General features: G+C 60.7%; 55 protein-coding genes, 2 tRNA genes and 1 pseudogene (1 of these 58 running past the window's edge). 34 read left to right on the top strand and 24 right to left on the bottom strand.

Annotated features, from left to right (window positions below; all coding sequences use genetic code 11):
* The 5 genes from dmpG to H9642_RS12305 form a co-directional block, all read right to left on the bottom strand.
* Positions 1-1,011 carry the 5' portion of a 4-hydroxy-2-oxovalerate aldolase gene (gene dmpG, locus H9642_RS12325; protein ID WP_251836747.1) on the bottom strand. 27 nt of this gene lie to the left of the window's left edge, so the window shows 1,011 of its 1,038 coding nt (coding positions 1-1,011); its start codon is at positions 1,009-1,011; its stop codon lies beyond the left edge, outside the window.
* Positions 1,012-1,022: 11 nt separating this feature from the next.
* Positions 1,023-1,976 carry an acetaldehyde dehydrogenase (acetylating) gene (locus H9642_RS12320; protein ID WP_251836746.1) on the bottom strand — a complete coding sequence of 318 codons (954 nt, stop codon included), beginning with the start codon at positions 1,974-1,976 and terminating at the stop codon, positions 1,023-1,025.
* 63 nt (positions 1,977-2,039) lie between these two features.
* Positions 2,040-2,270 (bottom strand): hypothetical protein, encoded by a 231-nt coding sequence (locus H9642_RS12315; RefSeq protein ID WP_251836745.1) that lies wholly within the window; start codon positions 2,268-2,270, stop codon positions 2,040-2,042.
* A 976-nt stretch (positions 2,271-3,246) separates the two neighbouring features.
* Positions 3,247-4,530 carry a tyrosine-type recombinase/integrase gene (locus tag H9642_RS12310; protein ID WP_251836744.1) on the bottom strand — a complete coding sequence of 428 codons (1,284 nt, stop codon included), beginning with the start codon at positions 4,528-4,530 and terminating at the stop codon, positions 3,247-3,249.
* A gap of 314 nt (positions 4,531-4,844) precedes the next feature.
* Positions 4,845-5,753, bottom strand: coding sequence for a LysR family transcriptional regulator (locus H9642_RS12305; RefSeq protein WP_251836743.1), 909 nt, complete (start codon positions 5,751-5,753; stop codon positions 4,845-4,847).
* 272 nt (positions 5,754-6,025) lie between these two features.
* On the opposite strand from H9642_RS12305, the gene H9642_RS12300 reads away from it, so the two are divergent.
* From H9642_RS12300 to H9642_RS12280, 5 genes are all read left to right on the top strand, one after another.
* Complete coding sequence (locus tag H9642_RS12300) at positions 6,026-6,625, top strand: nitroreductase family protein (RefSeq protein WP_251836742.1); 600 nt, start codon at positions 6,026-6,028, stop codon at positions 6,623-6,625.
* Positions 6,626-7,120: 495 nt separating this feature from the next.
* Positions 7,121-8,497, top strand: a complete 1,377-nt coding sequence (locus tag H9642_RS12295) for a pyridoxal-phosphate dependent enzyme (RefSeq protein WP_251836741.1) — start codon at positions 7,121-7,123, stop codon at positions 8,495-8,497.
* Positions 8,494-9,672 carry a trans-sulfuration enzyme family protein gene (locus tag H9642_RS12290; protein ID WP_251836740.1) on the top strand — a complete coding sequence of 393 codons (1,179 nt, stop codon included), beginning with the start codon at positions 8,494-8,496 and terminating at the stop codon, positions 9,670-9,672. Before H9642_RS12295 ends, H9642_RS12290 begins: the two co-directional genes overlap by 4 nt.
* 265 nt (positions 9,673-9,937) lie before the next feature.
* Positions 9,938-10,693 (top strand): SIR2 family NAD-dependent protein deacylase, encoded by a 756-nt coding sequence (locus H9642_RS12285; protein WP_251836844.1) that lies wholly within the window; start codon positions 9,938-9,940, stop codon positions 10,691-10,693.
* A gap of 146 nt (positions 10,694-10,839) precedes the next feature.
* Positions 10,840-11,052, top strand: coding sequence for a hypothetical protein (locus H9642_RS12280; protein ID WP_251836739.1), 213 nt, complete (start codon positions 10,840-10,842; stop codon positions 11,050-11,052).
* A 29-nt stretch (positions 11,053-11,081) separates the two neighbouring features.
* Here H9642_RS12280 and H9642_RS12275 read toward each other — a convergent pair whose 3' ends face one another.
* Together H9642_RS12275 and H9642_RS12270 are read right to left on the bottom strand one after the other, a co-directional pair.
* Positions 11,082-12,296: a benzoate/H(+) symporter BenE family transporter gene (locus H9642_RS12275; RefSeq protein WP_251836738.1), complete on the bottom strand. Its 1,215-nt coding sequence runs from the start codon at positions 12,294-12,296 to the stop codon at positions 11,082-11,084.
* A gap of 40 nt (positions 12,297-12,336) precedes the next feature.
* Positions 12,337-12,774, bottom strand: a complete 438-nt coding sequence (locus tag H9642_RS12270; protein WP_251836737.1) for a MarR family winged helix-turn-helix transcriptional regulator — start codon at positions 12,772-12,774, stop codon at positions 12,337-12,339.
* 82 nt (positions 12,775-12,856) lie between these two features.
* Here H9642_RS12270 and H9642_RS12265 point away from each other — a divergent pair, with 82 nt between their 5' ends.
* Both H9642_RS12265 and H9642_RS12260 read left to right on the top strand, forming a co-directional pair.
* Entirely contained in the window at positions 12,857-14,023 is a 1,167-nt protein-coding gene (locus H9642_RS12265) for an aminotransferase-like domain-containing protein (protein WP_251836736.1), read from the top strand.
* A gap of 31 nt (positions 14,024-14,054) precedes the next feature.
* Positions 14,055-14,660 (top strand): glutathione S-transferase family protein, encoded by a 606-nt coding sequence (locus H9642_RS12260; protein WP_251836735.1) that lies wholly within the window; start codon positions 14,055-14,057, stop codon positions 14,658-14,660.
* Between the two features lie 126 nt (positions 14,661-14,786).
* Here the strand turns inward: H9642_RS12260 and H9642_RS12255 are convergent, their stop codons facing one another.
* The 4 genes from H9642_RS12255 to H9642_RS12240 form a co-directional block, all read right to left on the bottom strand.
* On the bottom strand, positions 14,787-15,563 hold the full coding sequence (locus tag H9642_RS12255) for an outer membrane protein OmpK (protein WP_251836734.1): 777 nt from the start codon (positions 15,561-15,563) through the stop codon (positions 14,787-14,789).
* Between the two features lie 146 nt (positions 15,564-15,709).
* Complete coding sequence (locus tag H9642_RS12250; protein ID WP_251836733.1) at positions 15,710-16,324, bottom strand: LysE family translocator; 615 nt, start codon at positions 16,322-16,324, stop codon at positions 15,710-15,712.
* Positions 16,325-16,423: 99 nt separating this feature from the next.
* Positions 16,424-17,284: an alpha/beta hydrolase gene (locus H9642_RS12245; RefSeq protein ID WP_251836732.1), complete on the bottom strand. Its 861-nt coding sequence runs from the start codon at positions 17,282-17,284 to the stop codon at positions 16,424-16,426.
* An 81-nt stretch (positions 17,285-17,365) separates the two neighbouring features.
* Positions 17,366-19,081 carry a proline--tRNA ligase gene (locus tag H9642_RS12240; RefSeq protein WP_251836731.1) on the bottom strand — a complete coding sequence of 572 codons (1,716 nt, stop codon included), beginning with the start codon at positions 19,079-19,081 and terminating at the stop codon, positions 17,366-17,368.
* 96 nt (positions 19,082-19,177) lie between these two features.
* Between H9642_RS12240 and H9642_RS12235 the strand changes: the two genes are divergently transcribed.
* On the top strand, positions 19,178-19,594 hold the full coding sequence (locus tag H9642_RS12235; protein ID WP_251836730.1) for a PaaI family thioesterase: 417 nt from the start codon (positions 19,178-19,180) through the stop codon (positions 19,592-19,594).
* Between the two features lie 70 nt (positions 19,595-19,664).
* Here the strand turns inward: H9642_RS12235 and H9642_RS12230 are convergent, their stop codons facing one another.
* Complete coding sequence (locus H9642_RS12230; RefSeq protein ID WP_251836729.1) at positions 19,665-20,930, bottom strand: OprD family porin; 1,266 nt, start codon at positions 20,928-20,930, stop codon at positions 19,665-19,667.
* 494 nt (positions 20,931-21,424) lie between these two features.
* Here H9642_RS12230 and H9642_RS12225 point away from each other — a divergent pair, with 494 nt between their 5' ends.
* Together H9642_RS12225 and H9642_RS12220 are read left to right on the top strand one after the other, a co-directional pair.
* Positions 21,425-21,856 carry an HIT family protein gene (locus tag H9642_RS12225; RefSeq protein WP_251836728.1) on the top strand — a complete coding sequence of 144 codons (432 nt, stop codon included), beginning with the start codon at positions 21,425-21,427 and terminating at the stop codon, positions 21,854-21,856.
* Positions 21,853-22,059 (top strand): SlyX family protein, encoded by a 207-nt coding sequence (locus tag H9642_RS12220; RefSeq protein ID WP_251836727.1) that lies wholly within the window; start codon positions 21,853-21,855, stop codon positions 22,057-22,059. Before H9642_RS12225 ends, H9642_RS12220 begins: the two co-directional genes overlap by 4 nt.
* 33 nt (positions 22,060-22,092) lie before the next feature.
* On the opposite strand, the gene H9642_RS12215 is transcribed toward H9642_RS12220, so the two are convergent.
* The 5 genes and pseudogenes from H9642_RS12215 to H9642_RS12200 all read right to left on the bottom strand — a co-directional run bounded on the left by H9642_RS12215 (position 22,093) and on the right by H9642_RS12200 (position 26,424).
* Positions 22,093-22,944, bottom strand: coding sequence for a pseudouridine synthase (locus H9642_RS12215; protein ID WP_251836726.1), 852 nt, complete (start codon positions 22,942-22,944; stop codon positions 22,093-22,095).
* A 48-nt stretch (positions 22,945-22,992) separates the two neighbouring features.
* Positions 22,993-24,222, bottom strand: a complete 1,230-nt coding sequence (gene sstT, locus H9642_RS12210) for a serine/threonine transporter SstT (RefSeq protein ID WP_251836725.1) — start codon at positions 24,220-24,222, stop codon at positions 22,993-22,995.
* A gap of 835 nt (positions 24,223-25,057) precedes the next feature.
* A complete protein-coding gene (locus H9642_RS18510) occupies positions 25,058-25,282 on the bottom strand; it encodes a cold shock domain-containing protein (protein WP_251836843.1) in 225 nt (74 codons plus the stop codon).
* A 114-nt stretch (positions 25,283-25,396) separates the two neighbouring features.
* Positions 25,397-25,669 (bottom strand): annotated as a pseudogene (locus H9642_RS18505) (cold shock domain-containing protein membrane protein); the annotation flags it as partial.
* A gap of 284 nt (positions 25,670-25,953) precedes the next feature.
* Positions 25,954-26,424 (bottom strand): Dps family protein, encoded by a 471-nt coding sequence (locus H9642_RS12200; RefSeq protein WP_251836724.1) that lies wholly within the window; start codon positions 26,422-26,424, stop codon positions 25,954-25,956.
* Between the two features lie 239 nt (positions 26,425-26,663).
* On the opposite strand from H9642_RS12200, the gene aspS reads away from it, so the two are divergent.
* The 17 genes from aspS to H9642_RS12115 all read left to right on the top strand — a co-directional run bounded on the left by aspS (position 26,664) and on the right by H9642_RS12115 (position 40,966).
* Positions 26,664-28,439, top strand: a complete 1,776-nt coding sequence (gene aspS / locus H9642_RS12195; protein WP_251836723.1) for an aspartate--tRNA ligase — start codon at positions 26,664-26,666, stop codon at positions 28,437-28,439.
* Positions 28,440-28,611: 172 nt separating this feature from the next.
* Positions 28,612-29,361, top strand: a complete 750-nt coding sequence (locus H9642_RS12190; RefSeq protein WP_251836722.1) for a YebC/PmpR family DNA-binding transcriptional regulator — start codon at positions 28,612-28,614, stop codon at positions 29,359-29,361.
* 169 nt (positions 29,362-29,530) lie between these two features.
* Complete coding sequence (ruvC, locus tag H9642_RS12185; protein WP_251836721.1) at positions 29,531-30,055, top strand: crossover junction endodeoxyribonuclease RuvC; 525 nt, start codon at positions 29,531-29,533, stop codon at positions 30,053-30,055.
* 81 nt (positions 30,056-30,136) lie between these two features.
* Positions 30,137-30,742 (top strand): Holliday junction branch migration protein RuvA, encoded by a 606-nt coding sequence (ruvA, locus tag H9642_RS12180; protein WP_251836720.1) that lies wholly within the window; start codon positions 30,137-30,139, stop codon positions 30,740-30,742.
* Positions 30,743-31,795 (top strand): Holliday junction branch migration DNA helicase RuvB, encoded by a 1,053-nt coding sequence (gene ruvB, locus H9642_RS12175; RefSeq protein ID WP_251836719.1) that lies wholly within the window; start codon positions 30,743-30,745, stop codon positions 31,793-31,795.
* A 22-nt stretch (positions 31,796-31,817) separates the two neighbouring features.
* Positions 31,818-32,258 carry a tol-pal system-associated acyl-CoA thioesterase gene (gene ybgC / locus H9642_RS12170; RefSeq protein WP_251836718.1) on the top strand — a complete coding sequence of 147 codons (441 nt, stop codon included), beginning with the start codon at positions 31,818-31,820 and terminating at the stop codon, positions 32,256-32,258.
* A 2-nt stretch (positions 32,259-32,260) separates the two neighbouring features.
* Positions 32,261-32,956 (top strand): protein TolQ, encoded by a 696-nt coding sequence (gene tolQ, locus H9642_RS12165; RefSeq protein WP_251836717.1) that lies wholly within the window; start codon positions 32,261-32,263, stop codon positions 32,954-32,956.
* A 10-nt stretch (positions 32,957-32,966) separates the two neighbouring features.
* A complete protein-coding gene (gene tolR / locus H9642_RS12160; RefSeq protein ID WP_251836716.1) occupies positions 32,967-33,425 on the top strand; it encodes a protein TolR in 459 nt (152 codons plus the stop codon).
* Positions 33,422-34,387 (top strand): cell envelope integrity protein TolA, encoded by a 966-nt coding sequence (gene tolA, locus H9642_RS12155; protein ID WP_433962703.1) that lies wholly within the window; start codon positions 33,422-33,424, stop codon positions 34,385-34,387. Before tolR ends, tolA begins: the two co-directional genes overlap by 4 nt.
* A complete protein-coding gene (tolB, locus tag H9642_RS12150; RefSeq protein ID WP_251836714.1) occupies positions 34,384-35,682 on the top strand; it encodes a Tol-Pal system beta propeller repeat protein TolB in 1,299 nt (432 codons plus the stop codon). Before tolA ends, tolB begins: the two co-directional genes overlap by 4 nt.
* 53 nt (positions 35,683-35,735) lie before the next feature.
* Positions 35,736-36,254, top strand: a complete 519-nt coding sequence (pal, locus tag H9642_RS12145) for a peptidoglycan-associated lipoprotein Pal (RefSeq protein WP_251836713.1) — start codon at positions 35,736-35,738, stop codon at positions 36,252-36,254.
* Between the two features lie 5 nt (positions 36,255-36,259).
* Entirely contained in the window at positions 36,260-37,054 is a 795-nt protein-coding gene (gene ybgF, locus H9642_RS12140; RefSeq protein ID WP_251836712.1) for a tol-pal system protein YbgF, read from the top strand.
* A 299-nt stretch (positions 37,055-37,353) separates the two neighbouring features.
* Positions 37,354-37,429: transfer RNA gene (locus H9642_RS12135), tRNA-Lys, on the top strand.
* 78 nt (positions 37,430-37,507) lie between these two features.
* A tRNA-Lys gene (locus tag H9642_RS12130) sits at positions 37,508-37,583 on the top strand.
* 161 nt (positions 37,584-37,744) lie between these two features.
* On the top strand, positions 37,745-38,803 hold the full coding sequence (gene nadA, locus H9642_RS12125; protein ID WP_251836711.1) for a quinolinate synthase NadA: 1,059 nt from the start codon (positions 37,745-37,747) through the stop codon (positions 38,801-38,803).
* Positions 38,804-39,083: 280 nt separating this feature from the next.
* Complete coding sequence (hemN, locus tag H9642_RS12120; RefSeq protein WP_251836710.1) at positions 39,084-40,472, top strand: oxygen-independent coproporphyrinogen III oxidase; 1,389 nt, start codon at positions 39,084-39,086, stop codon at positions 40,470-40,472.
* A gap of 53 nt (positions 40,473-40,525) precedes the next feature.
* Complete coding sequence (locus H9642_RS12115; protein ID WP_251836709.1) at positions 40,526-40,966, top strand: CopD family copper resistance protein; 441 nt, start codon at positions 40,526-40,528, stop codon at positions 40,964-40,966.
* 158 nt (positions 40,967-41,124) lie between these two features.
* Here the strand turns inward: H9642_RS12115 and H9642_RS12110 are convergent, their stop codons facing one another.
* From H9642_RS12110 to H9642_RS12100, 3 genes are read right to left on the bottom strand one after another with little or no spacing between them, the layout of a single operon-like run.
* The gene (locus H9642_RS12110; protein ID WP_251836708.1) at positions 41,125-42,171 is read right to left on the bottom strand and encodes a lipase secretion chaperone; all 1,047 of its coding nucleotides are present in this window, start codon (positions 42,169-42,171) and stop codon (positions 41,125-41,127) included.
* 55 nt (positions 42,172-42,226) lie between these two features.
* Positions 42,227-43,177 (bottom strand): lipase family alpha/beta hydrolase, encoded by a 951-nt coding sequence (locus H9642_RS12105; RefSeq protein WP_251836707.1) that lies wholly within the window; start codon positions 43,175-43,177, stop codon positions 42,227-42,229.
* A 50-nt stretch (positions 43,178-43,227) separates the two neighbouring features.
* The gene (locus H9642_RS12100; RefSeq protein WP_251836706.1) at positions 43,228-44,187 is read right to left on the bottom strand and encodes a lipase family alpha/beta hydrolase; all 960 of its coding nucleotides are present in this window, start codon (positions 44,185-44,187) and stop codon (positions 43,228-43,230) included.
* 440 nt (positions 44,188-44,627) lie between these two features.
* Here H9642_RS12100 and H9642_RS12095 point away from each other — a divergent pair, with 440 nt between their 5' ends.
* From H9642_RS12095 to H9642_RS12075, 5 genes are all read left to right on the top strand, one after another.
* Positions 44,628-46,103 (top strand): flavin-containing monooxygenase, encoded by a 1,476-nt coding sequence (locus tag H9642_RS12095; protein ID WP_251836705.1) that lies wholly within the window; start codon positions 44,628-44,630, stop codon positions 46,101-46,103.
* Positions 46,087-47,028: an alpha/beta hydrolase gene (locus H9642_RS12090; protein WP_251836704.1), complete on the top strand. Its 942-nt coding sequence runs from the start codon at positions 46,087-46,089 to the stop codon at positions 47,026-47,028. Before H9642_RS12095 ends, H9642_RS12090 begins: the two co-directional genes overlap by 17 nt.
* A gap of 82 nt (positions 47,029-47,110) precedes the next feature.
* The gene (locus tag H9642_RS12085) at positions 47,111-47,872 is read left to right on the top strand and encodes an SDR family oxidoreductase (RefSeq protein ID WP_251836703.1); all 762 of its coding nucleotides are present in this window, start codon (positions 47,111-47,113) and stop codon (positions 47,870-47,872) included.
* A gap of 180 nt (positions 47,873-48,052) precedes the next feature.
* Positions 48,053-48,400: a ribonuclease E inhibitor RraB gene (locus H9642_RS12080; protein ID WP_251836702.1), complete on the top strand. Its 348-nt coding sequence runs from the start codon at positions 48,053-48,055 to the stop codon at positions 48,398-48,400.
* Positions 48,401-48,946: 546 nt separating this feature from the next.
* Entirely contained in the window at positions 48,947-50,041 is a 1,095-nt protein-coding gene (locus H9642_RS12075) for a 3-deoxy-7-phosphoheptulonate synthase (protein WP_251836701.1), read from the top strand.
* Between the two features lie 155 nt (positions 50,042-50,196).
* Here H9642_RS12075 and H9642_RS12070 read toward each other — a convergent pair whose 3' ends face one another.
* Genes H9642_RS12070 through modA form a run of 4 tightly spaced genes read right to left on the bottom strand, consistent with a single transcriptional unit; the run spans position 50,197 to position 53,159 of the window.
* Entirely contained in the window at positions 50,197-51,009 is an 813-nt protein-coding gene (locus H9642_RS12070; protein WP_251836700.1) for a TOBE domain-containing protein, read from the bottom strand.
* Complete coding sequence (locus tag H9642_RS12065; RefSeq protein WP_251836699.1) at positions 51,009-51,716, bottom strand: ABC transporter ATP-binding protein; 708 nt, start codon at positions 51,714-51,716, stop codon at positions 51,009-51,011. The genes H9642_RS12070 and H9642_RS12065 overlap by 1 nt, the downstream gene beginning before the upstream one ends.
* A 12-nt stretch (positions 51,717-51,728) precedes the next feature.
* Positions 51,729-52,400 (bottom strand): molybdate ABC transporter permease subunit, encoded by a 672-nt coding sequence (gene modB, locus H9642_RS12060; protein ID WP_251836698.1) that lies wholly within the window; start codon positions 52,398-52,400, stop codon positions 51,729-51,731.
* A gap of 9 nt (positions 52,401-52,409) precedes the next feature.
* A complete protein-coding gene (gene modA, locus H9642_RS12055) occupies positions 52,410-53,159 on the bottom strand; it encodes a molybdate ABC transporter substrate-binding protein (protein ID WP_251836697.1) in 750 nt (249 codons plus the stop codon).
* 212 nt (positions 53,160-53,371) lie between these two features.
* Here modA and H9642_RS12050 point away from each other — a divergent pair, with 212 nt between their 5' ends.
* Both H9642_RS12050 and H9642_RS12045 read left to right on the top strand, forming a co-directional pair.
* The gene (locus tag H9642_RS12050; protein WP_286010311.1) at positions 53,372-53,956 is read left to right on the top strand and encodes a sugar O-acetyltransferase; all 585 of its coding nucleotides are present in this window, start codon (positions 53,372-53,374) and stop codon (positions 53,954-53,956) included.
* Positions 53,957-54,134: 178 nt separating this feature from the next.
* The gene (locus H9642_RS12045) at positions 54,135-56,294 is read left to right on the top strand and encodes a hypothetical protein (protein WP_251836695.1); all 2,160 of its coding nucleotides are present in this window, start codon (positions 54,135-54,137) and stop codon (positions 56,292-56,294) included.
* The last annotated feature ends 107 nt before the right edge of the window (positions 56,295-56,401 follow it).

Below are 56,401 nucleotides of genomic sequence, written 5' to 3'. Positions count from 1 at the left end.
CAACAGGTCCAATGCCACGTCGACGATCATGTCTTCCTGGCCACCCACCATGCGCCGCTTGCCTAGCTCGACGAGGATATCCAGGGTCTTGAGGCCGTATTTCTGCGCGGCGATTTCGGCATGGCGCAGGAAGCTGGAATACACGCCCGCATAACCCAGGCCCAGGGTTTCGCGATCGACGCGTACCGGACGGTCTTGCAGCGGGCGCACCAGATCGTCGGCGGCGTCCATCAGGCGATACAGGTCGGTGCCGTGATTCCAGCCCAAGCGTTCAGCGGCGGCGATGAATACTTCCAGCGGCGCGTTACCGGCTCCGGCGCCCATGCCGGCCAATGAAGCGTCGACGCGGTCGCAGCCTTCTTCGACCGCGACTATGGAGTTGGCCACGCCCAGGCTCAGGTTGTGGTGGGCGTGCATGCCGGTCTGGGTTTCGGGATTCAGTACGGCCTTGAAGGCGCGCATGCGGTCGCGAATGTCGTTCATGTTCATGGCGCCGCCAGAGTCGGCCATGTAGATGCACTGGGCGCCGTAGCTTTCCATCAGCTTGCCTTGGGCCGCCAACTGCTCGGCCGGGATCATGTGGCTCATCATCAGGAAGCCCACGGTATCCATGCCGAGGTTGCGGGCGTATTCGATGTGTTGCTTCGACACATCAGCTTCCGTGCAGTGGGTGGCCACGCGAACCACGCGAGCGCCGGCATCATAGGCCGCCTTGAGGTCATGCACGGTGCCGATGCCAGGCAACAGCAAGGTGGCAATCTTGGCATGGCTGATCACCTCCGCCACCGCCTCGATGTATTCCAGGTCCGTATGCTTGCCGAAGCCGTAATTGAAGCTGGAACCCTGCAGTCCGTCACCGTGGGCGACTTCGATGGAGTCGACGTTGGCTTGGTCCAGCGCACGGGCGATGTCCCGCACGTTTTCCAGGGTGTACTGATGGCGGATGGCGTGGCTGCCATCGCGCAGGGTCACGTCGGAGATGTAGATTTTCTTGTTTGGATCGAAGCTCATGGCGCGTCTCCTCAGCCGTTGTTCATGGCGTTGTTCAAGATCGACTGCGCCATGCGCTCGGCGGTGGCCAGCGCGGCGGATGTCATTATGTCGAGGTTGCCGGCATAGGCCGGCAGGTAGTGAGCGGCGCCTTCGACTTCGAGAAAGATCGAGGTTTTCAGACCCGAGAAGGTGCCATGGCCGGGAATGTGCAGCGGCGCGTGTTCAGGGATCACGTCGAATTGCACCTTCTGCTTGAGGCGGTAGCCCGGCACATATGCCTGCACCGCGGCCGCCATCTCTTCAATGCTGGCGGCCACCTGCGCCTGGTCAGCGGCTTCGGAGAGTACGAGCACGGTGTCACGCATGATCAGCGGCGGTTCGGCCGGGTTCATCACGATGATGGCCTTGCCCTTGGCAGCACCGCCGATCACCTCGATGGCCTTGGACGTGGTCTCGGTAAACTCGTCGATATTGGCTCGCGTGCCAGGGCCGGCTGACTTGGAAGCAATCGAGGCGACGATCTCGGCGTAGTGCACATTGGTCACGCGTGACACAGCTGCGACCATGGGAATGGTGGCCTGGCCGCCGCAGGTGACCATGTTGACGTTGAGCTGGTCGAGGTGCTGTTCCAGATTGACCACCGGTATACAGTAAGGGCCGACGGCCGCCGGGGTCAGGTCGATCAGGCGAATACCCGGCTTAGCGGCGCGTAGCTTGGCGTCGTTCTGCACGTGTGCGCCGGCCGAGGTGGCGTCGAAGACGAAGTTGATGTCAGCGAATTCCGGCAAATTGATCAGGCCGTCAACGCCCTCGGCGGTGATGGCGACGCCCAGACGCTGGGCGCGGGCTAGGCCGTCGGAGGTCGGGTCGATGCCAACCATGGCACCCATTTCCAGGTGTTTGGCGTTGCGCATGACCTTGATCATCAGGTCGGTGCCGATATTGCCCGGTCCGATAATGGCAACTTTAAGTTTGGCATTCATATAAGGATTCGCTGTCTAGAGGTATTAAGAAACTGCCGGACTACATAAGAGCCATTATAAAAGTTACCTCAGCGTTTGCTTTTTATCAGGGCCTAGTTTTTTTAGCGCCAGATAAACACCGATAAATCCGCTTAACAGGCCACTGAGAAAGCCACTTATGCCATTGCCGATTGCGTTGTCAAGAAGTGAGTCCGGGAACGGAACGATGAAATGATTAACGAGGAAAGATAGTGCGGCAGCGATTACGCCGCCTATCAGACCGGCGGTAATGGCTTCTTTAAGTTCGGTAGTCATGAGCGTACCTTTTTATTGTTCGGTTTTGGTATTCGTCGGGCTAGCGCAGCGGTCTTTTTAAAGTTAATGGAAGAGTTTTCTGGGATGGGGGTCATTGACGACTCCTTGCCGTGTCAGCTTACGAAGCAAGCTGGGGTGCAGCCACGCCTATCGGGTCATAGCAGTTATCTTGAAACTGAATAGAGGCCTGCTTTTCGATGAATAGCGGAGAGCAAAGGACTATTTGTGAAATGCGACATTCCCTCACCCCTTTTCGATGATCTGCGACATATCCCTGGGCTCTCTAGGCGCATTCCTCACGTATTTCCCGCCTCGGGACGTTTAGTGTTTTCTGGGTTTGAGGCCCCAGCGGCCTGTGAGGTATCCATGCGCTGGATGGGCGAGCTGTTCATCCAACCTCCGGAATCTCCTGGGGAGACGGCGGGTGGAGGCATGCAGCGGGGACGAGCCGTTGCCATGGGACGTCGAGCGGGACAAGGAACATGAGCGGGTTGGTTGCGTCTGGCCTGAGCGTCACCCAGGTGTTCTCCCGCAGGAGAACGTCAGCAGCCGTACAGCTCATGTTGTGGGGCGGCAGAGCCACGTTTGTCACGTGGATTGTCGCAGGGGGAATGCCCGTAATGCGTGTAGGGCCTGGGCTGTGGAGCTGTTTTCGCGCCCGTCTCTGTGTTAGGGCTACAGAGACGGGCGTTAGCTGTCGCAACCCCCAAAACGTACACGGGCAGGGAGGAAGACTGCTGCAGGTGTAATGACTCGCTCGAACTGCCTGAGCATGAATGAGGAGGCGGGCATCCATTGCCGGGGACGGCAATCGTGCGCGCTGCCGGACGCTGTGCGCACTTGGGTTGAACCACCGCAACGCGGCGTAGCCTTGAAGGTTCGGGCTACCTGGGTGCTGTCGACGACAGCGGCTTGCCTGAGGGACTAAAGCAGTGGATGGCCGAAGGGGCAAGCAATGCACGTCATAACAGTCGGTTCATGCGCGCTTGAAATCGCCTTGAATGATCTTTGTTGTTGGCGCGGTGGTAGCGTAGGCAGCCCAGTCGGCCATAAGGGCGCGGCGTTTTTCAAAGACATCGCCGCGCCAGTAAGCGGCTTCAGTACCCGTGGCGACCGTATGCGCAAGCGCAAGCTCGCATACTTCGCGCGGGTAGTGGGTGTTCTCGGCCGCCCAGTCGCGAAAGGTTGAGCGGAAGCCGTGCATGGTCAGATCGCCGCGCCCCATGCGGCGCAACGTCATCAGCATGGCCAGATTCGATAGGGGGCGGCCAGGGCGCTGCCCGGGGAACAAGTACGGGCTGCCCTCGATACGCTGCAGACTTGCCAGCACATCAAGGGCTGCATCAGACAGCGGTACGCGGTGTTCCTTGCCAGCTTTCATCCGACTGGTGGCAATTGTCCAGGCTCGAGCCTGAAGATCGACTTCTTCCCAGGTCGCATTCAGAACCTCAGATGTACGGCAGGCGGTAAGAATGGTCAGGCGTATGGCTTTATAAGACGGCGCGTCATACTTGGTCAGCTCGGCCATAAATGCGGGTAGTTCAGGCCAGGGTAGGGCGGTGTGGTGCACGACGGGCTGAATCTTCGACCGTTTGGGCAGCAGCTTGTCCAAGTGCCCGCGCCAGCGTGCCGGGTTCTCTCCGTCGCGCAGGCGGCGTGCCTTGGCTGCGTCCAGGATCAGTTCGATCCGGTTTCTCACACGATTGGCGGTTTCGGTTTTCTCTGCCCAGATTGGTTGCAGGATTTCCAGAAGATGTTCAGTGGTAACTTCATATGTGGGCAGGTGGCCAATAATCGGCTCGGCATAAGTGGCAAGGGTATTTTCCCACTGCTGCACATGTTTGGCGTTCTTCCAGCCGGCACGGTGTACTGCTATATAGTCGGCGGCCACGGTCTTGAAGTTGATGTCTCGCAGCTTGGCGCGCTCCATCGCTGCGCGCTCCTCCACGATTCGTAGCTGTTCACGTTCAGCCTCGACCTGCTGGCGCTCGCGTTCGGCATCACGGGCCGCCAGCGGGTCTACGCCGACCTTGGATGCCTTGCGTGCTTCGGCTGCTTTCTCGCGTGCTTGCGCCAGGCCGGTTTCTGGGTAGCGACCCAGGCCCATCGTGCGAGCCTTGCCGGCGATCTTGTAGCGATAAACCCAACTTGTGCCGCCTGTCTTGCTGATCTGGAAGTACAAGCCTTCTCCGTCGCCGGTCAATCCGGGGATGCGTGCCTTCACCAGACTCTCGATTGTGCGAACGGTCAATTTGCGCATTCACTCCCCCTAACCCACACCCTTGGACATCGTTCTGACCCACACCCTGACCCACACCTTTGCAGCTGGCTTTCGTTGTGCCTCGCTGGCGCTTTGTGGATGAGGTTAGGTCACGACCCCCGTTATCTCTAGGCTTCAAGGCGGTTTTTGTAGATTTTGGTAGTGATGGCTGGAAGCGAAAAAGGCGGACTATCTTCCCGCCATATTGCACGTTAAAGCCCCCTGAAGCTTTTGAAGTTTCAGGGGCTTTTTCGTTTTCAGGTCGACCAAGTGTCGAAGTAAGTGCGGGCGGGCCGCGCCGCGCCGCCGGTTACTCAATCCTCATCCAGCGTCTGGAACTCCGCGACCAGGAAGTCGAGCAGGGCGCGCACCGACGGCAGTTGGCCTCGGCGCGAGGGGTATACAGCATGAAGGATCTCGCGTTGTGGCTCCCAGCCTGGCAGTACATGGGTCAGCTCGCCGTTGGCCAGCCAGTCGCGCACCATCATCCGAGGCAGTTGCACGACGCCAACGCCCAGAATGGCTGCCTTGCGCAAGGCGGGCATGCTGCGCGTGACCAGTCGCGGAGAGTGGCGGATAGTGGCCTGAGCCCCCTCGGGGCCTAGCAGGTGCCAGCTGTATTCACTCTGCGGAGAGCGCAGCACCATACTGGGCAGCTCGGCCAGATCGGCTGGCGATGCCGGCAGGCGGCTGCGGCGTTCGAGCAGAGCAGGGCTGGCCACTAGGCATTGACCACGCTCAGCGAGCACGCGCAGCACCAGGTCACTGTCCTCCAGCGGCGGCGTACGCACGCGAATGGCGATGTCGACGCCTTCGCCGATCACGTCTACACGTCGATCGGTGGCCTCCACATGCAGTTCTACACGGGGGTATCGAAGCATGTAGACGGCCAGCATGTCGCCCACGCGGGATTCGAGCAGGGCGATTGGGCAGGTCACGCGGACGATACCTCGCGGTTCGGCCTGGTTCATGGCGATCGCTTCGTCGGCGGCATCGGCTTCAAGCAGCATCGCCTTGCAGTGGTTGTAGTAGGTTCGACCCGCCTCGGTGACGATGAAGCGCCGTGTCGAGCGCTGGATAAGACGCGTACCCAGTCGCTCCTCCAGTAATGCGATGCGTCGGCTCAGTTTGGACTTGGGGATCCCCAGGGCGCGGCCCGCCGGGGCGAAGCCGGCGTGGTCCACCACCTGCACGAAATAGTAGAGATCGTTGAGGTCTCGCATGGGCATCGTTCACCTAATAGGACGCTGCGTCAGATTATCACCCTCTAGCGTCCTTTTACCCGCCGTATTAACATCAGTTCATCGCTTCAGCAGTGCGGTCTCATGCCTCCGCCTCACCCAGTGCGTGCCGGCACCATCGAAATGGCCCAGAGGAATCAGGACGTTTCCGCCCATCCGCGTCTCTGGCAAGCCAACCTGGCGGTCCCATTCCCAGAATGATTCGGCGAGTCAACGCGCCCGAATGAATTCATATACCTATGAGGAAGTAATAGATGTCGAATCAAGCCATCGAAATTTTCAAGAAGCGCCGTAGCCAATACGCCCTGGGCAAGAACGTGGATATGGGCATCGAACAACTCACCGAGCTCATCAAGGAGGGCGTGCGCCAGGCTCCTTCCTCCTTTAACTCGCAAAGCTCGCGGGCGGTCATCCTGTTCGGCGAACAAAGCGAGAAGTTCTGGCAACTGGCCAAGGACGCCTTGCGCCCGCTGGTTCCAGCAGACACGTTTGCCGCCACGGAAGCCAAGCTGGACAGCTTTGCGGCCGGGGTTGGCACGGTGCTGTTTTTCGAAGATCAGAACGTGGTGAAGGGGCTGCAGGAACAATTTGCCCTGTATGCCGACAACTTCCCGGTCTGGTCCGAACAGGCGTCCGGCATTGCACAGTTCGCCGTGTGGACGGCCCTGGCCGAAGCCGGCATCGGCGCCAGCCTGCAGCACTACAACCCGGTGGTGGATGACGCCGCGGCCAAGGCCTGGAATGTGCCTGCGTCCTGGAAGCTGCGCGCGCAGATGCCGTTCGGCTCCAATGAAGCGCCTTTTGGCGAGAAAACCTTCATGGACGACGAGCAGCGCTTCCTGACCTTCGCCTGATGCAAGTGCGCCCCACGGCGCACCACGATGGTCGACTTGAAGTGAAACGGCGCCCTGCTCAGCAGGGCGCTCTGCTGTCTGGCTGCGAGAAGTCCTACTTATCGCACGTTGCCGAACGCTCGCTCGACACCCGGTAATTGTGTGTGCACCTCGCAGTTATGTGGGGCTCACAGTCAACGTAGGCCAGCCAGCGGGAGAATTGATCGCCGGTGGGCTGACAGCGCGTCCCACGCCGAATGGGTATTGAACCGGTGGGTCAAGGGCTCGAGACGCGCAGCCTCCGGAGCCGTGGGGGCTTTTTCGAAAAACATCGAGCCAGCCGGTAGGGTCGACGCTAGCGCGACGCGGGCCAGAGTGTGCAGGGCTGGTCCCCCAGGTTGCGGGTTGTGTATTCACTGCTTATGTTCCAAGTGAGGCATTTCCTGCGACGGGCACGCCACGATTCGCTGCAGGTTGCCGTTCATCCAGTGCGATTTACCGCAGCGAGGTGACGACATGCCGAACGACTCCCGTCCCGCCGTGCTCGAACTAATCGGCAATACGCCGCTGGTGCGCGTCAGCCGCTTGGATACCGGCCCATGCACGCTGTTTCTCAAGCTCGAATCGCAAAACCCCGGCGGTTCAATCAAGGATCGCATCGGTCTGGCGATGATTGACGCGGCCGAGCGCGACGGCCGCCTGCGACCCGGCGGCACCATCGTCGAGGCCACCGCCGGCAACACCGGCCTCGGCCTGGCCCTGGTCGGCCGCGCCAAGGGTTATCGGGTGGTGTTGGTGGTGCCGGACAAGATGTCCACCGAGAAAATCCTGCACCTGAAGGCGATGGGTGCCGAGGTGCATATCACCCGCTCCGACGTCGGCAAGGGCCACCCCCACTACTACCAGGATGTTGCAGCGCGGCTGGCGCAGGAAATTCCCGACGCCTTCTTCGCCGATCAGTTCAATAACCCGGCCAACCCTTTGGCCCACGAATGCAGCACCGCTCCGGAGATCTGGTCGCAGACCCAGCATGACCTGGATGCCATCGTCGTCGGCGTCGGCTCGGCCGGCACGCTGACGGGGTTGACCCGCTTCTTTCGCCGCGTGCAGCCAAACCTGACCATGGTGCTGGCCGACCCGCTCGGATCGGTGGTCGCCGAATACAGCCGTAGCGGCAACCTGGGTACGCCCGGCTCCTGGGCGGTGGAGGGCATCGGTGAGGACTTCATTCCGTCTATTGCCGACTTTTCCAGCGTGCGCCAGGCGTATTCCATTAGCGATGAGGAAAGCTTCGATCATGCCCGCCAACTGCTGCGCGCCGAAGGCATTCTCGGCGGCTCTTCAACCGGCACTTTGCTGGCGGCGGCACTGCGCTACTGCCGCGAGCAAACCGAACCGAAGCGGGTAGTCAGCTTCGTCTGCGACACCGGCACCCGCTACCTGTCGAAGGTCTACAACGACCAGTGGATGACCGATCAGGGCTTGCTTGCGCGCAAGCGCTACGGCGATCTGCGCGACTTGATTGCGCGGCGCTTCGAGGATGGCCGGGTGATCAGCGTAGGCCCGGACGACACCCTGCTCACCGCCTTCCAGCGCATGCGCCTGGCTGATGTGTCGCAACTGCCGGTGCTGGTGGGCGGACAGCGGCTGGTCGGGGTGATCGACGAGTCCGATATCCTGCTTGGCGTGCACGAAGACGCTTCGCACTTCCATATGAACGTAGCCAGCGCGATGACCGTCAAGCTGGAGACCCTGCCTCCCAGCGCCAGTCTGGCGGAACTGCAGGCCGAGCTGGACCGTGGGCTGGTGGCGATCATCAAAGACGCTTCGGGCTTCCACGGCATCATTACCCGCGTCGACATGCTCAATCACTTACGCAGGTCACTACCATGAGCCAGCACGATGAAATCGCCGCGCCACGCGCCTTCGCCACCCGAGTAATCCATGCTGGACAGGCGCCGGACCCTTCCACCGGGGCATTGATGCCGCCGATTTACGCCAACTCCACCTATGCGCAGCAGAGCCCCGGTGTGCACAAGGGCCTCGACTACGGGCGTTCGCACAACCCCACGCGCTGGGCACTGGAGCGTTGCGTGGCGAACCTGGAGGGCGGTACCCAGGCTTTCGCCTTCGCCTCCGGGCTGGCGGCGGTCTCCACCGTGCTCGAACTACTCGACGCTGGCGCGCACATTGTCTCCGGCAATGACCTATACGGCGGTACTTTCCGACTGTTCGAGCGCGTGCGCCGGCGCAGCGCCGGGCATCGTTTCAGCTTCGTCGACCTGGCTGACCTGGCGGCGTTCGAAGCGGCGCTGCAGGAAGACACGCGGATGGTCTGGGTAGAGACGCCGAGCAATCCTTTGCTGCGCCTCACTGACCTCGCCGCCGTCGCGCGCTCCTGTCGCGAGCGAGGAATCATCAGTGTGGCCGACAACACCTTTGCCAGTCCTTGGATACAGCGCCCGCTGGAGTTGGGCTTCGACATCGTGCTGCACTCGACAACCAAGTATCTGAATGGCCACTCTGACGTGATCGGTGGTATCGCGGTGGTCGGGCAGAATGCAGAACTGGCCGAGCGCCTGGGCTTTCTGCAGAACTCGGTGGGCGCTATCGCCGGACCGTTCGACGCTTTCCTCACTTTGCGCGGCGTTAAGACCCTGGCACTGCGCATGGAACGCCATTGCAGCAATGCGCTGGAGTTGGCGCAATGGCTCGCGGCTCAGCCGCAGGTTGCGCGCGTCTATTATCCGGGCTTGCCGTCGCACCCGCAGCACGAACTGGCGCGGCGGCAGATGCGCGGATTCGGCGGGATGATTTCCCTTGACCTGAACAGCGATCTGGCTGGCGCCAAGCGCTTCCTCGAAAGTGTGCAGGTCTTCGCCTTGGCCGAGAGCCTGGGCGGGGTGGAAAGCCTGATCGAACATCCAGCGATCATGACCCACGCCAGCATCCCCGCAGAAACCCGCGCGCAGCTCGGCATCGGCGATGCGTTGGTGCGGTTGTCAGTGGGTGTTGAAGCTGTCGAAGACCTGCGCGACGACCTGGCCCAAGCACTGGCGCGCATTTAAGCAAGGGATGACCAACAAATCCCTGCATTAACGCCTGGTCGATAATCCCATCGGCGGTATCGACAGCAGCAGACGTCGTCCAGCGCCACGTTGCGGTAGAGGTGTTGAGCATGCTCGAGTCTCCCCAGCGTTCCGTTTGGAAAGATTCGGGCAGCAGCACGGGCGTTGATGGGATAGGGTTCGGTTTTTGGAAAGACAGCCCGTCCCAACATGCAGGTGACACTCTGTGAACACAAACGATGCTTTCACCTTTCCAGTCGAAGCCTTGGCATCGCTTCAGTCTGCAAGCCACGTAGTGGTCTTCACCGGTGCCGGCGTTTCGGCGGAAAGCGACATTCCCACGTTTCGCGATGCATTGAGCGGGTTGTGGGAGCGCTTCGATCCAGCCGAGCTGGCCACGCCCCAGGCGTTTCGCCATGATCCGGCGTTGGTCTGGGGCTGGTACGAGTGGCGGCGCATGAAGGTTTTGCAGGCGCAACCGAATGCAGCGCATCGGGCCATTGTTGAGCTGGCGCGGCGGGTGCCGAAGCTCTCGCTGATCACCCAGAACGTCGATGACCTGCATGAGCGGGCTGGCAGCACGCAGGTAATTCATGTGCACGGCAGCTTGCATGCGCCACGTTGTTTCGCGTGCGCCCGGCCTTATGTCGGGCTGGTGGACATGCCAGTCGAGCCCGAGGAGGGGCGCCGCATCGAGCCGCCCCGTTGCCTGCATTGCCATGGCAAGGTGCGGCCCGGCGTGGTCTGGTTTAGCGAGATGCTGCCCGAAACTACCCTGCGTCAGGCTTTCGCTGCAGCACGCGATTGCGATTGCCTGCTCTCGATCGGCACTTCCGGTGTGGTGCAGCCGGCGGCTCAAATTCCGCACCTGGCTCTGGAGCATGGTGCGACGGTGGTGCATATCAACCGGCAACCTGTTGCCAGCCAGCATGCGCGTGAAATCAGCCTGGTCGGGCCGGCAGGCGAGCTGCTGCCAGTGTTGTTGCGGCAGGCTTTTACCGACCCAGTGGGAGCCGAGTAACCCTGCGCTCCAGGTTGAGAAGGCGGGGCAGGGTACGACTGGCTACCTTGCTTTTAATGCCGCCGATCTGAAATCAGTGGGGCCGAAAAACTAAGCGCAAATGGCTGTTATCCTTCGATCGTCATTCATTGGACGATGGTACGCACATGGACCGCGCCTTGAAAAAACTGCACCGGACGCTCGATTCGGTGGCCTGTCACAATGAATCGGCCGCGCTTGAAATTATGCGGGCTGCCGAGAAGATTTCCGACGACCTCATGCGCCAGCGTTTGCTGAGCGTTATCCATCATCTCAACCATGATGCCGACATCTTGCGGCTGGTCAGGGATGACGTGGAACGTGTGAGCAGGTTGGGCTGATCTCCCGCTCAAACCGTCTTCTCGATCAGTTAATGACCTTTGGGTTTTGATGTGCGTCGGCTGCCTGCGGTGAGAATTACCAGCGTCAGCAGGCCGGCGACGATGCCCCAGAATGCCGAGCCGACGGAAAACAGGGACATGCCTGAAGCGGTAACCAGGAAGGTGACCAGCGCGGCCTCACGTTCCCGAGGTTCGCTCATGGCCTGGGTGAGGCCGCCAATGATCGAGGCGAACAGCGCCAGGGCGGCAATGGACAGGATTAGCGCTTTGGGCAGGGCGGCGAACAGGGCAGCGAGGGTGGCGCCGAAGATGCCGGCGATGCCATAGAACACTCCGCACCACACCGCTGCGGTGTAACGCTTGTTCGGGTCTTCGTGGGCTTCGGGTCCGGCGCAGATCGCCGCACTGATGGCAGCCATGTGGATGCCGTGGGAACCGAACGGCGCGAGCAGCACGGACATTAGGCCACTGACCGTGAGCAGTGGTGAGGCCGGTACGTCATAGCCGTTGGCGCGCAACACGACCATGCCCGGCAGATTTTGCGCGGTCATGGCGACGATGAACAATGGAATCCCGATGCTGATAGCGGCCGAGACGGAGAATGCGGGCGTGGTCCATTCCGGGATCGCCAGCTGCAATTCGAAACCGCGGAAGTCCAGCAGGCCGAATACGCCTGCCAGTGAACAACCCACCAGCAGGGCGGCGAGCACTGCATAGCGGGGCAGCAGGCGTTTGCCCAGCAGATAGGCTGCGAGCATGGCGATTACCAGCAGCGGCTGCTGTTCGGCGGCGACGCCGATTTCCAGGCCGATCTTGAACAGTACGCCCGCCAGCAGCGCGGCGGCGAGCGAGGCGGGAATGTGCCGCATGATGCGGTCGAAGCTGCCGGTCAGGCCGCACAGCACAATCAACCCCGAGGCGAGGATATAGGCGCCGATGGCCTCGCCGTAGGGCACGCCTGGCAGGCTGCTGATCAACAGGGCAGCGCCGGGGGTAGACCAGGCGATCATCACCGGCGCGCGGTAGCGCAGCGACAAGCCGATGCAGGTGATGGCCATGCCGATTGACAGCGCCCAGATCCAGGATGAAATCTGTCCGCTGCTGAGCCCGGCGGCCTGGCCGGCCTGAAACATCAGCACCAGCGAACTGGTGTAGCCAGTGAGCATGGCGATAAAGCCAGCGACGATGGCAGAGAGCGAGGTGTCGCGCAGAAAATGAGCGGTAGGCTGGTGCGGGTTGTTCATTTTTATTCCCGACAAGATTTATGCCTGATCTAGTGAAGAATCAGCCGAGACTCTTGCACATCACCCGATTCACCGCCAGCCAGCCGGCGACCGCGTCTTCGCCGACTTCGGCAAACACCCGTTGCAACACGCGAATCTGTTCACGGCGCAACGTCTGTTCGAGCTTAGTGCCGGCGGCAGTCAGTCCGAGCAGACGTTTACGTTTGTCGTCAGCCGAGGTGACGCTTTCAACTAGTTGCATTTCCACCAGTTGACGCAGTGGAATGTTCAGGGCCTGTTTGCTGACGCCGAGCAGGGTCAGTAATTCGCTGATGCTCATCCCAGGCTTATGGGCAATGAAGAACAGAATGCGATGGTGCACCCGGGATAATCCGCGGCGGGCAAGCATTTCATCGGGCTTGGCCGTAAAGGCCCGGTAGCTGCCGAAAAAGTCTTCCATGACCTGGCGCTGGTCCGTGCTTGTTTTTAGGTCAGTCATATTGACGTTCCTGTTATCAAAGGCGTAATTTGGGTCAATCAATTTGACCCAAATCTACTCTTTTTCGGCAGCGGTGGCATCCATGGCTTTCTCTGAACGTATCGCACGTTTAAAAGGTTCTCTGATTCGTGAAATTCTTGCCGCTGCACAGCGTCCGGAAGTCATGTCCTTCGCCGGCGGTTTGCCGGCCGAGCCCATGTTGCCCAAGGTCGACTGGAGTGCAATGCCCACATCCGTCTCTCAGTACGGCATGAGCGAGGGCGAGCCGGAGTTGCGCGAGCTGATCGCCGCCGATGCGCGCAAGCTGGGCATCGACTGCGATGCCTCCCAGGTGCTGGTCACCTGTGGTTCGCAGCAGGCACTGGACCTGGCCACCAAGTTGTTCGTCGATCCGGGCACGCAAGTGCTGGTGGAGTCGCCGACCTACCTGGCCGCTCTGCAATCCTTCCAGCTGTTCGGTGCCGATTGCCTGGAAATCCCCCAGGAGGCCGACGGCCCGAATATCGACTCCCTGCGCGCGCTGCTGGAGCGCAGCACGCCGGCCTTCGCGTACCTGATTCCGACCTTCCAAAATCCGTCGGCGGTGCGTTACAGCGATGCCAAGCGCGATGCCGTGGCCGCGCTGCTGGACGAATTCGGCGTGACCCTGATCGAAGACGAGCCATACCGCGAACTGGTGTACGACGACCAGCAGCCGACATCGATCACCAGCCGTCTGCGCAAAACCTCCTGGATCTATACCGGCACTGTTTCCAAGACGCTCTTGCCAGGCCTGCGCGTGGGCTACCTGATTTGCAGCAAGGAGCTGTACCCCTACCTGCTGCGCCTAAAGCAGGCTGCCGACCTGCATACCAACCGCGTCGGTCAGTGGCAGGCGGCGCAGTGGCTGGGCACCGAGAAGTTCCAGCAGCATCTGGTCGAGCTGCGCAGCTTCTACCGGGAGCGCCGCGATACCATGCAGAGCGTCCTGGAAGAACACTTTGGTGATCTGGCCGACTGGGAGATTCCCCAGGGCGGGCTGTTCTTCTGGCTGAAACTGAAACAACCGTTCGATACCCGTACGGTGATGCAAAAAGCCCTGGATGTGGACGTGGCGTTCATGCCAGGCGAGGCATTCTTTATCGATCCGGAGAAGAATCCCGGCTATATGCGGCTTAACTTCAGTCATGTGCCGCCGGAGCGCCTGGACGAGGGTGTGCGCCGCCTGGCCCAGGTGATTCGGGATGGACAATCCTGCGCCCTGGCTTAGGGCGCTACTACTCGGAGATCAGGAGCGCGTTATGTACAAGGTCTACGGCGACTACCGTTCGGGCAACTGTTACAAGGTCAAGCTGATGCTGCATCTGCTGGATCGGCCCTACGAATGGATTCCAGTGAATCTCTTGCATGGCGCGACCCGCTCGGAGGAGTTTCTCAAGAAGAACCCCAACGGCAAGATTCCGGTGCTGGAGCTGGAAGACGGCACCTGCTTGTGGGAGTCCAACGCGATTCTCAACTTCCTGGCCGATGGCAGCGAGTTTTTGCCCAGCGAGCCGCGTCTGCGTACCCAGGTGTTGCAGTGGCAATTCTTCGAGCAGTACAGCCATGAGCCGTATGTTGGCCTGGCGCGCTACATCAAGCTGTTCCTCGGCTTGCCCGAGGATCGCCTGGCCGAATACAAGGCCAGGCAGCTGGATGGCTATCACGCGTTGAACGTGATGGAGCAACAGCTCAAAAACACGCCGTATCTGGTGGGTGATCACTATTCCATCGCGGATGTGGCGCTGTACCCCTTCACGCATGTTGCGCAGGAAGGTGGCTTTGAGCTCAGCGACTATCCGGCCATTCGCGCCTGGTTGCAGCGGGTGGCCAGCCACCCCCGGCACGTGGGCATGCTCGATCGTTAAGCTGAGCGGCGATAGCGATTCACGGTGGGCTACCCGGCTGAGTCCGTGTCTCTGCACTAACCCAGTAACGGTCGAGGTCATGTAACGGAGCGCGCCGCTTGGTAGGCGGCGCGGGATGTGCAGCGGTTAGAAGTGCACCTTCACCAGCAGGCTGGCGGTGTTCTGGTCGGTGCGGAAAGCGTTGCTGTCTTCGATACCGTACTTGTCTTTCCAGTAATCGTATTCGATACCCACGTACAGCTGTTTTTCGCCCAGGCTCAGCGCCTTGCCCAGGTCATATTTGATCTGCGGGTTGAAGTGCAGGTTGGCGTGGTAGCCCTTGTCGTTGTCCACGACCCAGTCCATGAAGCCATCAATCACCAAGTCCGAGGAGCCGACCGGAATGGTGTAGCTCCACGCCGGGGTGATCTGCCACACGCCATCGCCATCGCGCCCACTTTCGGTATGGCGGCGGTAGAAGTTAATTTGGAAATAATCGAAGCCGGGCATGGCCAGGTCGAAGCCTGGACCGATCAGGTAGGTCTCCACGTCGCCTTCGCCAAACTCATAGGTGGTGGCCAACAGCACATCCTTGACCGGGCCGACGGAGACGTCGCTGCCGCTCAATTTGCCCAGCGACAGGCGCGGGGAAAACTCACCGTACAGCGTGCTGTCGTCGCGGCCATTGTCGTTGCCCTTGCCATTGAAATGGATTGAGTCAACGAACACAAACAGATCGCCCATGCTCCAGCCGCTGGCGTGTTCAAAGGTCAGTGTTTGCTGGATGGGCGCATCCACCTTGAAATCCTGGCCATACAAGTAGGTCAGGCTGTTGTTGTGCCATTGCAGCAAGTCGGTTGCATTTGCCTGGGCACAAGCCAGGGTGCTGCCGGCCAGCAGCAGGGCAGTAAGCGGACGGAACATGGTGAACTCCAGGGTGGGGACTTCCAGGTTATTCGGCAGCAGCCGCTGCCATGGAAACGGCGCCGCGCATTATAGAGCGACGTCAGTAATCGAAAAGAGGGCGATGTCCCACAGCGCGCAAGCCGGGGGTCAAGGTCTTGGCGTGCTTACCGACTGATGACCAGCTTGATGCCAAAGCCGATCAGGCAGAAACCCGCAAGCTTTTCCAATGAGCGGGTGACGGCGGGAATACTGCGCAGGCGCTCGGCCAGGGTGTGGGTGAACAGGGTCACGATCAGGCCATAGGCAAAGGTCAGCACCGCGACGGTCACGGCCAGGAAGCCGAAGGTAACCAGCCCCTGGTGACGGGCCGGGTCGACGAACAGCGGCAGGAATGCCATGTAAAAGATGATCGCCTTGGGATTGAGCAAGGTGATCAGCAGGGTCTGGCGCATAAAGTGTTTCGGCTTGATTTCCAGCGCCGGCGCATCGCCCGGTTTGCTCAGCAGCATCTTGCCGCCCAGCCAGGCCAGATAGGCTGCGCCAAGCCACTGCATTGCATTAAACGCAGCAGGGTAGGCGGCCAGCAGCGCTGCCACGCCGGCGACCGCCAGCCACATCAGGGCCTGGTCACCAAATATGATCCCGAAGGTGGAGGCCAGGCCACCCTTGATACCGCCTTTGCCGGTGGACGTGATCAGAGCAAAGTTACCTGGACCGGGGATGGCCAGCAGAACAATGAAAGCGATGACAAATGCACCGTAGTCGGTCACGCCGAGCATGGGAACTCCTTGAATGGGTGCGCGATTTTACTACGGTCCCGGGTGACAGGCTTGAGCGGGGCTGCCTGTCAGGTTGTATTCAGTGTCACTGCCTTCCGCTCAGGGTACGGCGAGAACCTGTCCTTCCAGCCACTCCAGAAGTTGTGCGCGCCAGTGCTGGCGGGAGAGCATTTCCTGATGCCGGGCTTCGGGGGAAAGCCACAGCCAGGCGGGCTCGCCAGCCAATTGATGAATGCGTTTGCCATGGGAACAGGGCACGACGAGGTCTGCGCAGCCGTGCATGATCAGCACGGGTATGGACGGACGTTGGGCCAGGTAATGCTCGGGACTGTAATCGTCGCGGATGGTCCAGGCCAGCGGGTAGCGAAACAGTGTGGTGAGCCAGGGCTCCGCCAGTTTTTCGCGGGCGATGCGTCGGTAGCTGGAGAACGCGCTGTCCAGAATCAGCGCACTGACCTGGTCGGGCGGGCTTTGCGCAACCAGGGTGGCGGCAACCGCACCGCCGAGGCTTTGCCCCAGCACCACCAGGGGCAGTTGCCGGGCTTGGGCCTGCTGAGCGGCCCACTCAAGCCCGGCTTCGGCATCCTGGTACACGCTGGGGATGTCCGGCGAGCCTTGCGACAAGCCAAAGCCGCGATAGTCGAGAATGAACAGGTCCCAGCCGGAAAACGTTATCCAGCTCATGGCGCCCAGGTGCGTGCTGATATTTTCCGCATTGCCATGCAAAAAATAGATCACCCCTTTGGTGCGCTCGTTATCACCCAATCGCGCGGGCAACCACCAGCCATGCAGGCGCGTGCCATCCGCTGCGCGCAGATGCACGTCCGCATACGGCATGCCGAGCTGATCGGGGGTGCCGCGCAGGCCGGGTTCGGGCAGGTAGAAGAAATGGCCGCAGCCAGAAAGCAGGCCCATTATCAGGCCAAGCAACAAGGTGCGGATCAGGGTATGCAGGAGCATCGAAATGCGCGTCGTTGGTGATGGATGAAGCAGCCTGCATGTCCTAGCGGCTTGCAGGCTGCTCTACAGGTTCAGGCTTGATCAGCCTGCGGTGCGCTGCTTGAGGAAGCTGAGGATATCGTCAACCGCCACGGCCTGGGTTTCGCTGTCGCGGCGACCCTTGTATTCCAGGGTGCCTTCGCCCAGGCCGCGATCGCTGACCACGATGCGGTGGGGAATACCAATCAGCTCCATGTCGGCAAACTTCACGCCGGGGCTGGTCTTCTTGTCGCGGTCATCGAGTAGGACTTCGTAACCGGCTGCGGACAGCTGTGCGTACAACTGATCAGTGGCCAGTTTGACCGCTTCGTTCTCGTACTTCATCGGCACGATGGCGATCTGGAAGGGCGCCAGGGCGTCCGGCCAGAGAATGCCGCGATCATCGTAGTTCTGCTCGATGGCAGCGGCTACCACGCGAGAAACACCAATGCCGTAGCAGCCCATGATCAGCGTGATCGGCTTGCCTTGCTCGCCCAAAACCTTGAGGTTCATGGCCTCGCTGTACTTGGTGCCCAGCTGGAAGATGTGCCCGACTTCGATGCCGCGCTTGATCTCCAGAGTGCCTTGGCCATCGGGGCTCGGATCACCGGCCACCACGTTGCGCAAATCCGCCACCAGCGGCAGGGGCAGGTCGCGTTCCCAGTTGATGCCGAAGAAGTGCTTGTCGTCCTCGTTGGCGCCCGCGCCGAAATCGCTCATCAGCGCCACGGAGCGGTCGATGATGCACGGGATCGGCAGGTTGACCGGGCCAAGGGAGCCTGGGCCAGCGCCAATGGCGGTGCGGATTTCGGCTTCGGAGGCGAACACCAGCGGATCGGCGACCTGCTCCAGGTGGGCGGCCTTGATCTCGTTCAACTCGTGATCGCCACGGACTATCAGAGCGACCAGTTGGCCTTCTTCGGCGCCATGCACCACCAGGGTCTTGATGGTCTTCTCGATCGGCAGGTTGTAGCGCTCTACCAGTTCGGCAATGGTCTTGGCATCCGGGGTGTCGACCAGGCGCATGGCTTCGGTGGCGGCGCCGCGCTCTTTCTCACGCGGGATGGCTTCGGCCTTCTCGATGTTGGCGGCGTAGTCGGAGCTGTCGCTGAAGGCGATGTCGTCTTCACCGGACTCGGCCAGTACGTGAAATTCGTGGGAGCCGGTGCCGCCGATGGAGCCGGTGTCGGCTTGTACCGGACGGAAGTTCAGGCCCAGGCGGGTGAACACATTGCAGTAGGCCTGGTGCATGCGGTCGTAGGTTTCCTGCAGGGAATCCTGGGACAGGTGGAAGGAGTAGGCATCCTTCATGATGAATTCGCGGCCGCGCATCAGGCCGAAGCGCGGGCGAATCTCGTCGCGGAACTTGGTCTGGATCTGGAAGAAGTTGATCGGCAGTTGCTTGTAGCTGTTCAGCTCGTTGCGCGCCAGATCGGTGATGACTTCTTCATGGGTCGGGCCGACGCAAAAATCCCGCTGATGGCGGTCTTTCAAGCGCAGCAGCTCGGGGCCGTATTGTTCCCAACGGCCGGATTCTTGCCACAGTTCGGCGGGCTGGATAGCTGGCATCAGCACTTCCAGGGCACCTGCCTTGGTCATTTCATCACGTACGATGGCTTCCGCCTTGCGCAGGGCGCGCAGGCCCAGTGGCAGCCAGGTGTACAGACCGGAGGCGAGTTTGCGGATCATTCCGGCGCGCAGCAGCAGTTGGTGGCTGATGACCACTGCATCGGACGGGGTTTCTTTCAGGGTCGAGAGCAGATACTGACTGGTACGCATGTTTGGCCGTTTTGTCCGTTGCGAGTGCGAGAGTGAGCTGGGCATTGTACGGCGCCAGTATAGTGCCGTACAGGCGACAGAGCCGGAGGGGCGAAGATGACGGTGTTAACTGCCGAGCAGGTGCAGGACTTGATTCGTGGGGGGGTGCCGATGGCCGAGGATATCGATTTGCGTATCGAGCGCCTGACTGCGGAGTGTGCAGTGGCGCGGGTGCCGTTTCAGCCGCGCCTGGTGCGTCCTGGCGGTACGCTGTCCGGGCCGACGCTCATGGCCCTGGCCGACGCGGCCATGTACGCAGTGGTGCTCGGTGCCTTGGGACGGGTGGAGATGGCGGTGACCAGCAACTTGAACATCAACTTTCTGGCTCGTCCAGCGCCGGTGGACCTGCTGGCTGAGGCGCGCATCTTGCGCTTGAGTAAGCGCCAGGCCGTATGCGAGGTGGCGTTGCATTCAGCCGTCGATGAAGACGTGTTAGTGGCCCATGTCACTGGAACCTACGCCTTGCCCTTATGAAACCACGTTATGAATAAAAGAAGCCCGGCATCAGCCGGGCTTCGGTGTTACAGAAGCGAGAGCATCCCGCTTACAGAATGCTCAGCGGGTACTCGGCGATCAGGCGGATCTCGTCGATGCTCGGTGAGCCGTAGTAGACACCATCGCTGCTGCGGTAGGTGGCTTGCCGGATACGCAGGTTCAGGTCCTTGGCCGGGCCGTCCTGGAACACATACCTCACCTGGATATCACGTTCCCATTCCTTGCCGTTGTCGGTGGTGGCCGTTTTGGCATCGCTACCATGGACGTAGCGGGCCATGAAGCTCAGGCCTGGAACACCAAAGGCGGCCATGTCCAAGTCGTAGCGAGCTTGCCAGGATTTCTCGTCTTCAGAGTTGAAGTCGGAGCGCTGCACAGAGTTGGCGACAAAGACGGCGCCGCCGCCATCCAAGCCATAGTCGTAGCCAATACCATCAAAACCACCGATGGATTTCTGATAAGCCAGCATGAACGTATGCGCATTCAGCGTATAGGCGGCAGACAGGCTCCAGATGGTGTTGTCTTCATCGCTACCAGTCTCCGTGTACTCAGCGTCGTAGTCGGTCTGGTAGATGTTGAAGTCGAAGGCCAGGGACTGTTCATCGGCGAGGCCCATGGTGTAATTCAGATTGCCATACCATTTTTGGAAGGCATCTTTCAGATCCGAGTAATACAGCGTGGCGCTCATCACGTCGCTAAAGGTGTAAGTACCACCAATGAAGTCGGCGCGTCTAAGTCCCAGGCTGTCTTCACCGGTCTGGGCTTGTGCATTCAATGCTGTGAAGTGACCGGCATTTAACTCCAGCCCGGCAAGTTCGCTGCTGGTCAGCATGAAGCCCGTGGCGGTTTCCGGCAGCAGGCGGCTGTCATCAGTGGCAAATACCGGCAAACCCACGAATTGCTCACCGTATTTCAAGGTAGTGCTAGAGACGCGCGCCTTGATGGCGCCGCCCGCCTCGGAATAATCATCCTGAGAGCGACCATCGCTGCCGGTAGGAAACAGGCCGCTGCCTGTGCGGCCACGGCCGCTGTCTAGTTTCAGGCCCAGCAGGCCAAAGGCGTCCACGCCAAAACCGACCGGCCCCTGGGTGAAACCCGATTCGAAAGTCGCGATGACGCCATGGCCCCATTCCTGCGGGTCATCATCACGAGCTGGGTCGTTGCGGAAATCGCGAAAGAAGTACAGGTTACGGTTGAGAATGTTCAGGCTGCTGTCTTCGACAAAGCCCTGGGAGTCGGACTGGGCGCTGGCCAGGGCCAACTGCGAGGTGCCTGCGGCCACGGCCAAGGCGATTACACTCCACTTCATCACGTGCATGTGACTGCTCCTTTGGTTGTATTCAACGCCGCCTGAGAAACGGGTGGCTTTTTTTAGCTGTTTTTTGTTTGCCGCTTCGGTATTGGTTATTTATTTATAGCGAATAAAAACAGTAGCCACATTTATCCGTTGTGACTGTGATGTCGAAAGCAAATGTTTCCAATCTGCCTATTGGTAAGTTGAAGAGCTGCCATTGTTTGGCCATTACACAATGATTGCTTTTTGATATCACGAGCTACTGACAAGTGGCTTTTTGATATCAATTTAGATAGATATCCATTGCATTCACTCATAGCAATAAATACGAACAAGTCAAAGGTGCTAGTGCTTTATCTTGCAAACTTAAACCGGCTTCGCAAAATACTCACCCAACATTGGTCCGGTGCCGGCCGCGTGGCTACGCGTTTCGAACCAATGAAAATCCGGAGGGGAGCGGGTATTCTGCGTGGCATCGCCTGACCCCAAGGGAAAGGCATCACTACAGGAGATAAGCGATGTTTGCCTTGGCCGAGCAACTGCAACGGGACACGGTGCTACTAGGAGATTTCTCGCTCTGCAGCCTGTTGTTGATGAATGACGCGCAGTACCCCTGGTTCATCCTGGTGCCGCGTCGCGAGGATGTCAGTGAGCTGTTCCAGCTGGACGCAGACGATCAACTGCAGTTATGGACGGAAGCCACCTCGCTGGCAGAGATACTCAAAGACACCTTTGCCGCCGACAAGATGAACGTGGCCACCCTGGGCAACATGGTCAGCCAGCTGCATATGCACGTGATCGTGCGTCGCAAGGGGGATCCGGCCTGGCCAGCACCGGTGTGGGGGCAGCATCCGGCTCGCCCTTACACAGCTGAGGATATTCAGACCATTCGCGAGAAGTTGAAGCTGGTCTTGCCCGATGACTTCCGTTTTGCCGGGGAGAGCGCATGAGCCTGGAAGCGCGTATCGCCGATCTGGAAACCCGCCTGGCTTTTCAGGACGACACTATCCAGAGCCTGAACGACGAATTGGTGCAGCAGCAGCGGGTCCTCGAGCGACTGCAGATTCAGGTAATGGCGCTGTCGCGGCGCCAGGAAGAGCTGCAGGGCCAATTCGGCATTGATCAGGATGACGTGCCGCCGCCGCATTATTAACACTGACCGGGCTGCACCGCGTGCAGCAAGCAGCTACAGGTTCAAGTCGCTGTGGAACGCGCGCTGCCGCCCATCCAGTGGGTCCTGAAAGCTCAGACCCTGGGCCAGAAGCTTGAGCGGCCGCTGGTAATCATCAGTGGTGTCGCCCAAGTCGGGATACAGTGGGTCATTGCAAATGGCGGCGCCCAGGCCCGCCATATGCAGGCGCAGCTGATGCTTGCGGCCGCTGACCGGATACAGGGCATAGCGCCAGCAATTGTCGAGTTCGGCATCAATCTCGATGCGCGTCTCGCTATTGGGCGTGCCGGCTGCTTCCTGCATGCGGAAGAAGGGTGTGCCGGATTCCAGGCGAGACTGATGCCGCAAGGGAAATTCCAGGTGCGGCAGGGCGGGTGCCAGGGCCAGGTACCGCTTGGCGATACGCTGCTGGCGAAACAGCTCCTGATAACGGGTGCGGCTGTGCGGGTTGCAAGAGAATAGCACCAGGCCGGCGGTCAGCCGGTCGAGTCGGTGCAACGGCACCAGATCAGGATTGTCGAAGCGCTCGATCAGTCGGTTGAGCAGCGTCTCGCGCACATAGGCACCGGCCGGGATGACCGGCAAGAAGTGCGGCTTGTCGACCACCAGCAGATGCTCGTCTTGGAACAGCATGTTTTCCTCGAAAGGAATCGGTACTTCATCGATCACTTCGCGAAAGTATCGAATGCGCAACCCTTCGCGATGGGGATGCTCGGCGCCGATAGCCCGATGTTGCTCATCCAGCACACGGCCACGGGCAAACCGCTCGAGCCAGGTTTCGCGGGAAATGGCGGGAAAATGGGCGCACAGGCAGTCGAGTACCGTTATCCAGGGACCGGCGGGCAGATGCAGGGTGCTGGGTTTCATAATGGGCAGTCGCGGCCTGCCGGGTTAACCATGCAGGCCGCGAGTGGCTCAGGCTTCTTGTTCGGAGAGTTTGCGTTCTGCGGCGATGCAAGCCGCTGCGGTGAACAGCACGTCGGTAGAGGAGTTCAATGCGGTTTCCGTGGAGTCCTGCAAAATGCCAATCACGAAGCCGATGGCAACCACCTGCATGGCGATTTCGTTGGGAATACCGAACAGGCTGCACGCCAGCGGGATCAGTAGCAGTGAACCACCCGCCACGCCAGACGCGCCACAGGCGCTGACCGAGGCCACGACGCACAGCAGAAGGGCGGTTAAGAAGTCTACCTGGATACCCAGGGTGTGAGCCGCGGCCAGGCTCAGAACACTGATGGTAACGGCGGCGCCGGCCATGTTGATGGTGGAGCCCAGCGGAATGGCCACCGAGTAGGTGTCTTCATGCAGGCCCAGGCGTTCGCAGATCTGCAGGTTGACCGGCACGTTGGCCGACGAGCTACGGGTGAAAAACGCGGTCACGCCACTCTCGCGCAAGATCATGAACACCAGTGGGTACGGATTTTGGCGAGTCTTCCAGAATACGATGGCCGGATTGATCACCAGTGCAACGAACAGCAGGCTACCAATCAGAACCACCAGCAAGTGGCCATAGCTGTACAGCGCCTGAATACCCGAATCGGCCAGCGTCGTGGCGACCAGGCCGAACACGCCCAGCGGGGCGAAGTGGATGACGATCTTGACGATCAGCATGACGCCCTTGGACAGATCACTGATTACGGTGCGCGTGGTTTCGCTGCCGTTGCGGATGGCCAGGCCCATGCCGATGGCCCAGGCCAGGATGCCGATGTAGTTGGCTTCCAGCAGAGCCTTGACCGGATTGCTCACCGCACTGAATAGTAAGGTGTTGAGTACTTCACCAATGCCTCCGGGCGGGGTAACGCCGGTGGCGGTGTCGGTCAGCGGCAGGGTGGTCGGCCACAGGCTGCTGGCAACCACAGCGACAACAGCGGCGGCCAGGGTGCCGATCACGTAAAGCACCAGAATCGGGCGGATATGGGTCGGTTGTCCTTGTTTGTGGTTGGCGATGGCCGAGGTAACCAAGAAAAACACCAAAACCGGGGCGACGGCTTTCAGCGCGGTGACGAACAGGTCGCCGAGGATGCTGACGTTGTCAGCGGCCTGGGGCAGCAGCAGGGCAAGCAGGATGCCTGCAACCAGGCCGGCGGTGATCTGGGCAACCAGACTGGTCCGTGTAATCAGATGCAAGAGCGGACGTTGAAACATGATGGATGAATTCCTGGTTTTGCGAATGGCTTGAAGGCCAAGCGAGGCAGATGCACGTGAAGCCGGGATTCGGTTCAAAAAAACCTGCCGCCGGTGATTAGCATCTGGGCTGGCTTTTAACTGAGTTCGGGGGCGGTAGGAAAAAGGCCGCGAACGGCATTTGTCATACAGAACCAGAACGGGCTTCTGAATAGAGTAATTCCGCAGAGCGGATGGCATCGTCTGAATAGGCGGCGATTACCGGCTCCGAAGGCCCTGGCTCGGGCGTTCAAGCAGCAGTCGAGGCAGGGGTGGCGCGGCGACGGAGCTGGAGCGCGGGCGATTTTAATGGTTTTGCCAGAATTTTGCGGCTTTTTCCCCAACCGCTAGTCATGAACGCCGGGGAGCCTGGAGATAGTGTTGGAAGAGCGGTAGGCGGAATACGTGCGGCACGGCCAAAAAACAAGGCTGTGTCTGCGTTAAGTGTTGCTAGCCGAAGGGCGGGCGCAACGACTGCGCCGCGCCTTCCCCTCGGCGCTGCAGGACATGATTTTGTAGGGGCGAATTCATTCGCCTGGCGCATGACTCCCAGGCCATATAGCCGCCACGACCAACGCAAAGGCATCAGCCGCGTAGTCCGTCGCCTCCCCGCAGGTGTCGGAAGACTCGGTGCTAGGCGAATGAATTCGCCCCTACCAGAGCCTGTGCCAGGCACGGTTTTCAGTGCGGGAGTCACGCCCTCGCGACGAATGCGGGGTAGTAGCCGTTGCAACAACTAACGCAGACGCAGCCAAAAAAACGCCACGTTGCTTAGGCAGACGTGGCGTTTTTTTCGTTTAAGGAGCAGGTGTGACGATCAGCGCCGGCTGGGCGAGGCGGCAATCACGTCTTCGGCCTGCAGGCCTTTGTCGCGTTGCATTACGGAGAACTCCACGCGCTGGCCTTCGATCAGGACCCGATGGCCTTCGCCGCGGATGGCTCGGAAGTGCACGAAGATATCGTCGCCCGAGTCGCGGGAAATGAACCCGAAACCCTTGGACGTATTGAACCATTTGACCGTGCCGGTTTCGCGGTTGCCCAGTTCCGAACTGGCGAAGCCTTGTGCAGGGCGAGTGTGCGATTGCGGCCAATGAATCACCACGTTCAGCAGCACGCCGAGGGTGGCAAGCAGCAGCCCTGCGGCAACGGCAGGTTGGCCGGCAAGGAAGTCAAGCGGGGCAAGCACAACCACGGCCTGGCAAACGACGCTCAAGATCAGCAGCACCGAGACCACGGCTTGCAGGGCGGGGTGTTTTTCACTCTCTCTGTAGATCACGAACGAGCCAAGCAGCAGGTTAAGCAGGCCGAACAGGAGCAGAAGTAATGCATCGGTTTGAAGGAGATAGGGCAAGGCCTCACTGCGCAGGCTTGGGGTAAAGGACAGCAGCAGGGCGGCTAGGCCCGTTAGCAAATGAAGGATTCTCAGCATGGGGATGAACTCATTTTGGTAAAGGCAAGAGAAGGAGCCAGCCAGCAGCGGCACTCTAATAAGGATGTGGAGAGGTCGTGTCTGACTAGCCTATGCATCGCAAATCCTGTTGCGCGGTGCACAGGCCTATTTAACCGTAAAGCGCGGACTCTCTCAAATCGATGCGAAGACGAAAGGGAAATGGTTCGAGTTGTGGCGGATGAGTGGTCTGGAACGGGTTCGCCAGGCGCTGAGTCTGCCAGGGGCACGGTAGTCGGGAGGCCTTCTGGCCTCCCGACTCTCGGTCAGGCGGCCAGAAGGCTGCGCAACATCCAGGCGGTTTTTTCATGCACCTGCATGCGCTGGGTCAGCAGGTCGGCGGTGGGTTCGTCGCTGACTTTTTCCAGCAAGGGGAAAATGCCTCGGGCGGTCCGCACCACGGCTTCCTGGCCCTGGACCAGGAGTTTGATCATGTCTTCGGCGGCTGGAATGCCCTCGTCTTCCTTGATCGAAGACAGGCGCGCATAGGCTGCATAGGTGCCCGGCGCCGGAAAGCCGAGGGCGCGGATGCGTTCGGCTATGGCGTCTACCGCTAGGGCGAGCTCGGTGTATTGCGTCTCGAACATCAGGTGCAGGGTGTTGAACATCGGCCCGGTGACATTCCAGTGAAAATTGTGGGTTTTCAGGTAAAGCGTATACGTGTCGGCGAGCAAGCGAGACAGGCCTTCGGCGATTGCCGAGCGGTCTTGTTCGGAAATTCCGATGTTGATGTCCATGATGGCTCCTCCTGTGAATGGGAATGCTGCCTAACATAGAGTGCTGGTGCGCCCCGTGGTGCCCGGTGGGGGAGAACCGATGTGGATGAAGCCCGGGGTGTGCGTCGCCGTCGGCTGCGCGATGGCGATTAACCCTATATAATCTCGCGCTTTGCCACCTTTGCCCGAGCGTACGTGAGTCGTCCGGGTACGCGTGGTCGGCCAAGACGAATCCAGACTCAAGAGAAGCGAAAAACACCATGATGCGCAGCCACTATTGCGGCCAGTTGAACGAGGGCCTCGACGGCCAGGAAATCACTCTTTGCGGTTGGGTTCATCGTCGCCGCGACCACGGCGGGGTGATTTTTCTCGATATCCGCGACCGTGAAGGTCTGGCCCAGGTGGTATTCGATCCGGATCGCGCGGAAACCTTCGCCAAGGCCGACCGGGTGCGCAGCGAATATGTGGTGAAGATTACCGGCAAGGTGCGTCTGCGTCCGGAAGGCGCGCGCAACCCGAACATGGCCTCCGGCGCTATCGAAGTGCTGGGTTATGAGCTGGACGTGCTCAACGAAGCCGAGACCCCGCCGTTCCCGCTGAACGAATACAGCGACGTCGGCGAGGAAACCCGTCTGCGTTATCGCTTCATCGATCTGCGTCGCCCGGAAATGGCGGAGAAGCTCAAGCTGCGCTCGCGCATCACCAGCAGCATTCGCCGCTACCTGGATGAAAACGGCTTCCTGGATGTCGAAACGCCGATTCTCACCCGCGCCACTCCGGAAGGTGCTCGCGATTACCTGGTGCCGAGCCGCACCCATGCCGGCAGCTTCTTCGCCCTGCCGCAATCGCCCCAGCTGTTCAAGCAGTTGCTGATGGTTGCCGGCTTCGACCGCTACTACCAGATCGCCAAATGCTTCCGCGACGAAGACCTGCGCGCCGACCGTCAGCCCGAGTTCACCCAGATCGACATCGAGACCAGCTTCCTCGATGAAGCGGACATCATGGGTATTACCGAGAAGATGATCCGCCAGTTGTTCAAGGAAGTGCTCGACGTCGAGTTTGGCGAGCTGCCGCACATGTCCTTGGCCGAAGCCATGCGCCGCTTCGGTTCCGACAAGCCGGACCTGCGCATTCCGCTGGAACTGGTGGATGTCGAGGATCAACTCAAGGACGTTGAGTTCAAGGTGTTCGCTGGCCCGGCCAACGACCCCAAATGCCGCGTTACCGCGCTGCGCGTGCCGGGCGGTGCGAGCATGCCGCGCAAGCAGATCGACGACTACACCAAGTTCGTCGGCATCTACGGTGCCAAGGGCCTGGCCTACATCAAGGTCAACGAGCGCGCTGCCGGTGTGGAAGGATTGCAGTCGCCGATCGTCAAGAACATCCCGCTGGACAACATTAATGTGATCCTCGATCGCGTCGGTGCGGTGGACGGCGACATCGTATTCTTCGGTGCCGACAAGTCGAAGATCGTGTCCGAAGCACTGGGTGCGCTGCGCATCAAGCTGGGCCATGACCTGAACCTGCTGACGTGCGAATGGGCGCCGCTGTGGGTCGTCGACTTCCCGATGTTCGAAGAAAACGACGACGGCAGCCTGACTGCCATGCATCACCCGTTCACCGCGCCCAAGTGCAGTCCGGCCGAACTGGAGGCCAACCCGGCCACCGCGCTGTCGCGCGCCTACGACATGGTGCTGAACGGTACCGAGCTGGGCGGCGGTTCGATCCGTATCCACGACAAGAAGATGCAGGAAACCGTCTTCCGCGTTCTGGGCATCAGTGCCGAAGAGCAGCAGGAGAAGTTCGGCTTCCTGCTCGATGCCCTTAAGTTTGGCGCGCCGCCGCACGGTGGTCTGGCCTTTGGTCTGGACCGTCTGGTGATGCTGATGACCGGCGCGGATTCGATTCGCGAAGTCATTGCCTTCCCGAAAACCCAGAGCGCGGCCTGTGTCATGACCCAGGCGCCGGGCGAGGTGGACAACAAGGCGCTACGCGAATTGCACATTCGCTTGCGCGAGCAACCCAAGGCCGAATAAGCCTACCCCTGGAGCCTGGTTTTGCCAGGCTCCTTCGTCTCGGGCATGCTCGGACGAATAATCGTTGTCGGCTGACAGGCTATTACACGCCTAGGCTCGACAATCGATGCATTTCATAGGGTGGTGAACGTTCACCCTAGGTTCTGGTTACACGATTAGACAGGAGCGAGTCATGGCTGGTCATTCCAAATGGGCCAATATCAAGCACCGCAAAGAGCGCCAGGATGCCAAGCGCGGGAAGATCTTCACCAAGCTGATCCGCGAGCTCACCGTAGCTGCCAAGCACGGTGGCGGCGTACCGGCTGACAACCCGCGCCTACGCCTGGCTGTGGAAAAGGCGCTGACCGCCAACATGACCCGCGATGTGATCGATCGCGCCATTGCCCGTGGTGCCGGTACCAACGACGCCGACAACATGGTCGAGCTGAGCTACGAGGGGTATGCCCCAAGCGGCGTGGCGATCATCGTCGAGGCCATGACCGACAACCGCAACCGTACCGCGGCCGAAGTGCGCCATGCCTTCAACAAGCACGGCGGCAACCTGGGCACTGATGGCTCGGTGGCCTACATGTTCGATCGCAAGGGGCAGATCAGCTATGCGCCGGGTGTCGACGAAGACGCACTGATGGAAGCTGCGCTGGAAGCCGGAGCGGACGATGTGGTCGGCGAGGAAGACGGTTCCGTGCAGGTTTACACCAGCTTTGCCGATTTCCTGGGCGTCAACGAGGCGTTGACCACCGCCGGCTTCAAAGGTGACGAGGCGGAAGTGGCGATGATTCCCTCGATAGCCGCGCCGGTCGCCGATCTGGAAACTGCTCAGAAGGTGATGCGCCTGATCGATGCCCTCGAAGATCTGGACGACGTGCAGAACGTCTACCACAATGCGGAAATCCCCGACGAGCTTATGGAACAGCTCGGCTGATCCTGATTGCATGACACGGCCGGAAGATCGCTATGGCGCGCTTCCGGCTTTTTTTATGGTGGCGTCATCTGCATTTTGCGGCCTGGTGCGTAGGCCGACTGCCGCTAGCGCCAGCCAGGCCCGGTCCGTATACTCGCTCGCTGGATAAATAAACAGTACGGCGACAGGCATGACGCTGATTTTGGGGATTGATCCCGGCTCGCGTATCACCGGCTATGGCGTGGTGCGCGACACCGGGCGGGGTTGCGAGTACATCGCCTCCGGGTGCATTCGCACCGGCAGCGGCGAGCTCTCGGATCGTTTGAAAATGGTGTTTCGTGGCGTTAGCGAAGTAATCCAGACCTACGGGCCCGTGACCATGGGTATCGAGCAGGTGTTCATGGCGCGTAACGCCGATTCGGCATTGAAACTGGGCCAGGCGCGCGGGGCGGCCATCGTCGCTGGCGCCGAAGCGGGGCTGCAAATCGCCGAGTACACCGCCACCCAGGTCAAGCAGGCCATCGCCGGCACGGGTGGTGCGGACAAGCAGCAGGTGCAGATGATGGTCATGCATCTGCTCAAGCTGATACAAAAACCACAGATTGATGCCTCCGATGCGCTGGCCATTGCTTTGTGCCATGCCCATCATCGCCAGAGCCTGATACCCCACGGACTGACCACGGCCAAGCGCCGCGGCGGACGTTTGCGGTTGTAACGCACTGGCTTCAAGGCGCACGGTAAAAAATAAATTTGCTCGGTGCGGGAGGCAGTCCCGCCCCGTGGAGGATGCAGGGCAGTGATAGGACGATTGCGTGGAACCCTGGCGGACAAACAGCCGCCCCATGTGCTTCTGGATGTAAATGGTGTGGGCTATGAGCTGGAAGTGCCGATGAACACGCTTTATCGTCTGCCGGCCCTGGAGCAACCCGTCACCCTGCATACTCACATGGTGGTGCGCGAAGATGCCCAGCTGCTGTATGGCTTTTTTGAAAAGCGCGAGCGCGAGCTGTTCCGTGAACTGATCCGCCTCAATGGTGTAGGGCCCAAGCTGGCACTGGCGCTCATGTCCGGGCTGGAAATCGACGAGCTGGTACGCTGCGTGCAGGCTCAGGACACGTCCACGCTGATGAAGATTCCCGGCATCGGCAAGAAAACAGCCGAGCGTCTGCTGGTGGAATTGAAAGACCGTTTCAAGGCATGGGAAAACATTTCAGGTATTTCCACGCTGGTTACGGAACCCCTTAACGTAACGGCAGTCTCAAGCGCGCAAAATGATGCCGTCAGTGCGCTGATCAGTCTGGGGTTCAAACCGCAGGAAGCCAGTCGTGCAGTAACCGCCGTGCAGGAGGATGGTTTGAGCAGTGAAGAATTGATCCGTCGCGCATTGAAGGGAATGATCTAAGTGATCGAAGCCGATCGTTTGATTACCGCCACCGGCCGCGACCGCGACGAGCAGCAGGATCGTGCCATTCGCCCGCTGAATCTGGCCGACTATATTGGCCAGCCGGTGGTGCGCGAGCAGATGCAGTTGTTCATTCAGGCAGCCCGTGCCCGCAGCGAAGCGCTGGACCATACCTTGATCTTCGGCCCGCCTGGTCTGGGCAAGACGACGCTGGCGAACATCATTGCCCAGGAGATGGGCGTGTCGATCAAGAGCACCTCGGGGCCGGTACTCGAGCGCCCCGGCGATCTGGCCGCCTTGCTGACCAACCTGGAAGCCGGCGATGTGTTGTTTGTGGATGAGATCCATCGTCTGTCACCCATCGTCGAAGAAGTGCTGTACCCGGCCATGGAAGACTTCCAGCTGGACATCATGATCGGCGAAGGCCCGGCTGCGCGTTCGATCAAGCTGGATCTGCCACCGTTCACCCTGGTGGGTGCCACCACGCGTGCCGGCATGCTGACCAACCCGCTGCGTGACCGCTTCGGCATTGTGCAGCGTCTCGAGTTTTATTCCACCGAGGATTTGACCACCATCGTCATGCGCTCGGCCGGCATTCTCGGCCTGCCCATTGAGATTGAAGGCGCGTTCGAGATCGCCCGTCGCGCGCGTGGCACGCCACGCATCGCCAACCGCCTGTTGCGTCGAGTGCGCGACTTTGCCGAGGTGCGTGGCAAGGGTGAAATTACCCGGTCAATTGCCGACCTGGCGTTGAACATGCTGGATGTGGACGAGCGGGGCTTCGATCATCAGGATCGCCGCCTTCTGCTGACACTGATTGAAAAGTTCGACGGTGGGCCGGTCGGTGTGGACAGCCTGGCGGCTGCCATCAGCGAGGAGCGCCACACCATCGAGGATGTCCTGGAGCCCTACCTGATCCAGCAGGGCTATATGATGCGCACGCCGCGCGGGCGGGTTGTGACGCGGCATGCTTACCTGCATTTCGGGCTGAACCTGCCCAAGCGTTTGAACGAGATCGCGGTCGATTCATTGGCCGACGACGCCGAGCTGTAACCCTGGAGTGCGTATTACAAGCATGTCTGCAGTCAAAGAACCTTTTTCCCATGGTTGCCGGGTGTATTACGAAGACACCGATGCCGGCGGCGTCGTGTACTACGTCAACTACCTGAAGTTCATGGAGCGGGCGCGCACCGAGCGGCTGCGTGAGCTGGGGTTTGCCCAGTCGCAACTGGCCGGTGACAACCTGCTGTTCGTGGTGCATTCCAATGAGGTGCGTTACCACGCGCCGGCACGTCTGGATGATGAATTGCAGGTCAGTGCCGAGGTGGTCGAGTTGAACCGTGCCAGCCTGTGTTTCCGTCAACAGGTACGCCGGACCCGTGATGCTGCGCTGCTCTGCGAAGGTCGATTTATGATCGCTTGCGTGCGCGCCGATAATTTCAAACCCCGGGCGATTCCCGATGTGCTGCGCGCAGCCTTCGCCGCCGACCTGGGCCCCCTTTCAGCAGGAGAGTAAGCGTGGAAGCCAACGCCGTTGACCATATGTCCATGTGGAGCCTGATCAGTAACGCCAGCGTGGTGGTGCAACTGGTCATGCTCATTCTGGTGGCTGCTTCGATCACCTCATGGGTCATGATTTTCCAGCGCGGCAGTCTGCTGCGTGCTGCGCGCAGCTCGCTGGAAGCGTTCGAAGAGCGCTTCTGGTCGGGTATCGACCTGTCCAAGCTGTATCGTCAGGCCGGCAGTAGTCCTGACCCGGATTGCGGTGTGGAGCAGATCTTCCGTGCCGGTTTCAAGGAATTCTCGCGCCTGCGCCAGCAAACAGGTGTAAGTGCGGATGCAGTGATGGATGGCGTGGCGCGGGCCATGCGCGTGGCCATTTCCCGTGAGGAAGAGAAGCTCGAACAGTCACTGCCGTTCCTGGCCACGGTCGGTTCCACCAGCCCGTATATCGGCTTGTTCGGTACCGTGTGGGGCATCATGAATTCGTTCCGGGGTCTTGCTCAAGTGCAACAGGCCACCCTGGCCACCGTGGCGCCGGGTATCGCCGAAGCGCTGATTGCCACCGCGATTGGCTTGTTCGCGGCCATTCCGGCCGTTATCGCCTACAACCGCTTCGCGGCTCGTGGCGAGGCGCTGATTGCCCGCTACTACACCTTCGCCGATGAGTTCCAGGCGATTCTGCACCGCAAGGTGCACACCTCGGACGAGTGAGGCCTGCCTGATGGCCAGAATTCGCAACAGACGCAAGCCGGTTTCGGAAATGAACGTGGTGCCTTACATCGACGTGATGCTGGTGCTGCTGGTGATTTTCATGGTGACCGCGCCGATGCTCAATCAGGGGGTCAAGGTTGACCTGCCCCAGGTTTCCAGCGAGGTCCTGCCCCAGGACAACAATGCTCGCGTGCTGACCATTTCGATCAAGGCCGACAAGAGCTATTACTGGAACATGGGCGAAGAGGTTCAGCCCGATCAGGACAAGAGCAGCGAGTCGGCGGTTTCGCTGGACAGTCTGGTCGGTGCGGTAAAAGGCATCATGGCCGAGAACAGTCGTCAGGGTAAGAAGGTGCAGGTCTACGTGCGTGGCGACAAGACGGTCGATTACGGTTCGGTGATGGCCGTGATGGGTGGGTTGCAGCAGGCCGGCGTAGGCAATGTCGGCCTGATCACTGAGGCGCCCTGATGCACCAGCCCTTGCCTTCGGCTTCGCAAAGCTATTTCTGGCCAGTGATCTGGGCGGTGTCTCTGCACGCCCTGATGTTCGCCTTGCTGTTTGTCAGCTTTTCGCGAACCCCGGACCTGCCGCCTTCACGGCCTGTTGTGCAGGCCACTTTGTATCAGCTGAAATCCCAGAGCCAGGCCGAAACCCAAACTCAGCAAAAGACCGCTGGGGAAGCGCAAAAGACTGCGGCTCGGGAATTCGAAATGGAACAGCTGGAGCAGCGCAAGGCTGAAGAACAGCGTGTGGCCGCTGCTAAGCAGGCGGAACAAAAACGCGCTGAAGATGCTCGAAAGGCAGATGAGGCCAAGAAGGCCGCAGCCCGCAAAGCGGCCGAAGCCAAGGCTGCTGAGCAGAAGCGGGCTGCTGAGATTGCGATGAAAAAGGCCGAGGATCAGGCCAAGCAGAAAGCCGCCGAAGAAGCGAAGAAAAAAGCTGCCGCCGAGGCTGAAAAGAAAAAGGTCGCCGAGGCAGCCGAGAAGAAGGCGGCTGCAGAAGCTGCCAAAAAAGAAGCCGCGGAAGATGCAAGGCGCAAGGCCGAAGAAGACAAGAAAGCCCAGGCGCTGGCCGAGCTTCTTGCTGAGGATACTCGCCGCGCCCACGCCAAGGCCGATCTTCATGCGCAGCAGGTGGCGGGCAGCATCGATGACTTGATCATCAACCTGATCAGCCAGCAATGGCGACGTCCGCCAACGGCGCGCCAGGGGATGAGCGTCGAGCTGCTGATCGAGATGTTGCCCGACGGCACCATCAGCAACGCCGGCGTCACGCGTACCAGTGGCGATCCCGCCTTTGATAATTCGGCCGTCGCCGCCGTACGCAGCGTTGGACGTATTCCAGAAATTCAGACACTGGGCAGCGGGCTTTTCGAGTCGCTGTACCGCAAGCGCCGCATTATCTTCAAGCCGGAGGATTTGAGTCCGTGAATAGCCTGATTCGTGTCGCCTTGCTGGGCCTGGCTCTGCTGGCTGGCACTGTGCACGCAGCTGACCCGTTGCTGATCACCAGCGGCACCGACCGCGCCACTCCGATTGCAGTCGTGCCCTTTGGCTGGGAAGGCAGCACCGTGCTTCCCGAGGACATGGCCAGTATCATTGGCAATGACCTGCGCAATTCCGGCATCTTCGAGCCCATTCCACGGCAGAACATGATCAGTCTGCCGAACCGTGCAGAAGAGATCATTTATCGCGACTGGCAGGCACTGGGTGCGCAGTATGTGTTGCTGGGCAGCCTGGTACCGGTGAGCGGACGCTTGCAGGTGCAGTTCGCGCTGTTCAACGTGACGACCCAACAGCAATTGCTGGCGGGCAGCGTGACGGGAACCAACGCACAGTTGCGCGACATGGCTCACCATGTTGCTGATCAGGCCTTTGAAAAGCTCACCGGCACCAAGGGAGCGTTTTCGACCCGCCTGCTATACGTGACCGCGGAGCGGCTGGGCACGACCAATACGCGCTACACCTTGCAACGCTCCGATTACGATGGTGCTCGTGCTGTGACCCTGTTGCAGTCCCGCGAGCCGATCCTATCGCCGCGTTATGCACCGGATGGCAAGCGAATCGCCTATGTCTCTTTCGAGCAGAAGCGTCCACGGATTTTCATTCAGCATGTCGACACCGGCCGGCGCGAGCAGATCACCAACTTTGAAGGCTTGAACGGCGCGCCAGCGTTTTCGCCTGATGGCAATCGCCTGGCCTTCGTGCTCTCCAAGGACGGCAATCCGGAAATCTATGTCATGGACCTGGCATCTCGCCAGTTGCAGCGGGTCACCAATCATTACGCCATCGATACCGAGCCGTTCTGGGGGCGCGATGGGCAAACGCTATATTTCACATCCGACCGGGCGGGTCGTCCGCAAATTTACAAACAGCGCCTCGGCAGCAATGCGGCGGAGCGGGTCACGTTCGTAGGCAATTACAACGCCAACCCGAAACTGTCGGCCGATGAAAAGACTCTGGTGATGATCCATCGCCAGGATGGCTATACCAATTTCAAGGTGGCTGCACAGGATTTGCAGCGCGGAAACTTGCGCATTCTCTCAGATACGACGCTGGATGAGTCGCCTACTGTTGCGCCTAATGGCACCATGCTAACCTACGCCACTCGTCGGCAAGGACGCGAGGTTTTAATGCTCGTTTCCGTCAATGGACGAGTCAGGCTGCCGCTTCCCACCGCGCAGGGGGAAGTTAGAGAACCTTCCTGGTCTCCTTACCTGAACTGACATGGCGTCAATTTGTTCTCCTTTCAATCACTCGTAAAACTGGGGTTTTTAAAATGGAAATGCTGAAGTTTGGTAAGTTCGCTGCTCTGGCTCTGGCCATGGCTGTTGCTGCTGGTTGTGCTTCGCAAGGTGGTGATACCGCCGGTGAAACCACTGACCAAGACGCTGGTTATGCAACCGACGCGAACGCCAATGCTGTCGAAACCAACGGTTTCGATACCTCTGCTCAGGATGCAGAAGCCGCCCTGCGTGCTATCACCACCTTCTACTTCGAATACGACAGCTCGGATCTGAAGCCGGAAGCCATGCGCGCTCTGGATGCCCATGCCAAGGTTCTGCAGAACTCCGGCGTGCGTGTAGTTCTGGAAGGTCACACCGACGAGCGCGGCACCCGCGAATACAACATGGCCCTGGGCGAGCGTCGTTCCGCTGCCGTTCAGCGTTACTTGGTTCTGCAAGGTGTTTCCCCGGCTCAGCTGGAACTGGTGTCCTACGGCGAAGAGCGTCCGGTTGCTACCGGCAGCGACGAGCAGTCCTGGACCCAGAACCGTCGCGTCGAACTGCGTAAGTAATAGTCATGGGTAAGTGCCGTCACGTATTGATTGCCCTGGTTGCCAGCTTTCCGCTGGCGGTCATGGCTCAAGTACCCGTGGTGGAAGGGGGAGCCAGCTACGGCAGGCTTCCTCCCTTGCCCACCGCAAGCGGCGCCCGCGATGCCTATGTCGGGGGAGGGATGACCGTCCCTCCCTCGGCACAGGGCGGACTGTTCATTCAGCTGCAGCAGATGCAGGAAGAGCTTGCCAGTCTGCGCGGCATGATCGAAGAGCAGCAGTATGAAATCCAGCGCCTGAAACAGGAAAGCCTGGAGCGTTATCAGGAGCTCGATCGGCGCATTTCAGAAAGTGCCGGAGCTGCCTCAAATCGAACGGCCATAGGTGAAACAGTCGCCAATGGCACCCCGGCCTCGGAGCCGGCCGACGCGGCGCCAGCGGACCCAGAGAAGGAAAAGCTGTACTACGACGCTGCCTTCGACTTGATCAAATCCAAGGACTTCGCCAAGGCTGATCAGGCATTCAACGCCTTCCTGCGACAGTATCCGAACAGCCGTTATGCCGGCAATGCACAGTATTGGCTGGGTGAAGTGAGCCTGGTTCAAGGCAGGCTGGAAGAAGCCGGGCAGGCCTTTGCCAAGGTGAGCCATGCTTATCCCAAACATAACAAGGTGCCAGATTCGTTATACAAATTGGCTGACGTCGAGCGCCGCCTGGGCAATATCGATAAAGCTAGAACGGCTTTGCAGCAGGTGATCGCCCAGTATCCGGGGAGTTCAGCCGCGAAGTTGGCGCAGCGGGATCTGGATAACCTGCGCTGACATACGCACCCCTCCCAAAAAAAGCCCGCGCCAGACGCGGGTTTTTTATGTTGGGTCTGAAGGCAAGGCAGCGCTGGGTGTTTATGGCTCTGCGAAGGCTTTCAAACAACACAACGATCATCTGTGTCAGCCCGTGGCTGGGAGTCGACTATGGTTGATGATGGAAGGCCGTAGTGCGACAAAGTGGGGCGCAGCAGAGGGCTTTGCTGTGGCAGGGAAGACCGAGCCCTGGGATACCTATGATTTTTTCACAATTTTCTTGAATTGCTGAGTGAAATCATTATCATGCAACGCCGTTGGGGTCGTTAGCTCAGTTGGTAGAGCAGTTGACTCTTAATCAATTGGTCGTAGGTTCGAGCCCTACACGACCCACCACTTCCAACGGTGTGGAAGTGCCTTCAAGAGCGGTTGGATTCTTGAAGAAGTAAAGTGATCAGTGGCAAAGGCATCATCGGGTCGTTAGCTCAGTTGGTAGAGCAGTTGACTCTTAATCAATTGGTCGTAGGTTCGAGCCCTACACGACCCACCAATTGTTCCTCTTGCAGAGGAAGCAAGAAGCCGGAAAATGACCTGAGAGGGTAATTCTCCGGCTTTTTCGTATGCGCAGTATCTCACTGCCCTGGTTCGGCTGTTGTAGAGGGGCGGTGTATACTCGCTTTCCGCACCGCAGTATCAGCAGGTCCCGCGATTATGTCTCATGTCTCCGAACGCATTCTGGTTCAAGCCCATCTCGACGCCAAGCAGCCCAAGCCGCTGACGCCTGCCGAGGAGGACGCTTATCGCCAGGATATCGCCGCCGAACTGAAGAAGCAGAATGCGGTACTGGTCGCTCACTATTACTGCGATCCGGTGCTGCAGGCGCTGGCTGAAGAAACCGGCGGCTGTGTGGCCGACTCGCTGGAAATGGCCCGTTTCGGCAGCCAGCATCCGGCGCAGACGCTGGTGGTAGCCGGTGTCAAGTTCATGGGCGAAACCGCCAAAATTCTCAACCCCGAAAAACGCATCTTGATGCCGACTCTGGAAGCGACTTGTTCGCTGGACCTGGGCTGTCCGGTGGATGAGTTTTCGGCATTTTGCGATCAGCACCCTGAGCGCACCGTGGTGGTGTACGCCAATACCTCGGCGGCCGTGAAGGCGCGTGCCGACTGGGTGGTGACATCCAGCTGTGCACTGGAAATTGTCGAAAGCCTGATGGACAACGGCGAGACCATCCTCTGGGCACCGGATCAACACCTGGGTCGCTATATCCAGCGTGAAACCGGCGCCGACATGCTGCTGTGGGAAGGGGCTTGCATCGTTCACGAAGAGTTCAAGTCCAAGCAGCTGGCGGATATGAAGGCGTTGTACCCGCAGGCGGCTGTGTTGGTGCATCCCGAGTCGCCTGAAGCGGTGATCGAACTGGCCGATGCGGTGGGCTCCACCAGCCAGTTGATCAAGGCGGCGCAGACCCTGCCCAATGAGATGTTCATCGTCGCCACTGATCGGGGCATCTTCTACAAGATGCAGCAGCTGTGTCCTGGCAAGCAGTTCATCGAGGCGCCCACTGCCGGTAGCGGTGCTACCTGCCGCAGCTGCGCGCACTGCCCGTGGATGGCGATGAATACCCTGGAACGCATGCTGCAGTCGTTGCGTACCGGCAGCAATGAAATCCTCGTCGATGCTGCCCTGATTCCCAAGGCGGTGAAGCCGCTCAAGCGCATGCTCGATTTCACCCAGGCGGCGCGCCTCACGCTGGCCGGCAATGCCTGATCCGCAAACGGTTCAACGCCCGGCGGGCGCCTGATTTGTCAGGCGCCTGTCGCGCTGGGCAAGCCACACCCTTGATCGTAGTCAATTCCAGCAGCGTCCCCAGTCTGTACTGTGCAGCCTATCCTGAGGCTCTAGGCCGGGCGTAAGGCGGGCGTGCGTCAGCAGACGACGCCCATGCTGGCGCCTGGTGACGGGCCTTGATGATCGACGATGCCAACGCTGGCCGACCGGCAAATAGGCAGCGTCGAGGTTCAAAACGATTTGATGAGGTGGCTCGAACGTGGACCCTATGCTGAGTTTCAATCGCGCTCTGGTCGAAAAATATGACCGTCCCGGCCCGCGCTATACCTCTTATCCCACCGCGCCGCAATTCCACGAAGCCTTTGCCGTGGACGACTACCGCCAGGCCGCACAGGCCAGCAACAATGTGCCGGCGCCCAAGCCCTTGTCGGTGTACATCCATATCCCGTTCTGCCAGAGCCTGTGCTACTACTGCGCCTGCAACAAGATCATCACGCAGAAGACCCATCGGGCTGTCGAATACCTGGATTATCTCAAGCGCGAGATCGCCCTGCAGGCCGAGCTGTTCGACAGTCGCCGCCTGCTGACCCAGTTGCACTTCGGGGGTGGCACTCCCACCTACCTGACCAGCGATCAGTTAGGCGAAGTGATGGACGCACTGCACGACGCCTTCAATATGGACGACAGCGACAATCACGAGTTTTCCATCGAGGTTGATCCGCGCACCATAAGTCCTGAGCGCATCCATACCTTGCGCAAGCAAGGGTTCAATCGCCTGAGTTTCGGCGTGCAGGATTTCGACGCCGACGTGCAGGCCGCGGTCAACCGCATCCAGAGCGAAGAGCAGGTCCGTGAGTTGGTCGAAGCGGCACGCGAGGCACGCTTCAAATCCATCAGCGTCGATCTGATCTACGGCCTACCTTTGCAGACCGTGGCCAGCTTCGATGCCACCCTGAGCAAGATCATCGCCCTGCGCCCGGACCGCATTGCGGCTTACAGCTACGCGCACTTGCCCGAGCGCGTGCGTGCCCAGCGCTTGATTCGTCCCGAGGACATGCCGCCACCCGAGCGCAAGCTGGAACTGCTGGAACTGACCATTCAGCGCCTGACCGCGGCCGGCTACGTGTATATCGGCATGGACCACTTCGCCCTGCCGGAGGACGAGCTCTCCCTGGCCCAGTCCAACGGTACGCTGCAGCGCAACTTTCAGGGTTACTCCACCCATGCCGATTGCGATCTGATCGGTCTGGGTGTGTCGTCCATCGGCAAGGTCGGCGACAGCTACAGTCAGAGCGTGAAGCTGCTGTCCCAGTACTACGCGCGCCTGGACGAAGGCATACTGCCAGTGCAACGCGGCTATCGCCTGAGTGATGATGACCGCCTGCGTCGCGAGTTGATCATGGAGCTGATGTGTCACGGTCGTATCGAATTCGCAAAGTTCGAGGCCGGCCACGGCATCGTTTTTTGCGAATACTTCGCCGATGCCCTGGCCCAGCTGGATGAGTTCGTCGCCGATGGCCTGCTGGAGCTTCACGACGACGCGTTGGTTCTGCTGCCCCAAGGGCACCTGATGATGCGTAACGTCGCCATGGCGTTCGACGCCTACCTGGGCACCGAGCAAACCGTGCGCTTCTCGCGCACCGTCTGAGTCCTGTCCAGACCGCAAGGTCGCTCACCTGAGTGGTGGCCTTTGGAGTGTCCATGACGTATGCCCTGTTGCACATCGTTCACCTGCTCGCGGCGATCATGTTTATCGGCGCGGTGTTCTTCGAGGTGCTGGTGCTGGCCAGGATTACACCGCAGATCAGCACCGAGAGCCTGACGGAGGTGCAGCGGGCTATTGGTGAGCGCCTGCGGGTGGTGCTGCACTGGGTAGTCTTATTCGTTTACGGCGCGGGCATCGGCTTGGCCTGGCAGCATCGAACAGCTTTGGCTGCGCCCGGGGAGAGCAGTTTCGGCACGCTGCTGATGGTGAAGATCCTGCTCGCCATCGGTGTGTTCCTGTCCTTCGGCCTGGTGGCTATCCTGCTGCGCAGCGGGAAGATGACTGCCGCGCGCCGACACGCCATCCACTGGGCCATCTTTGCCCAAATGCTCGCCATCGTGGTGCTGGCCAAGGGCATGTTCTATTTCCACTGGTAGGGAGAGAACCGTGGTTTATAGGGCGGATCGCGCTTCATCGATCCACCGGGTGGCGATCCACCGGGTGGCGGCCCACCGAGCAAAGCCAAGAAGGATGTAAAAACGCCATCCACCTTACGGACTGGCCCCGCGCCCTAGGCGGCAGATCGGTCGTTGGGTTATTCCTCGGCCGCCGCCTTGCGAGCGAGCAGCACCTGTTCCGCGCCTTCCAGGCGCAGCCGTTCATTTGCATTGAAACGTTCTTCGGCCAGGCGGGCGATGGCGGCAGCCTTGTCGCCGGCAGCCAGGCCCGTGTGGCTGTCGATCTTGGCTTTTTCGCTCAGGTAATCCTGCAGGCGCTGACTCCATGCCTGGCGCTGCTGGTCGAGCGTTTCCAGGCGGGCTGTGGCTTCTGCGCCAACCAGTTGCTGGCGCAGTTGGCGAATCTGCTGAGGATTCGCGCCGGCGCGTTGCAATTCGGCGGTGCGCTGGCTCAGCTCGTTTTGCAGTTGCGGCAGAACCGCATCCTGCAATTCCTCCGGCAGGCTGGCGCGCAGCTGGTCAATGGCCTGGCCCTTGGCCTCGCTGCTCAGCGAGGGATCGTTCTGAATGGCCAACCGCTGCAGCGTGAACAGGTTGTAGCCTTCTTCCCGGCCGAAGAACGCCTGGTGGGCTTCGTGTCCAAAAATTCCGGTGCGTAGAGCCTGGACATTCAATTCACGTTGCCGCAAAGCGTCGAGGCTGGTCAGGGCTGTCTGGTTCTGCTCAAAAGTGGCGACCTGGGTCTTGTAATCGAGGTACTGAGCGAGCAATTCCAGTGCCCGCTCCCGGGCAGGCGACACCAATTGGCTGGCGATATAGGCCTGCAGGCGCTCGATGCTGGTACTGAGCGGCTCTTCTCCTGTGGCGGCTAGAAAGTAATCGAAGATGCGTCGAATATCGTCGCTGAGGATCAGGCGTCCGTTGGCATCGACTCGGAACTCACCATCCACGTCCGTGCCGCTGAACGAGGGGGGCAGGGTGGCCAGCACGCGCCCCGCCGAGACCATTTCAGCCGGCGTGGCCTGAATGGACGGTATGGCCAAGTGGGCCGCGACCTTTGGCGCCTGTGTCGCCGGGACAGGAGCCACTGTAAGGTCCTGAACGGGGGACGGCAGCAAATAGGGCAATGCCACGAAGGTGGCGACCAGCGCCAGGGGAACCATCACTAGCAGGGTCTTGTTCATGGGCATCTCATCGAGCAATGAAAAGTGATGCAGGAGGCCTTTCGGCCTCTGCAGATCACAAGCCTGCGTTTTTCAGGCGGTTGGCATGCTGTCGATAGACCGTGAGCGGATCGGTCTCGAACAGGCTGCTCAGGCCAAAGGCATGGTTGATCTGGTCCAGATGGTTCATCCGGTAGTTGTCACGGATGACCTTGCCCAGCCGCGAACTGCAGCGGCCGACCAGGCCATCGTTGTCGTCGCCTTTCACGAATGTCAGTGAGAGCGCGCCGGTCAGCAGGTCGCTCACATCGAGGGGGTTGGTCAGCGGGCTGGTGCCACTCCATGAGTAGTAATGCACGCCGTTGACCTTATGTGCGCCTTCGCCGCAGAAGGTTTTCGGGACCCCTTGCGGGAACTTGGCGTTGAAGATTTCCATTCCTTTACGGTCCAGTGAGCCCAGTGCCGCCACGGAGTTCTGCAGCTCGGAACTAGGGCTGCCTGAAAGGAAATGGATCACCGTGCCGAGGGCATTGAAAATGCCTGCCAAAACGGTCTCCGCAGGCGAGCCGGGCGCGATTTCCCGGCGCAGAAAATCGGCCGCTCCCGATCCGTATTGCGGGCCGCCAATGCTGGTGACGGAGGCGATGAGGTCCGGACGGGTGGCGGCCACGTAACGAATGGTCGGGCCACCATGGCTGTGACCGATCAGGTTTACCTTGGGTTGGCCGCTGATGGCGACGATGTCTTCGACCTGCTCGATCAGTTCTTCACCACGGGTTTCCGTGCTGTTCAACTGGCTGACTTCGGTGATGTACACGCTGGCGCCGTCGCGGCGCAAGGTGGCGGGAATGCCATACCAGTAATCGATGCCCAGCATTCGGTCAAAACCAAGCAAACCGTGTGAAAGCACGATGGGGTATTGGGTATTGGTGTAGCCGGAGGCGCCGAACAGCCATGAGGCCTGGGCGTGTCCGCCCAGTAGCAGGCCGGCGCTCAGACCAAGGGCAATAAGCGATTTCTTGTTCATGATGTGCTCGCGAATAGAGGTGGGGGCTCCGCATCGAAGCCCCGGAGTGCTCACAGGCCATCGTTCTTCAGACGGTTGGCATGCTGCCGGTAAACAGTCACCGGGTCGGTTTCGAACAGGCTGGTCAGGCCAAAGAACTGGTTGATTTCGTCGAGGTGGTTCATGCGGTAGTTGTCACGCACCACCTTGCCCAGGTGTGAACTGCAGCGGCCGACCATGCCGTCGTTTGCCTCTCCGCCAATAAAGGTCAGGGTTGCCACCCCCATCATGGCGTCGCTGGGGTCGAGGGGGTTGGTCAGCGGGCTGGTGCCACTCCATGAGTAATAACGCACGCCATTGACCTTGTAGGCGCCTTCGCCGCAGCGCTTGGCCGGCATGCCCTGTGGGTACTTGGCGTTGAAGCGTGCGGCGCCCTCGCTGTTCAGAGACTCCAGCGCACCCAAGGCATTCTGTGGCTCCAGGCTGGGACTGCCGGAGATGAAGTGGATCAGCTTGCCCATCTGATTGACCAGTTCGGCGACGATGGTTTGGGTGGCTGAACCATCGGGGAACAGTTTCAGAAAGTCGGCAAGATCCGATCCGGTGTGCGGGGCGCCAACGCTGGTGGCCGAGGCGATCAGCTCGGGGCGGGTGGCGGCGACATAACGGACTGTTGGACCACCATGGCTATGGCCGATCAGATTGACCTTGGGCTTGCCGCTGATGGCAATGATGTCTTCCACCTGCTCAATCAGCTCTTCGCCGCGGGTTTCCGACGTGTTCAGCTGACTGACTTCGGTGATGTAGACACTGGCGCCGCCACGGCGCAGTTCGGCCGGAATGCCATACCAGTAATCGATACCCAGCATGCTGTCCCAGCCCAGCATGCCGTGGGACAGCACGATGGGGTATTTCGTCTTGGTGTAGCTGGATGAGGTGTTGAACAGGTCGAACAGAGCGGCCTGAGCGCTGCCAGCGGATAACAGGCAGGCACTCAGGCCAAGGGCCATCAGGTTTTTATTGATCTTCATGGTCACTCTCGCAACGGGTTGATGTGGTGCACGTCCCTGTGGCTGCTACGCCCGTCCTGGGCGCGCACATCAGCCCGGGTGGAATCGCAGCTTCCATGCCATTCGCGATGACCGTTCGGCTGGTGGCTCTGGGGCATGGTGATTCTCGGTTGTGCAGGCAGAGTGGGAGGCGTTCGGGAAGGGTACGGCTGTTACGCAGCGAAACGGTGGCGTGATTTCGTCACCTGCAGTGGGGTGCAAATACCGCAAGCGAGTGCGGTTTTTTCGACAATCCAACCTAAAGGCTGGGCTGTGTCGATCTGATATCGGATTGCCTGCGCTGTAGAGTGAGCCAGCACAACAACGCTGTGATGCAGGCACCGGACGGTGTCCTTGACTCCCGTACAGGCTGTTGAGTCGCATCGATCCGCCCGCCGTGCACGGGTTTTCGGAGAACAACAATGCATGACGATTCTCGATCTTCCGCGCCGCTGCGCGTATTGATCATTGGCGCCGGGTTTGGCGGGCTGGGCCTGGCCATCCAGCTGAGAAAGGCCGGTATCGAGGATTTCCTCATTCTGGAAAAGGCCGACGAGGTCGGCGGCACCTGGCGCGACAATCACTACCCAGGCGCCGCCTGCGACGTGCCTTCTCATCTGTACTCGTTTTCCTTCGCGCCCAAGCTGGACTGGTCGCGGGTGTTTGCGCCTCAAGCGGAGATTTTTGCCTACCAGCGCCAGCTCGCAGATGACCATGGCCTGCGCGGCAGCATCCGTTTCGGCTGCGAAGTCAGCGAGGCTACCTTCGACTCGCCCAGTGGCCACTGGCAAGTGCGCTGCACCAACGGCGAAACCTTCCATACGCAGGCGCTGGTCAGTGCCTGTGGCCAACTCAATCGCCCGGCGTATCCGCAGATCCCCGGGCTGGAACGATTTGCGGGGGCGCGTTTTCATTCGGCGCGCTGGGATCATCAGGTCGATTTGCGCGGCAAGCGTGTGGCGGTGATTGGTACGGGCGCCAGCGCCATCCAGTTCGTGCCGCAGATTCAGCCACAGGTGGCCAAGCTCTCTCTATTCCAGCGCAGTGCGGCCTATGTGCTGGCCAAGCCGGATCGCGCCTATCGGCCCTGGGAGTTGGCGCTGATGCGGCGCGTGCCGTGGGTGCAGCGCATCGATCGTGCGCTCAAGTACCTGCAGCACGAGTCGCGGGCGCTGGCCTTTGTCAGTTTCCCGGCCTTGCTCAAGCTCTTCTATGTAAGTTTTCGGCGCAACCTGATGCGAGGTGTCGGCGACCCGATACGGCGCCTGCACCTGACCCCCGACTACCCCATGGGCTGCAAGCGCATCCTGATGGCCAACGACTATTACCCGGCCCTGGCCCAGGGCAATGTCGAGATCGTCACCACTGGAATTCGCGAAGTTACCGAGCGCGGCCTGGTGACTGTGGATGGCCGCGAGCATGAGCTGGACGCAATCATCTATGGCACAGGGTTCTCCGCCACCGATTTTCTGGCCCCGATGCGCATCACCGGGCTGGAAGGGCAGGAGCTCAACAGTGCCTGGCGCGACGGTGCCGAGGCTTACAAAGGCGTCAGCGTCAGCGGTTTTCCCAACCTGTTCATCCTCTACGGACCCAATACCAACCTGGGCCACAACTCGATCCTTTACATGCTGGAAAGCCAGTTCCGCTACGTGCTCGGTTGCCTGCAAACACTGCAACGGGACGGGCTGCGCTATCTGGATGTGAAGCCTGCCGCGCAGCAGCGTTTCAATCTGAGTGTGGAGCAAGGCCTGAGCCGCACGGTGTGGGCGCAAGGCTGCCACAGCTGGTATCAGAATGCGGCGGGGCGCAACACCAATAACTGGCCGGGCTATACCTTCGCCTACCGTTATCGAACCCGACTGCCGGAGCTGCATGACTATGACTGCATTCGTTGATCTGCCTTATCCGCCGCGTATCCGCCAGCGTCTGCTTGCCGGCGCGCTGCGCGGCACCTTGCGCCTGCTGTTCCGTGGTCTTATCCGTCCGTGGATGCCAATTGCAGGGCAGCGCACGGTGCTGCGCCTGCTGACGGCTGCCACGCTGCCGATGCGCGGGGTATTGCGCAGCGCAGGCCAACTGGGCGGCATTCCTTGCGAATGGCACCGCCCCCAGCAGGACAGCGGCCGGGTCTGCCTGTACCTGCATGGCGGCGGTTATTTACTGGGCTCACCGGCCACTCACCGGGCATTGTGCTCAGCGTTGTCCAAACGGTGCCGGATGGCTGTTTGCGCCATCGACTATCGGCTGGCCCCCGAACACCGTTATCCCGCTCCGCTTATCGATGTATTGGAGGCCTATCAGGCCTTGCTGGAACAGGGGTATGCCCCGCAAAACATTGTTATCGGCGGCGACTCGGCAGGCGGTCATCTGACCCTGACCAGTGCATTGGCACTCAAGGCCCAAGGCCTGCCACTGCCGGGTGCGCTGGTGTGTTTCTCGCCGGTCACTGACCTCAGCATCGAGCAGCTGCATCAGCCGCCGGCAGGCGATCCGATGATCGATCTCGGCTGGATTCGCCAGGCACTGGACCTGGCATCCCAGCCTGGGGTCGACAGCAAGGATCCCTCCGTCTCGCCGGTCTTTGCCGATCTGACCGGGCTGCCGCCGCTGTTGGTGCAGGTAGGAGAGGATGAAGTGCTGCGCAATGACAGCCTGCGCCTGGCCGAGCGTGCCCAGGCCTGTGGCGTGCCCGTGCGTCTGGAGCGCTATGCAGGCTGCTGGCACGTGTTTCAGGCCCATGTGGGGGTGCTTGACGTGGCCGATCTGGCGATCCAGCGCGTGGCAGACTTTTTGGAGACGGCGGGCCGGCACGCAAGGTAATGGCAAGGGCACAGTGATAACTTGGTTCTTGACCGGTTGGCCACTGCAGCCTAGGCAAGACAACAACAATAAGGAAGCCAACATGCACAACATTCTGGTTACCGGCGCAGCCTCAGGCATTGGCGCGGCAACGGCGCAACTGTTTCATCGACGGGGTTGGGCGGTGGGCCTGGTCGATCTAAGCGGCGACGCTCTCGCGGCGCTGGCGGACGAGCTGGGTGGTGCCTGGCACCGCGCGCTGGATGTCACCGACGTGGAGGCCATCCAGGCAGCGCTGGTGGACTTTTGTGGGCAGCACGACGGACAGCTACGGCTGCTGTTCAATGGCGCCGGCATTTTGCATTGCGGGCGCTTCGCCGAGATTCCGCTGAGCGAACACACCCGCGCCATCCAGATCAACGTGCTCGGCCTGCTGCAGTTCTGCCATGCGGCATTTCCGTACCTGCAAAACACCGCCAATGCCCAGGTGATCAATATGGGCTCGGCGTCGGCGCAATATGGCGTGCCGACCATGGCCAGCTATTCGGCCAGCAAGTTCGCGGTGCGTGGCCTGACCGAAGCGCTGGAGCTGGAGTGGCGCGAGCACGGGATTCGCGTCGGTGACCTGATGCCGCCCTTCGTGGCCACACCGATGGTTGCCAATCAACAATACGTGCCGCCGGTAATGCGCCGCCTGGGCGTGCGGCTAAATGCCGAGGACATCGCCGAGGGAGCCTGGCAACAGGCTCATGGTCCGGCCGTGCACCGTCCTATCAGTTTGCAGTTCAAATTAATGTACTGGGCCGGGCAACTCTCGCCGAGCTGGCTGAACAGGCGGGTGATGGGCTGGTTGAACCGCCCCTGATGTGCAGCTTTAACCGGTGACCTCGCTTGGTCACCCTGTTGAATCACGCTAATCTGGTGGGGCAGTGTCTGTTTCATGCAAGCCAGTCGTTCGTCACTTCACAAGGTTTTTCCATCTTTCAGGCAGTTTTGCCTGGCAATCGGCAACGCGGAAGTTCATCTAATCGAGAGGAGTTCAGCTATGAGCACAGCCTTTCACGAAGATGTCAGCAATACCGTTCTGCGCCGTATGAAAGAGGGCGGTTTCGACTTCGCCCGGGTTCATCCCATCGAGTTCTACGCCATCTTCCCGGATGAGGATCGGGCACGTGTGGCAGCCAGAAATTTTCGTGGTGAATCGCTCAATGCGCAGGTGTGCCCACGCACCGATGGCGCCTGGAATCTGCAAGTCAGCAAGGTGATGTACGCGACTCATTCGGGGATCGGCGACTTCGAGCATGACCTGGAAAACCTGGTTGAACCCTTGGGAGGCGTGCTCGATGGCTGGGGCGTGACCCAAGAGCTGGTTGCTCCAGAGCCAGATTGCTAGCAGGCCGTACGGAGGCGCATGGACAGGGAAAACCATGCGCCTTCGCCTGAATAGACGCCTCGAACCCTCTATTGCCGAGTTGAATCGTCATACGAGTTGGGGTAAGTTCACTCTCATTCAACGGAGTTTCTCAATGCCGCACCTTGCTTCCATCCATGCTCACACGTCTATCGAGGCCACCCGTGCCCGGATAGCGGGTGTCGGCGTGTTGGCGCTTTCGGCGTTGGGTTATTTCTATGGGTATTGGTTTAGCCACGGGCTGGCCTGATACTCATCAGGCGGCCCGCCTCAGCAGGGTCGCCTACCACAGTTCCACGAAACCCCCGGTCGGCAACCCGACCGGGGGTTTTGTTTTTTCCGGCCACCAAAAACGGCCATTCGATTTCACAGAGGATTCAACCATGTACAGCTACCGCACCTACCAAAGCTCTTCCCGTTACCTCGGCTGGCGATTTAGCCACGCGACCCACGCACTCACACCACTGCAACGAACAACCAGATAGAACGCCGCGCGCGGACCATCCCGCGCCGGCCGAGGACGCCCGAATGAACTCTTCCGTATCCGCCCTGAACATCCCGCACCTGCACGCTGTTGAGCTGCCCGTTGACGAACCCCACCAGGGTCGACGCAGCACCCAGCCTCTACCCAGCCCCGCCGAACTTCGCCAGCGCCTGCCTTTGAGCCGCGCCGTGGCGGCCCAGGTACAGCATCAGCGCCAGACCATCCGCAACGTATTGAACGGCGACGACCCACGCTTGCTGGTGGTGATCGGCCCTTGCTCCATTCACGATGCCGATGCCGCCCTCGACTACGCGCGGCGCCTGGCCGAACTGGCTCCCCAAGTAGATGATCAGCTGTTGCTGGTCATGCGCGCCTACATTGAAAAACCGCGCACCACCGTCGGTTGGAAAGGGCTGGTCTATGATCCGCATCTGAACGGCAGCGGCGATATGGCAGAGGGATTGGCACTGTCGCGCCGATTGATGCTGGAGATGCTCGACTTGGGCCTGCCGCTGGCCAGCGAGTTGCTGCAGCCTTTGGTAGCAGGCTACGTCGATGACCTGCTGGGCTGGGCGGCAATTGGTGCGCGCACCAGCGAATCCCAGGTGCATCGCGAGCTGGTCAGCGGCCTGGACATGGCGGTGGGGTTCAAGAACGGCACCGACGGCAGCCTGGGCATTGCCAGTGACGCCATGCGCTCGGCCGCCCATCCTCACCAGCACTTCGGCATCGACCTGCAAGGCCGCGCGGCCTTGGTGGAAACCCTCGGCAACCCCGACACCCATCTGGTACTGCGCGGCGGCCATCAGGGGCCGAACTACGATGCCGCCAGCGTCCAGGCGGCACACGCTGCGTTGGAGAAAGCAGGTATCACTCCACGGATCATGGTCGATTGCAGCCACGCCAACAGCGGCAAGAACCCGCTACGCCAGCCGGCGGTGCTGCACGAGGTGATCGACCAGCGCCTGGCCGGCGATGCCAGCCTGCGCGCCGTTATGCTGGAAAGCCACCTGTTCGACGGCTGCCAGCCGCTATCCGGCGAGCTGCAATACGGTGTATCGATTACCGACGGCTGCCTGGGCTGGAGCGGCACCGAACAGCTGTTGCTGGAAACGGCGCAACGCCTGCGGCACGGCTAGGGCGTAAAAGCCTTAGTAAGTAGGGTGGATCGCGCTTTATCGATCCACCGGGTGGCGATCCACCGGGTGGCGCTCCACCGGGTGGCGCTCCACCAAGCGGGGTTGTGGTGGATGTAAAAGGCGACATCCACCCTACCGTTCTGATCGGGAACGGATCACGCCGGCACGCCGATGATCACGCTGGAGGCCTTGAAGATCGCCGTGGCGCGCTTGCCCACGGCCAGCGCCAACTGATCGCAGCTGTCGCGGGTGACGATGGCGGCCAGAGTGGCGCCGCCGGCCAGGTCGAGGACTACTTCGGTGTTTACCGCGCCGGGTTGGATGCGTGAGATGGTGCCGGTCAGGCGGTTGCGGGCCGAGAAGCGCGCATTGTCCTCGTCAGTCATCAGAATCACCGACGAGGATTTGACCAGCGCAAAGGCTTCGGTGCCTAGTTTCAGCCCCAGGCTTTCGGTGCTTTCGTGGGTGACGATGGCCACCAGCTTCTCGCCTCCAGCGATTTCCAGTTCGATTTCGTCGTTCACCGCGCCGGCCTTCACCTGGCTCACGGTGCCGAGAAACTGATTGCGTGCACTGGTTTTCATGCTCATGCGCCTGATCAGGAGGTAGTCGTCGGCCAGCCCTTCGGCTTGCTGGCCCAGTTGCTCGATGAAGCGCCGGTGCTCGCGGTCCAGGGTGCGAAAGTTCGCTACCAGCTGTTCGCCCCGTTGGGTCAGGCGTGTGCCGCCGCCGCCCTTGCCGCCCGCAGCACGCTCCACCAGCGGCTCGCCGGCCAGGTTGTTCATGGTGTCGATGGCGTCCCAGGCGGCCTTGTAGCTCATCCTGACGGCCTTGGCGGCCTGGGTAATCGAGCCGCATTCAGCGATGGCGGCCAACAGTGCGACCCGGTTTTCGCCGCCGAATTTTTCGCCAGCGACCGTCATCCAGAGCGAGCCGTGCAGTTCGATAGGCGTGTCTTTCCCTTTCATCACAGACTCCCTCGCTCAGCTTCCTGGCCCTGATGCATCGCGGCGTCTTCGATCATTCCGTCGCGCAAATGCAATACCTGATCGCCGAACACCTCGGCGTCCTCGGGATCGTGGGTGATCAGCAGCATGGGCACTTGCAGGCGCCGTTGCAGGTCGTCCAGCTCGCGGCGCATATGGGTGCGCAACTGCGGATCGAGGGCTGAGAACGGTTCGTCGAGCAGCAACGCTTTAGGCTTGGCGATCAGTGCCCGGGCCAGGGCGGTGCGCTGGCGCTGACCGCCGGAAAGCTCGTCGGGCAACTGGTCGGCCACCGGGCGCAGCTCGAAGGCGTCCAGCCAATAGTCGACCGCCTCGTGCTGAAGTGAGGCGCGAGGATTGAGCAGGCCGCGGCTCAGGCCGAAGCCGATGTTCTGCCGCACGTTCAGGTGTGGAAACAGCGCGTAATCCTGAAACAGATAGGCAATCTGCCGCGCTTGCGTAGGCAGATCGAGCTTCGCCGCGCGGTCGAACAGAGGGGTGCCGTCCAGGCGAATATGCCCTCGGTCAGGGCGCATCAGCCCGGCGATGGCCTTGAGCAACAGGCTTTTGCCGGAACCAGAGGGGCCAAGGATCACCAGCCGCTGGCTGTCAGTCTGAAAGCGCACCTGCAAGCGGAAGCTGCGTTTGGCGGATTTCAGGGTTTTCTGTAGGTCGATATCAAGCTGCATGGTCAGGCTCAATCAGCGGTTGGCGATGCGCCCGGGTGCCAGGCGCCCGGCGATCAGCAGGACGGTCACGCAGACCACCGAGGTAATTAGCACCAGCAGGTTGGCGACGTCGTCCTGGCCGGCCTGCACCGCCTCGTAGACGGCAATGGACAGAGTTTGGGTCTTGCCCGGAATACTGCCGGCGACCATCAGCGTGGCGCCGAATTCGCCCAGCGCTCGGGCGAAGGCCAAGAGCACGCCAGCCAGAATGCCGCGCCAGGCCAAGGGCAGGGTGACCCGGAAAAACACCGCCGGCTCCGACAGCCCTAGCACCCGCGCAGCCTGCTCCAATTGACCGTCCACCGCTTCGAAGGCAGCGCGCGCCGGCTTGAATACCAGCGGAAAGGCGACGATGGACGCGGCGATCACCGCCCCTTGCCAGGTGAAAATCAGATTGATGCCGAAGCTGTCATGCAGCCAGGCGCCGAACGTGCTGCGTTTGCCGAGCAGCACCAGCAGGTAGTAACCGAGCACGGTAGGCGGCATGACCATCGGCAGGGTCAGCAGGGTATCCAGCAGATCCCGGCCAGGAAAGCGCGCGCGTGCCAGTACATAGCCCACCGCCACGCCGAGTACCAGGGTGATGGCCGTGGCCCAGCCGGCGACTTTCAGCGACAGGGCGAGGGCAATCCAGACTGATTCCATAGCCGAGGCTCAGGGCTGCTTGAAGCCGAACCGGGCAAGGATTGCCTGGCCGGCCGGCGACTGAACGTAAGCGATAAAGCGCTCGGCTTCGACGGCGTGGGCGCTGCCGGCAACCCGGGCGATCGGGTAGCGGATGGCCACCTTGAGCGGCACGTCGAAAGCGACTTTGACCGTGGCTACCTCACGGGCATCGGTGGCGTAGACGAAACCGGCTTCCACCTCGCCGCGCGCCACGTAATTCAGGGACTGGCGCACGTTCTGGGTGGTAATCGCCTTGGCCTGCAGGGCCTCCCAGAGGCCTTCCGCGTGCAACGCCTGCTGGCTGTAACGGCCGACCGGCACGCTGGCCGGATTGCCGATGGCGATCTTCTCCACGCCTGCCTGCGTGAGGTCCGCGAAAGTGTTGAGATTCAGTTGGCTGGCACTCGGTACGACCACCACCAGATTGTTGCTGGCGAAGTCCTGTCGCGAGCTGGGAACAATCAGCTGCCGTTGCGCCGCTTGATCCAGGGTTTCCTGATCGGCGGCGGCAAACACATCCACCGGCGCGCCCTTGGCCACCTGTTGCAACAAGGAGCCGGAGGCGCCGAAATTCAGCAGCACCTGAGTGCCGCTATGTTCGGCCTCGTAACTACGGGCAATTTCTTTGAAGGCCTGGGTCAGGCTGGAAGCGGCGGAGACCGTCAGCTCGCCGGCCTGGGCGCCGCCGACGGCCAGAAAGACCAAGCCGGCCAGCAGCCGTTGCAACAAAAGTGGCATTTACTCTCTCCGCACGCGGCATGGTGCTGCAGCGCAATATAAACTTGTATATCACGCTAGCGCGAATTGCCTGAAACCGGGTTGATCGAAATCAAGGGGCGGATAAGCGGCGGCGAACGTTAGCCGCGTGGGCAGGCCGATAGAGGCAGCGAGTGCCGTTCAGGGGACTCATGTCGAGCCTGCAAACCGGCTCGCTTTTCAGAGGCTGCGTGATGAAAACCGAAAAAGAAAAAATGCTCGACGGTGAGCTGTACGATCCGCGTGATCCCCAGTTGTGCGCACAGCGTCAGCAGGCCCGGTTGTTGCTCAAACGCTTCAACGACACGGGCGACGACCAGCGTGAAGCACGTGCCCAGCTGCTTGGGTTGTTGATACCGGACCAGGGCAGTAACGCCTGGATCGAGCCGCCGTTCTTCTGCGACTACGGCAGCAACATTACCCTGGGTGACGACGTGTATTTCAATTTCAACTGTGTGGTGCTGGATGTCGCGGCCGTTCGCATCGGGTCGCGGGTATTGTTCGGCCCGGCCGTGCAGGTGTACGCAGCCACCCACCCGCTGGGTGCCATTGAACGGCAAAGCGGCCTTGAACTCGGCAAGCCCATCGAGATTGGCGATGACGTGTGGATCGGTGGCGGGGCGATTCTCTGCCCCGGTGTGCGTATCGGCGCTGGCACAGTAGTGGGCGCCGGCAGCGTGGTGACCCGCGATTTGCCGGCTGGCGTTCTGGCCGCCGGCAATCCCTGTCGTGTCGTGCGTGCTTTAGAGCCCAACGCTGCCCAGGTGACGAGGCAGTGACGGTTACCCCTGCGTCGTCCTGCGGGGCGCATACAATGTCAGGCGAACCACACGGCGTTCGGTAGGTCGAAGGCGGCTTGCAAGATGTGCCGTGTATCGTCCCGGCTTGCGCGAATAAGCCGCGAAACGGTGAAAATGCCTCCCTTTGCCTCGACAATTTCCTCAAGGACGTCGTTACATGACCCACGAAAAACCGCACCGCTGGCGCTTCTTTCGCGCCGGCGGGTTTGACCAGGTCCAACTGCAATCGCCTGAAGACCTTGCTGCACTACGCGGTCTCGACCAAAAGCTATGGGCCACGCTGGCCTGCCCGACGAAAAATCTCGAACTCGATCCGCGCATGCTCGCGTACATCGACGGTAATAACGATGGTCGTATTCGTGCACCGGCCGTACTGGATGCGGTGGACTGGACGCTGGCGCGCCTGGCCGATCCGGGTCTGTTGTTCAGCGACGCGCCGCTGACCCTGGCGGCGTTCAAGGACGACGCCCTCGGCCAGCGTCTGACGGTGACCGCGCAGCGTTTGCTGAGCGTACTGGGTCGCGATGACAGCCACAGCCTGGATGCCGCCGATACCGATGACTTGAACAAACTGTTCCCGCCGAACGAGGCCAACGGCGATGGGCTGGTGCCTGAGGCCCTGACTGACGATGCCAGCCTGAAGGCGGCGATTGCCGACATCATCGCCTGCCTGGGCGCCGAAACCGATCGCAGCGGTGCGCCGGCTGTCTCGGATGCCTCGATCAGCGCCTTCTTCGCCCAGGCCCAGCAGGTCTACGCCTGGGAACAACGCGCCATCGAAGCCAGCCTGCAGCCCTTTGGTGAAATTACCGACGCGGCAATCGCTGCCATCAGCGCGCTGCGTGAAAAAGTCGAGGATTACTTCACCCGTGTCGACATGGCCGCCTTCGACCCGCGTGCGGCGAGCCTGATGAATGGCCAGGAATCCGAGCTGGTGCGCCTGTCGTCCATGAGCCTGGCCAACGCCGGGGAAATCGCCACGCTGCCACTGGCGGGCGTGCACCACGGTGAAAGCCTGCCGCTGGGCCGCGGTATCAACCCCGCTTGGAGCGGCGCCATCCACGCCTTGCGCGAGCATGTGGTGCAGCCGGTGCTGGGCGAGGTGGAGGCGATTACCAAGCAGCAGTGGCGTTCGCTGCTCGCCAAGTGCAACGACTATTTTGCCTGGCAGGCCGCCAAGCCGGATGTGGTGATCCTGCAAAAGCTCGACGTGGCGCGTATCGTCTGGCTGGTGGAGCACGGCATTCAGGACAAATTGCTGGCCCTGGTGGCCGAGGACAAGCAGGTGGCCGAAGCCGCCGACGGCCTGGTTGAACTGGACAAGCTGCTGCGCTTCAAGCGCGGCCTGGTGACCCTGCTGAAGAACTTCGTCTCCTTCGAGAACTTCTATGGGCGGCGTGAAAAAGCCGTCTTCCAGGCCGGCACACTGTTCATTGATGGCAAGAGCTGCGACCTGGTGGTGGAAATCGACTCGGTGGACGCCCACAGCAAGGTGGCCGCCAACAGCAGCAGTTTCCTGCTGTATTGCACCTGCAGCCGACGGGGACAACCGATCAAGGGCCGGGAAAGTTTGAATATCGTCGCGGCGGTGACCGCCGGCAGCGAAGGTGAGCTGCTGGTCGGGCGTAATGGCCTGTTCTACGACCGCGACGGCAACGACTGGGATGCCACGGTGGTCAAGGTGATCCCCAACGCGATCAGCATTCGCGAGGCGTTCTGGTCACCGTACCGGCGCATCTCCACGCTGGTGTCGGAGCAGATCCAGAAATTCGCCGCCACTCGCGATGCTGAACTGGTCAACTCCACTGCCGCGTCTGTGGGCTCCACCGCCGCTGCGCCAGCCGCCGAGGCCAGCGCTGCGGCGAAAACCTTCGACATCGCCAAATTCGCCGGTATCTTCGCCGCCATCGGTCTGGCCGTCGGCGCGCTGGGCACCGCGCTGGCCACGGCTATGGCCGGCTTGCTGGCGCTGCACTGGTGGCAGTTGCCGCTGGTGGTGCTCGGCGTGATCCTGGCCATCTCCGGCCCGTCGATGCTGATGGCCTGGTTCAAACTGCGTCGCCGTAATCTGGGTCCGATCCTCGATGCCAATGGCTGGGCGGTAAACACCCAGGCCAAGATCAGCATCGGTTTCGGTGCGACCCTGACTCAACTGGCTCATTTGCCTGCGGGTTCAGCGCGCTCCCTGCAGGACCCCTATGCGCAGAAGCGTCGGGTGTGGCCCTGGGTGTTGGCAGTCATGGTCGTGGCTGGCGTGGCGGGTTGTGCCTGGTATTTCGGTTGGGTCGCCCGGCTGGCCATAGGCCCGGTGGCGTAGCAGCCAACTCGTGCAGGTATAAAAGGGCAGAACCCCGGTTCTGCCTTTTGCGTTAACGGCGCAGTCTTCTACCCAGCGCCTAAAGGCTCGTGCGCCTATCGACGATT

The organism is Serpens gallinarum (assembly GCF_014836765.1).
In the GTDB taxonomy this organism is placed as follows: Bacteria; Pseudomonadota; Gammaproteobacteria; order Pseudomonadales; family Pseudomonadaceae; genus Serpens; species Serpens gallinarum.
This window is presented reverse-complemented; position numbering and strand designations above follow the sequence as displayed.

Bases quoted from the DNA above. Each gene is read 5' to 3' on its own strand.
- H9642_RS12320 (WP_251836746.1), bottom strand. From the start codon at position 1,976: ATGAATGCCAAACTTAAAGTTGCCATTATCGGACCGGGCAATATCGGC.
- H9642_RS12315 (WP_251836745.1), bottom strand. From the start codon at position 2,270: ATGACTACCGAACTTAAAGAAGCCATTACCGCCGGTCTGATAGGCGGC.
- H9642_RS12310 (WP_251836744.1), bottom strand. From the start codon at position 4,530: ATGCGCAAATTGACCGTTCGCACAATCGAGAGTCTGGTGAAGGCACGC.
- H9642_RS12305 (WP_251836743.1), bottom strand. From the start codon at position 5,753: ATGCGAGACCTCAACGATCTCTACTATTTCGTGCAGGTGGTGGACCAC.
- H9642_RS12300 (WP_251836742.1), top strand. From the start codon at position 6,026: ATGTCGAATCAAGCCATCGAAATTTTCAAGAAGCGCCGTAGCCAATAC.
- H9642_RS12295 (WP_251836741.1), top strand. From the start codon at position 7,121: ATGCCGAACGACTCCCGTCCCGCCGTGCTCGAACTAATCGGCAATACG.
- H9642_RS12290 (WP_251836740.1), top strand. From the start codon at position 8,494: ATGAGCCAGCACGATGAAATCGCCGCGCCACGCGCCTTCGCCACCCGA.
- H9642_RS12280 (WP_251836739.1), top strand. From the start codon at position 10,840: ATGGACCGCGCCTTGAAAAAACTGCACCGGACGCTCGATTCGGTGGCC.
- H9642_RS12275 (WP_251836738.1), bottom strand. From the start codon at position 12,296: ATGAACAACCCGCACCAGCCTACCGCTCATTTTCTGCGCGACACCTCG.
- H9642_RS12270 (WP_251836737.1), bottom strand. From the start codon at position 12,774: ATGACTGACCTAAAAACAAGCACGGACCAGCGCCAGGTCATGGAAGAC.
- H9642_RS12265 (WP_251836736.1), top strand. From the start codon at position 12,857: ATGGCTTTCTCTGAACGTATCGCACGTTTAAAAGGTTCTCTGATTCGT.
- H9642_RS12260 (WP_251836735.1), top strand. From the start codon at position 14,055: ATGTACAAGGTCTACGGCGACTACCGTTCGGGCAACTGTTACAAGGTC.
- H9642_RS12255 (WP_251836734.1), bottom strand. From the start codon at position 15,563: ATGTTCCGTCCGCTTACTGCCCTGCTGCTGGCCGGCAGCACCCTGGCT.
- H9642_RS12250 (WP_251836733.1), bottom strand. From the start codon at position 16,324: ATGCTCGGCGTGACCGACTACGGTGCATTTGTCATCGCTTTCATTGTT.
- H9642_RS12245 (WP_251836732.1), bottom strand. From the start codon at position 17,284: ATGCTCCTGCATACCCTGATCCGCACCTTGTTGCTTGGCCTGATAATG.
- H9642_RS12240 (WP_251836731.1), bottom strand. From the start codon at position 19,081: ATGCGTACCAGTCAGTATCTGCTCTCGACCCTGAAAGAAACCCCGTCC.
- H9642_RS12235 (WP_251836730.1), top strand. From the start codon at position 19,178: ATGACGGTGTTAACTGCCGAGCAGGTGCAGGACTTGATTCGTGGGGGG.
- H9642_RS12230 (WP_251836729.1), bottom strand. From the start codon at position 20,930: ATGCACGTGATGAAGTGGAGTGTAATCGCCTTGGCCGTGGCCGCAGGC.
- H9642_RS12225 (WP_251836728.1), top strand. From the start codon at position 21,425: ATGTTTGCCTTGGCCGAGCAACTGCAACGGGACACGGTGCTACTAGGA.
- H9642_RS12220 (WP_251836727.1), top strand. From the start codon at position 21,853: ATGAGCCTGGAAGCGCGTATCGCCGATCTGGAAACCCGCCTGGCTTTT.
- H9642_RS12215 (WP_251836726.1), bottom strand. From the start codon at position 22,944: ATGAAACCCAGCACCCTGCATCTGCCCGCCGGTCCCTGGATAACGGTA.
- sstT (WP_251836725.1), bottom strand. From the start codon at position 24,222: ATGTTTCAACGTCCGCTCTTGCATCTGATTACACGGACCAGTCTGGTT.
- H9642_RS12200 (WP_251836724.1), bottom strand. From the start codon at position 26,424: ATGGACATCAACATCGGAATTTCCGAACAAGACCGCTCGGCAATCGCC.
- aspS (WP_251836723.1), top strand. From the start codon at position 26,664: ATGATGCGCAGCCACTATTGCGGCCAGTTGAACGAGGGCCTCGACGGC.
- H9642_RS12190 (WP_251836722.1), top strand. From the start codon at position 28,612: ATGGCTGGTCATTCCAAATGGGCCAATATCAAGCACCGCAAAGAGCGC.
- ruvC (WP_251836721.1), top strand. From the start codon at position 29,531: ATGACGCTGATTTTGGGGATTGATCCCGGCTCGCGTATCACCGGCTAT.
- ybgC (WP_251836718.1), top strand. From the start codon at position 31,818: ATGTCTGCAGTCAAAGAACCTTTTTCCCATGGTTGCCGGGTGTATTAC.
- tolR (WP_251836716.1), top strand. From the start codon at position 32,967: ATGGCCAGAATTCGCAACAGACGCAAGCCGGTTTCGGAAATGAACGTG.
- pal (WP_251836713.1), top strand. From the start codon at position 35,736: ATGGAAATGCTGAAGTTTGGTAAGTTCGCTGCTCTGGCTCTGGCCATG.
- ybgF (WP_251836712.1), top strand. From the start codon at position 36,260: ATGGGTAAGTGCCGTCACGTATTGATTGCCCTGGTTGCCAGCTTTCCG.
- nadA (WP_251836711.1), top strand. From the start codon at position 37,745: ATGTCTCATGTCTCCGAACGCATTCTGGTTCAAGCCCATCTCGACGCC.
- H9642_RS12115 (WP_251836709.1), top strand. From the start codon at position 40,526: ATGACGTATGCCCTGTTGCACATCGTTCACCTGCTCGCGGCGATCATG.
- H9642_RS12110 (WP_251836708.1), bottom strand. From the start codon at position 42,171: ATGAACAAGACCCTGCTAGTGATGGTTCCCCTGGCGCTGGTCGCCACC.
- H9642_RS12105 (WP_251836707.1), bottom strand. From the start codon at position 43,177: ATGAACAAGAAATCGCTTATTGCCCTTGGTCTGAGCGCCGGCCTGCTA.
- H9642_RS12100 (WP_251836706.1), bottom strand. From the start codon at position 44,187: ATGAAGATCAATAAAAACCTGATGGCCCTTGGCCTGAGTGCCTGCCTG.
- H9642_RS12095 (WP_251836705.1), top strand. From the start codon at position 44,628: ATGCATGACGATTCTCGATCTTCCGCGCCGCTGCGCGTATTGATCATT.
- H9642_RS12090 (WP_251836704.1), top strand. From the start codon at position 46,087: ATGACTGCATTCGTTGATCTGCCTTATCCGCCGCGTATCCGCCAGCGT.
- H9642_RS12085 (WP_251836703.1), top strand. From the start codon at position 47,111: ATGCACAACATTCTGGTTACCGGCGCAGCCTCAGGCATTGGCGCGGCA.
- H9642_RS12080 (WP_251836702.1), top strand. From the start codon at position 48,053: ATGAGCACAGCCTTTCACGAAGATGTCAGCAATACCGTTCTGCGCCGT.
- H9642_RS12075 (WP_251836701.1), top strand. From the start codon at position 48,947: ATGAACTCTTCCGTATCCGCCCTGAACATCCCGCACCTGCACGCTGTT.
- H9642_RS12070 (WP_251836700.1), bottom strand. From the start codon at position 51,009: ATGAAAGGGAAAGACACGCCTATCGAACTGCACGGCTCGCTCTGGATG.
- H9642_RS12065 (WP_251836699.1), bottom strand. From the start codon at position 51,716: ATGCAGCTTGATATCGACCTACAGAAAACCCTGAAATCCGCCAAACGC.
- modB (WP_251836698.1), bottom strand. From the start codon at position 52,400: ATGGAATCAGTCTGGATTGCCCTCGCCCTGTCGCTGAAAGTCGCCGGC.
- modA (WP_251836697.1), bottom strand. From the start codon at position 53,159: ATGCCACTTTTGTTGCAACGGCTGCTGGCCGGCTTGGTCTTTCTGGCC.
- H9642_RS12050 (WP_286010311.1), top strand. From the start codon at position 53,372: ATGAAAACCGAAAAAGAAAAAATGCTCGACGGTGAGCTGTACGATCCG.
- H9642_RS12045 (WP_251836695.1), top strand. From the start codon at position 54,135: ATGACCCACGAAAAACCGCACCGCTGGCGCTTCTTTCGCGCCGGCGGG.